At 71.5% G+C, this 55,463-nt stretch carries 55 protein-coding genes and 1 pseudogene (2 of these 56 only partly in view); 12 read left to right on the top strand and 44 right to left on the bottom strand.

The window, feature by feature from the left end; genetic code table 11:
- The 7 genes from atpG to ACA089_RS13970 all read right to left on the bottom strand — a co-directional run.
- Positions 1–366, bottom strand: the start of a protein-coding gene (atpG, locus tag ACA089_RS14000) for a F0F1 ATP synthase subunit gamma (protein WP_372017967.1). Its footprint begins 498 nt before the window's first position; 366 of the gene's 864 nt are visible here — the first part of the coding sequence; it begins with the start codon at positions 364–366; its stop codon lies beyond the left edge, outside the window.
- 86 nt (positions 367–452) lie between these two features.
- On the bottom strand, positions 453–2,000 hold the full coding sequence (gene atpA / locus ACA089_RS13995; RefSeq protein WP_372017965.1) for a F0F1 ATP synthase subunit alpha: 1,548 nt from the start codon (positions 1,998–2,000) through the stop codon (positions 453–455).
- A 78-nt stretch (positions 2,001–2,078) separates the two neighbouring features.
- Complete coding sequence (locus ACA089_RS13990) at positions 2,079–2,606, bottom strand: F0F1 ATP synthase subunit delta (RefSeq protein WP_372017964.1); 528 nt, start codon at positions 2,604–2,606, stop codon at positions 2,079–2,081.
- 2 nt (positions 2,607–2,608) lie between these two features.
- Entirely contained in the window at positions 2,609–3,079 is a 471-nt protein-coding gene (locus ACA089_RS13985) for a F0F1 ATP synthase subunit B (RefSeq protein ID WP_372017963.1), read from the bottom strand.
- 101 nt (positions 3,080–3,180) lie between these two features.
- Positions 3,181–3,471 carry a F0F1 ATP synthase subunit C gene (gene atpE, locus ACA089_RS13980; protein ID WP_162376963.1) on the bottom strand — a complete coding sequence of 97 codons (291 nt, stop codon included), beginning with the start codon at positions 3,469–3,471 and terminating at the stop codon, positions 3,181–3,183.
- Between the two features lie 76 nt (positions 3,472–3,547).
- Positions 3,548–4,345, bottom strand: coding sequence for a F0F1 ATP synthase subunit A (gene atpB / locus ACA089_RS13975; protein ID WP_372017961.1), 798 nt, complete (start codon positions 4,343–4,345; stop codon positions 3,548–3,550).
- Between the two features lie 50 nt (positions 4,346–4,395).
- Positions 4,396–4,764, bottom strand: coding sequence for a hypothetical protein (locus tag ACA089_RS13970; RefSeq protein WP_372017960.1), 369 nt, complete (start codon positions 4,762–4,764; stop codon positions 4,396–4,398).
- 345 nt (positions 4,765–5,109) lie between these two features.
- Between ACA089_RS13970 and ACA089_RS13965 the strand changes: the two genes are divergently transcribed.
- Positions 5,110–5,937 (top strand): hypothetical protein, encoded by an 828-nt coding sequence (locus ACA089_RS13965; protein ID WP_372017958.1) that lies wholly within the window; start codon positions 5,110–5,112, stop codon positions 5,935–5,937.
- Positions 5,938–6,017: 80 nt separating this feature from the next.
- Here the strand turns inward: ACA089_RS13965 and lpdA are convergent, their stop codons facing one another.
- Together lpdA and aceF are read right to left on the bottom strand one after the other, a co-directional pair.
- Complete coding sequence (gene lpdA / locus ACA089_RS13960; RefSeq protein ID WP_372017957.1) at positions 6,018–8,177, bottom strand: dihydrolipoyl dehydrogenase; 2,160 nt, start codon at positions 8,175–8,177, stop codon at positions 6,018–6,020.
- 12 nt (positions 8,178–8,189) lie between these two features.
- Positions 8,190–9,614, bottom strand: a complete 1,425-nt coding sequence (gene aceF / locus ACA089_RS13955) for a dihydrolipoyllysine-residue acetyltransferase (protein WP_372017955.1) — start codon at positions 9,612–9,614, stop codon at positions 8,190–8,192.
- Positions 9,615–10,039: 425 nt separating this feature from the next.
- Here aceF and ACA089_RS13950 point away from each other — a divergent pair, with 425 nt between their 5' ends.
- On the top strand, positions 10,040–10,669 hold the full coding sequence (locus ACA089_RS13950) for an OmpW/AlkL family protein (RefSeq protein WP_372017954.1): 630 nt from the start codon (positions 10,040–10,042) through the stop codon (positions 10,667–10,669).
- A gap of 51 nt (positions 10,670–10,720) precedes the next feature.
- On the opposite strand, the gene ACA089_RS13945 is transcribed toward ACA089_RS13950, so the two are convergent.
- From ACA089_RS13945 to ACA089_RS13925, 5 genes are all read right to left on the bottom strand, one after another.
- Positions 10,721–11,284 carry a DUF1453 domain-containing protein gene (locus tag ACA089_RS13945; protein WP_372017952.1) on the bottom strand — a complete coding sequence of 188 codons (564 nt, stop codon included), beginning with the start codon at positions 11,282–11,284 and terminating at the stop codon, positions 10,721–10,723.
- Between the two features lie 27 nt (positions 11,285–11,311).
- Positions 11,312–12,118, bottom strand: a complete 807-nt coding sequence (locus ACA089_RS13940) for a MetQ/NlpA family ABC transporter substrate-binding protein (RefSeq protein WP_372017950.1) — start codon at positions 12,116–12,118, stop codon at positions 11,312–11,314.
- A gap of 67 nt (positions 12,119–12,185) precedes the next feature.
- Positions 12,186–12,878 (bottom strand): methionine ABC transporter permease, encoded by a 693-nt coding sequence (locus ACA089_RS13935; protein WP_372018945.1) that lies wholly within the window; start codon positions 12,876–12,878, stop codon positions 12,186–12,188.
- Between the two features lie 2 nt (positions 12,879–12,880).
- Positions 12,881–13,897 carry a methionine ABC transporter ATP-binding protein gene (locus tag ACA089_RS13930; RefSeq protein ID WP_372017949.1) on the bottom strand — a complete coding sequence of 339 codons (1,017 nt, stop codon included), beginning with the start codon at positions 13,895–13,897 and terminating at the stop codon, positions 12,881–12,883.
- A 102-nt stretch (positions 13,898–13,999) separates the two neighbouring features.
- Complete coding sequence (locus tag ACA089_RS13925) at positions 14,000–14,911, bottom strand: DMT family transporter (protein WP_372017947.1); 912 nt, start codon at positions 14,909–14,911, stop codon at positions 14,000–14,002.
- 75 nt (positions 14,912–14,986) lie between these two features.
- Between ACA089_RS13925 and ACA089_RS13920 the strand changes: the two genes are divergently transcribed.
- The 4 genes from ACA089_RS13920 (at position 14,987) to ACA089_RS13905 (ending at position 18,095) form a co-directional block, all read left to right on the top strand.
- Entirely contained in the window at positions 14,987–16,084 is a 1,098-nt protein-coding gene (locus ACA089_RS13920; RefSeq protein ID WP_372017945.1) for a serine hydrolase domain-containing protein, read from the top strand.
- 51 nt (positions 16,085–16,135) lie between these two features.
- A complete protein-coding gene (locus ACA089_RS13915; protein WP_372017943.1) occupies positions 16,136–16,618 on the top strand; it encodes a YajQ family cyclic di-GMP-binding protein in 483 nt (160 codons plus the stop codon).
- A gap of 13 nt (positions 16,619–16,631) precedes the next feature.
- The gene (locus ACA089_RS13910) at positions 16,632–17,219 is read left to right on the top strand and encodes a DUF1415 domain-containing protein (RefSeq protein ID WP_372017942.1); all 588 of its coding nucleotides are present in this window, start codon (positions 16,632–16,634) and stop codon (positions 17,217–17,219) included.
- Between the two features lie 69 nt (positions 17,220–17,288).
- Positions 17,289–18,095 carry an SDR family oxidoreductase gene (locus ACA089_RS13905; RefSeq protein ID WP_372017940.1) on the top strand — a complete coding sequence of 269 codons (807 nt, stop codon included), beginning with the start codon at positions 17,289–17,291 and terminating at the stop codon, positions 18,093–18,095.
- Positions 18,096–18,124: 29 nt separating this feature from the next.
- Here the strand turns inward: ACA089_RS13905 and ACA089_RS13900 are convergent, their stop codons facing one another.
- From ACA089_RS13900 to ACA089_RS13875, 6 genes are all read right to left on the bottom strand, one after another.
- Positions 18,125–19,417, bottom strand: a complete 1,293-nt coding sequence (locus ACA089_RS13900; protein ID WP_372017938.1) for a hypothetical protein — start codon at positions 19,415–19,417, stop codon at positions 18,125–18,127.
- Between the two features lie 230 nt (positions 19,418–19,647).
- Entirely contained in the window at positions 19,648–21,855 is a 2,208-nt protein-coding gene (locus ACA089_RS13895; RefSeq protein ID WP_372017936.1) for a TonB-dependent receptor, read from the bottom strand.
- 63 nt (positions 21,856–21,918) lie between these two features.
- Positions 21,919–22,320, bottom strand: a complete 402-nt coding sequence (locus tag ACA089_RS13890; protein WP_372017934.1) for a DUF2946 family protein — start codon at positions 22,318–22,320, stop codon at positions 21,919–21,921.
- 90 nt (positions 22,321–22,410) lie between these two features.
- A complete protein-coding gene (locus ACA089_RS13885; RefSeq protein WP_372018942.1) occupies positions 22,411–23,094 on the bottom strand; it encodes an HAD family hydrolase in 684 nt (227 codons plus the stop codon).
- Between the two features lie 5 nt (positions 23,095–23,099).
- Complete coding sequence (locus tag ACA089_RS13880) at positions 23,100–23,810, bottom strand: pseudouridine synthase (RefSeq protein WP_372018939.1); 711 nt, start codon at positions 23,808–23,810, stop codon at positions 23,100–23,102.
- Between the two features lie 11 nt (positions 23,811–23,821).
- A complete protein-coding gene (locus ACA089_RS13875; protein WP_372017932.1) occupies positions 23,822–24,973 on the bottom strand; it encodes a class I SAM-dependent methyltransferase in 1,152 nt (383 codons plus the stop codon).
- Between the two features lie 162 nt (positions 24,974–25,135).
- On the opposite strand from ACA089_RS13875, the gene ACA089_RS13870 reads away from it, so the two are divergent.
- Complete coding sequence (locus ACA089_RS13870; RefSeq protein WP_372017930.1) at positions 25,136–25,354, top strand: DUF6522 family protein; 219 nt, start codon at positions 25,136–25,138, stop codon at positions 25,352–25,354.
- 124 nt (positions 25,355–25,478) lie between these two features.
- Positions 25,479–25,750, top strand: a pseudogene (locus ACA089_RS13865) (hypothetical protein).
- 75 nt (positions 25,751–25,825) lie between these two features.
- Here the strand turns inward: ACA089_RS13865 and ACA089_RS13860 are convergent.
- The 3 genes from ACA089_RS13860 to ACA089_RS13850 all read right to left on the bottom strand — a co-directional run bounded on the left by ACA089_RS13860 (position 25,826) and on the right by ACA089_RS13850 (position 28,176).
- Positions 25,826–26,860: an aldo/keto reductase gene (locus ACA089_RS13860; protein WP_372017928.1), complete on the bottom strand. Its 1,035-nt coding sequence runs from the start codon at positions 26,858–26,860 to the stop codon at positions 25,826–25,828.
- A 126-nt stretch (positions 26,861–26,986) separates the two neighbouring features.
- Entirely contained in the window at positions 26,987–27,406 is a 420-nt protein-coding gene (locus tag ACA089_RS13855) for a DUF1801 domain-containing protein (RefSeq protein ID WP_372017927.1), read from the bottom strand.
- Positions 27,407–27,423: 17 nt separating this feature from the next.
- Positions 27,424–28,176 (bottom strand): hypothetical protein, encoded by a 753-nt coding sequence (locus tag ACA089_RS13850; RefSeq protein ID WP_372017925.1) that lies wholly within the window; start codon positions 28,174–28,176, stop codon positions 27,424–27,426.
- Positions 28,177–28,239: 63 nt separating this feature from the next.
- Here ACA089_RS13850 and ACA089_RS13845 point away from each other — a divergent pair, with 63 nt between their 5' ends.
- Positions 28,240–29,007, top strand: coding sequence for a HipA family kinase (locus tag ACA089_RS13845; protein WP_372018937.1), 768 nt, complete (start codon positions 28,240–28,242; stop codon positions 29,005–29,007).
- Positions 28,994–29,398, top strand: a complete 405-nt coding sequence (locus tag ACA089_RS13840) for a DUF3037 domain-containing protein (protein WP_372017924.1) — start codon at positions 28,994–28,996, stop codon at positions 29,396–29,398. The genes ACA089_RS13845 and ACA089_RS13840 overlap by 14 nt, the downstream gene beginning before the upstream one ends.
- Positions 29,399–29,414: 16 nt before the next feature.
- Here the strand turns inward: ACA089_RS13840 and ACA089_RS13835 are convergent, their stop codons facing one another.
- The 4 genes from ACA089_RS13835 to ACA089_RS13820 all read right to left on the bottom strand — a co-directional run bounded on the left by ACA089_RS13835 (position 29,415) and on the right by ACA089_RS13820 (position 33,674).
- A complete protein-coding gene (locus ACA089_RS13835; RefSeq protein ID WP_372017922.1) occupies positions 29,415–29,801 on the bottom strand; it encodes a YbjQ family protein in 387 nt (128 codons plus the stop codon).
- Between the two features lie 64 nt (positions 29,802–29,865).
- The gene (locus ACA089_RS13830; protein WP_372017920.1) at positions 29,866–31,089 is read right to left on the bottom strand and encodes a S8 family peptidase; all 1,224 of its coding nucleotides are present in this window, start codon (positions 31,087–31,089) and stop codon (positions 29,866–29,868) included.
- A gap of 84 nt (positions 31,090–31,173) precedes the next feature.
- The gene (gene alr / locus ACA089_RS13825) at positions 31,174–32,244 is read right to left on the bottom strand and encodes an alanine racemase (RefSeq protein ID WP_372017918.1); all 1,071 of its coding nucleotides are present in this window, start codon (positions 32,242–32,244) and stop codon (positions 31,174–31,176) included.
- A 116-nt stretch (positions 32,245–32,360) separates the two neighbouring features.
- Positions 32,361–33,674, bottom strand: coding sequence for a D-amino acid dehydrogenase (locus tag ACA089_RS13820; protein ID WP_372017917.1), 1,314 nt, complete (start codon positions 33,672–33,674; stop codon positions 32,361–32,363).
- A 154-nt stretch (positions 33,675–33,828) separates the two neighbouring features.
- On the opposite strand from ACA089_RS13820, the gene ACA089_RS13815 reads away from it, so the two are divergent.
- Complete coding sequence (locus ACA089_RS13815; RefSeq protein WP_372017915.1) at positions 33,829–34,335, top strand: winged helix-turn-helix transcriptional regulator; 507 nt, start codon at positions 33,829–33,831, stop codon at positions 34,333–34,335.
- An 82-nt stretch (positions 34,336–34,417) separates the two neighbouring features.
- Here the strand turns inward: ACA089_RS13815 and ACA089_RS13810 are convergent, their stop codons facing one another.
- The 14 genes from ACA089_RS13810 to ACA089_RS13745 form a co-directional block, all read right to left on the bottom strand.
- Positions 34,418–36,604, bottom strand: coding sequence for a carboxy terminal-processing peptidase (locus ACA089_RS13810; protein WP_372017913.1), 2,187 nt, complete (start codon positions 36,602–36,604; stop codon positions 34,418–34,420).
- 196 nt (positions 36,605–36,800) lie between these two features.
- Positions 36,801–37,829, bottom strand: coding sequence for a lipoyl synthase (lipA, locus tag ACA089_RS13805; RefSeq protein ID WP_372017911.1), 1,029 nt, complete (start codon positions 37,827–37,829; stop codon positions 36,801–36,803).
- Positions 37,830–37,938: 109 nt separating this feature from the next.
- Positions 37,939–38,640, bottom strand: coding sequence for a lipoyl(octanoyl) transferase LipB (lipB, locus tag ACA089_RS13800; RefSeq protein WP_372018934.1), 702 nt, complete (start codon positions 38,638–38,640; stop codon positions 37,939–37,941).
- Positions 38,637–38,915 (bottom strand): DUF493 family protein, encoded by a 279-nt coding sequence (locus ACA089_RS13795; protein ID WP_372017910.1) that lies wholly within the window; start codon positions 38,913–38,915, stop codon positions 38,637–38,639. The genes lipB and ACA089_RS13795 overlap by 4 nt, the downstream gene beginning before the upstream one ends.
- Positions 38,916–39,004: 89 nt before the next feature.
- On the bottom strand, positions 39,005–40,861 hold the full coding sequence (locus tag ACA089_RS13790; RefSeq protein WP_372017908.1) for a glycoside hydrolase family 2 protein: 1,857 nt from the start codon (positions 40,859–40,861) through the stop codon (positions 39,005–39,007).
- A 142-nt stretch (positions 40,862–41,003) separates the two neighbouring features.
- Positions 41,004–41,954, bottom strand: coding sequence for a CsgG/HfaB family protein (locus ACA089_RS13785; protein WP_372017906.1), 951 nt, complete (start codon positions 41,952–41,954; stop codon positions 41,004–41,006).
- A 194-nt stretch (positions 41,955–42,148) separates the two neighbouring features.
- Complete coding sequence (locus ACA089_RS13780; RefSeq protein ID WP_372017905.1) at positions 42,149–43,375, bottom strand: D-alanyl-D-alanine carboxypeptidase family protein; 1,227 nt, start codon at positions 43,373–43,375, stop codon at positions 42,149–42,151.
- A gap of 127 nt (positions 43,376–43,502) precedes the next feature.
- Positions 43,503–44,684 carry a septal ring lytic transglycosylase RlpA family protein gene (locus tag ACA089_RS13775; protein ID WP_372017903.1) on the bottom strand — a complete coding sequence of 394 codons (1,182 nt, stop codon included), beginning with the start codon at positions 44,682–44,684 and terminating at the stop codon, positions 43,503–43,505.
- The gene (mltB, locus tag ACA089_RS13770) at positions 44,681–45,793 is read right to left on the bottom strand and encodes a lytic murein transglycosylase B (protein WP_372018932.1); all 1,113 of its coding nucleotides are present in this window, start codon (positions 45,791–45,793) and stop codon (positions 44,681–44,683) included. The genes ACA089_RS13775 and mltB overlap by 4 nt, the downstream gene beginning before the upstream one ends.
- A gap of 72 nt (positions 45,794–45,865) precedes the next feature.
- On the bottom strand, positions 45,866–46,987 hold the full coding sequence (gene rodA, locus ACA089_RS13765) for a rod shape-determining protein RodA (RefSeq protein ID WP_372017902.1): 1,122 nt from the start codon (positions 46,985–46,987) through the stop codon (positions 45,866–45,868).
- Positions 46,984–49,107: a penicillin-binding protein 2 gene (mrdA, locus tag ACA089_RS13760; RefSeq protein ID WP_372017900.1), complete on the bottom strand. Its 2,124-nt coding sequence runs from the start codon at positions 49,105–49,107 to the stop codon at positions 46,984–46,986. The genes rodA and mrdA overlap by 4 nt, the downstream gene beginning before the upstream one ends.
- A gap of 12 nt (positions 49,108–49,119) precedes the next feature.
- Positions 49,120–49,605, bottom strand: coding sequence for a rod shape-determining protein MreD (mreD, locus tag ACA089_RS13755; protein ID WP_372017899.1), 486 nt, complete (start codon positions 49,603–49,605; stop codon positions 49,120–49,122).
- Complete coding sequence (gene mreC, locus ACA089_RS13750; protein ID WP_372017898.1) at positions 49,602–50,690, bottom strand: rod shape-determining protein MreC; 1,089 nt, start codon at positions 50,688–50,690, stop codon at positions 49,602–49,604. The genes mreD and mreC overlap by 4 nt, the downstream gene beginning before the upstream one ends.
- 100 nt (positions 50,691–50,790) lie before the next feature.
- Positions 50,791–51,837: a rod shape-determining protein gene (locus ACA089_RS13745; protein ID WP_372017897.1), complete on the bottom strand. Its 1,047-nt coding sequence runs from the start codon at positions 51,835–51,837 to the stop codon at positions 50,791–50,793.
- A gap of 345 nt (positions 51,838–52,182) precedes the next feature.
- Between ACA089_RS13745 and ACA089_RS13740 the strand changes: the two genes are divergently transcribed.
- The gene (locus tag ACA089_RS13740; protein ID WP_372017895.1) at positions 52,183–53,118 is read left to right on the top strand and encodes a carbohydrate kinase family protein; all 936 of its coding nucleotides are present in this window, start codon (positions 52,183–52,185) and stop codon (positions 53,116–53,118) included.
- Here the strand turns inward: ACA089_RS13740 and ACA089_RS13735 are convergent.
- The 3 genes from ACA089_RS13735 to ACA089_RS13725 form a co-directional block, all read right to left on the bottom strand.
- Entirely contained in the window at positions 53,103–53,375 is a 273-nt protein-coding gene (locus tag ACA089_RS13735; protein WP_372017894.1) for a hypothetical protein, read from the bottom strand. The genes ACA089_RS13740 and ACA089_RS13735 overlap by 16 nt on opposite strands.
- A gap of 25 nt (positions 53,376–53,400) precedes the next feature.
- A complete protein-coding gene (locus ACA089_RS13730) occupies positions 53,401–54,141 on the bottom strand; it encodes a hypothetical protein (protein ID WP_372017892.1) in 741 nt (246 codons plus the stop codon).
- Between the two features lie 62 nt (positions 54,142–54,203).
- Positions 54,204–55,463, bottom strand: partial view of a M1 family metallopeptidase gene (locus ACA089_RS13725; RefSeq protein ID WP_372017890.1) — the 3' portion only. 729 nt of this gene lie beyond the right edge of the window; the window shows 1,260 of its 1,989 coding nt (coding positions 730–1,989); the start codon falls outside the window, past its right edge; its stop codon occupies positions 54,204–54,206.

Genomic DNA, 55,463 nt, shown 5'->3' with positions numbered 1-55,463 from the left:
CTTCTGGCCGACGGTGACCATGTCCACTTCCACGCCGCGTTCGTTGTGCTCGCGGATCTCGCCCAGCAGCTTGCGGAACAGGTTGTTGTTCAGGCCGCCGGCCAGGCCGCGGTCGGAGGAGACCACGATGTAGCCCACCCGCCGGACCTGGTCGCGCTCGACCATGAGCGGATGCTGGTAGTCGGTGTTGGCCTGGGCCAGGTGGCCGATGACCTGCCGCATCGCCTGCGTGTAGGGGCGCGAGGTCCGCATCCGGTCCTGCGCCTTGCGGATCTTGGAGGCCGAGACCATCTCCAGCGCGCGGGTCACCTTGCGGGTGTTCTGCACGCTCTTGATCTTGGTTTTGATTTCGCGTCCGCCAGCCATCTCTTCTTCCCGTGGGGCGGGCCATGGCCCGCCGTTGGACTTGGTCACCGTCGCGGCGGCGGGTCATCCCCGCGCCGCGCCGCGGCTTACCAGGTGCCGGTCTGCTTGAACTCGGCGATGCCCTGCTTGAACGCCGCTTCGATCTCGTCGTTCCAGGCGCCGGTCTTGTTGATCTGCTCGACCAGCGCGCCCTGGGTGTTGGCGAAATGTGCATGCAGGCCTTCTTCCAGCGCCAGCAGCTTGCCGACCGGCACGTCGTCCAGGTAGCCCTCGTTGACCGCGTAGATCGTCAGCGCCTGGTTGGCGATGGACATCGGCGCGTACTGCTTCTGCTTCATCAGCTCGGTGACGCGCTGGCCGCGCTCGAGCTGCTTGCGGGTGGCTTCGTCCAGGTCCGAGGCGAACTGCGCGAACGCCGCCAGCTCGCGGTACTGGGCCAGCGAGATGCGGATGCCGCCCGACAGCTTCTTGATGATCTTGGTCTGGGCCGAGCCGCCCACGCGCGACACCGAGATGCCGGCGTTGACCGCCGGGCGGATGCCGGCGTTGAACAGGTCGGTTTCCAGGAAGATCTGGCCGTCGGTGATCGAGATCACGTTGGTCGGCACGAACGCGGAGACGTCGCCGGCCTGGGTCTCGATGATCGGCAGCGCGGTCAGCGAGCCGGTCTGGCCCTTGACCTCGCCGTTGGTGAACTTCTCGACGTAGTCGGCCGACACGCGCGCGGCGCGCTCGAGCAGGCGCGAATGCAGGTAGAACACGTCGCCCGGGTAGGCTTCGCGGCCCGGCGGGCGCTTGAGCAGCAGCGAGATCTGGCGGTAGGCGACGGCCTGCTTGGACAGGTCGTCGTACACGATCAGCGCATCTTCGCCGCGGTCCATGAAGAACTCGCCCATGGTGCAGCCGGAGTAGGCGCTGATGTACTGCATCGCGGCCGACTCGGAGGCGGTGGCGGCCACGACGATCGTGTGGGCCAGCGCGCCGTTCTCTTCCAGCTTGCGCACGATGTTGGCGATGGTCGAGGCCTTCTGGCCGATCGCCACGTACACGCACTTGATCCCGGTGTCCTTCTGGTTGATCACCGCGTCGATCGCCATAGCGGTCTTGCCGGTCTGGCGGTCGCCGATGATCAGCTCGCGCTGGCCGCGGCCGATCGGGATCATCGCGTCGACCGACTTGTAGCCGGTCTGCACCGGCTGGTCGACCGACTTGCGCCAGATCACGCCCGGCGCCACGCGCTCCACCGGCGCGGTCAGCTTGGCGGCGATCGGGCCCTTGCCGTCGATCGGCTCGCCCAGCGCGTTGACCACGCGGCCCAGCAGCTCGCGGCCGACCGGCACCTCGAGGATGCGGCCGGTGGTCTTGGCCACGTCGCCCTCGCGCAGGTGCTCGTAGTCGCCGAGGACCACGGCGCCGACCGAGTCGCGCTCCAGGTTCAGCGCCAGAGCGAAGGTATTGTTGGGCAGCTCGATCATTTCGCCCTGCATCACGTCGGCCAGGCCGAAGATGCGCACGATGCCGTCGGACACCGAGGTCACGGTGCCTTCGTTGCGGGCTTCAGCCGACAGCTTGACCTGCTCGATGCGGGTCTTGATCAGGTCGCTGATTTCGGAGGGGTTGAGCGTGGTTGCCATCTTGGTTTCCTTGGAGTCGCGGGCCCGAGCAAGAGGCTCGGTGTTTGCGACCTGAAAAGTGAACTGTCTGGTGCCGGGTCAGCCCGCCAGCGCGGTCTGCAGGCGCGCGAGCTTGCCCTTGAGCGAGCCGTCGATCACCACGTCGCCGGCGTCGATCACCGCGCCGCCGATCAGGCTGGCGTCCACCGCGGCCTCCAGCTCGACCTCGCGGCCGAAGCGGCGCTTGAGCGCGTCACGCAGCTTGTCCAGCTCCTGCGGCGACAGCTCGGCGGCGGAAGTGACGGTGGCGCGCACCACGCGCTGGTCTTCGGCGCGCAGCTGCTCGAACAGGCCGGCGACGTCGACCAGCAGCGGCAGGCGCCCGGCCTCGGATAGCAGGCCGAGGAAGCGGGTGAACGAAGCCTCCGCGCCCTGCGGGGCCAGCAGCGCGACCGCCTGGTCGCTGCCCAGCTCCGGGTTGAGCAGCAGGCCGGCGACGCGCGGGTCGGCGGCGACCTGGGCGGCGAAGCCCAGCGCCTGCGACCACGCGTCCACGCGGTTCTCGTCGCGCGCGGCCGCGAAGGCGGCGCGGGCGTAGGGACGGGCGAGGGTGAGGGCCTGGCTCATGCTCAGATCTCGGCCGCCAGCTCGTCGAGCAGCGCCTTGTGGGCGTTGGCGTCGATTTCGCGGCGCAGCAGCTTCTCGGCGCCGTTGACCGCCAGCGACGACACCTGCCGGCGCAGGTCCTCGCGGGCCCGGTTGGCGGACGCGTCGATCTCGGCCTGGGCGGCCGCCTTCTGGCGACCGGCCTCGGCGAGCGCTTCCTCGCGCGCGGCGTCGACGATCTGGTTGGCGCGCGCGTGGGCCTGGTCGATGATCTCGTTGGCCTTGGCGCGTGCTTCCTTCACCAGCTCGTTGACCTTGTCCTGCGCCTGCGCCAGGTCCTTCTGGCTGCGGTCGGCCGCGGCCAGGCCCTCGGCGATCTTCTGCTGCCGTTCCTCGATGGCCTTCAGCAGCGGCGGCCAGATCTTGGTCGCGATCAGCCAGATCAGCGCGGCAAAGGCCAGCGCCTGGGCGAAAAGGGTCAGATTGATGCTCATTGGTGCGCTCTGCCTGTGGTGACGGGACCGGCGGACATGCCGGCCGGCCCCTCCATCCTGTCAACGCCCGCGCGGATGCGCGGGCGCCACCCGAGGTTCGATCAGCCGCCCAGCTGGGCCAGGAACGGCGCGACGAACGGCGAGGCGAAGGCGAACAGCAGGCCGACGGCGACCGAGATGATGAACGCGGCGTCGATCAGGCCGGCGGTGATGAACATGCGGACCTGCAGCACCGGGATCAGCTCCGGCTGGCGCGCGGCCGACTCCAGGAACTTGCCGGCCATGATGGCCAGACCCAGGCCGGCGCCCAGCGCGGCCAGGCCGATCATGATGCCGATGGCCAGAACGGTCGAAGCCTGGACGGAAGCGAGAGCGGTCAGTGCGATTTCCATGGTTTTCTCCGGAACGAATTGCTTTAGTGGTGGACAGCTGATGAAAGCAGGTGGGAACGAAGGGTGAAGCGGAACTCTAGTGGCTGTCTTCGGACAGGCTCAGGTACACGATCGACAGCATCATGAAGATGAACGCCTGCAGCGGGATCACCAGCAGGTGGAAGATCATCCAGCCGAAGCCGAAGGCCGCGCCGGCGAACATGCCGGCGATGCCGGCGCCGCCGAGCACCCAGATCAGCAGGAACACGATCTCGCCGCCGAACATGTTGCCGAACAGTCGCATCGCCAGCGAAATCGGCTTGCTCAGCCATTCGACGGTGTTGAGGATGAGGTTGAACGGCATCATCCACTTGCCGAACGGCGCGGCCAGGAACTCCAGGGTGAAGTGCCCCAGGCCCTTGGCGCGCAGCGCGAAGAAGATCATCAGGAAGAACACGCTGACCGACATGCCCAAGGTGGCGTTCACGTCGGCGGTCGGCACCGGCTTCCAGTAATGGACGCCGACCCAGCCCAGCGGGATGGCGAAGAAGTCCGCCGGGATCATCTTCAGCAGGTTCATCAGCAGGATCCAGAAGAACAGGGTGATCGCGATCGGCGTCACCAGCTTGCTGGTCCCGTGGTAGGTGTCGCGCGCCTGGCGGTCCACGAACTCCAGGCAGATCTCGACGAAGGCCTGCCACTTGCCCGGCACGCCCGCGGTGGCCTTGCGCGTGGCCAGCCAGAAGATGAACACCATGAACAGGCCCATCAGCACCGCGGTCACGAAGGTGTCCACGTGCAGCGTCCAGAAGCTCCCCTCGCCTAGGTGCGCGACCTGGTTCTGGAGGTGGTGCTGGATGTAGCTGGTTGGGGTCAGTTCCGCCTCAGCCGCCATGGGTCCGGTTTTCCTGTTCTAACAGCCTGAATTGAGATCGATCGCGCGGATCAGCGCGCCAGTGCCAGCGCCAGGACCTGCACCGCCAGTACCACTACCGCCGCGGCGAGCATCGGCAGCGCGGGCAACCCCCACGCCAGCACGCCCAGCACCAGCATCGCGACCAGGACCAGCCACTTGGCCAGCACCCCGGCCACCAGCCTGGCCAGCGCCGGGACCGCGGCTGCGACGCCGCCCCCCAGCGCGAGCCTGGCCGAGAACCATCCGGCCAGGACCACCGCGCCGCCGCCCACCAGCGCCGCCGCCGACCAGCGCGGCCCCTGCCAGAGGCAGGCCAGCGCGACCAGCAACGTCGCCCCTGCCTGCCAGGCGATCGCGCGACCGGCCTGTCGCCGGCCAGCGGCAACGGAGTTCAGCACGCGATGGTTACCTGCGGGAGTAAGCGGATGGCGGGCGTGAAACGGCCCCTGCCGAGCCGCAAAAGTATAGCAGCGGGACATTTTCGGGGACAACCGGCGAAGGTTGGGGCGGGCGTATGGAACTCGGGCCAGGCGCCGGGGTCCATGGGAAGCCGGGACGGAGAACCTCGTCGGTCCAGTCCGGGCACCGCCCCGGCCCCCACCGGGGCTTTTTCGTGGATCGCGGCGATTGGATGCCGTTGTGCGGTGGATCGACGGCTTTCACGCCTTATCCATGCGTGCATCACGACTCATGGACCACGGCGACGGGATAGTCCGAGGCCTCCCCCCGTCGCGAGCCTCCGCATGAACCGTCCACGTTCCCGCCGCCTTCCCGCCCTCCTCGCCCTGCCTGCCCTGCTGGCGGCTGCCGCCGCCGGTGCCCAGGAGGCCGACCGCTTCACCTTGCGGCTGGGCGCCATGAGCGCCGGCGCCGACAGCACCCTCTCGGGCGAGACCACGTTCATGGACGAGCGTTACCGCTTCTCGGAGAACGTGGACTTCGGCAGCGACGAATGGGTGCCCAGGATCGATGGCGTGTTCCGCATGGGCGACCGCCACCGCCTGGTGTTCGACTACTTCAACTACGACAAGAAGCGCCGCGAGACGCTGGACCAGGACGTGTCCTTCGACGACATCACGATCCCGGCCGGCAGCTTTGCCCGGGCCGAACTCGACTTCCAGCTCGCCAGCCTGCTCTACGACTTCGCGGTGGTGGAGAACGACCGCTTCAGCATGGGCCTGCAGATCGGCGCCGAATGGGCGAAGGCCGAGGCGACCCTGCTGGCCGAGGCCGGCGACGAGCGCTGGACCGACCGCGCCAGCGAGACCGGCTACGCGCCGGTGGTCGGCGTGCGCCTGACCGCGCGGCCGAGCGAGCGCTGGCTGTTCAACCTGCAGGGCCAGTACCTGGATGCGGGCTGGGGTGATTTCGGCGACTACGACGGCAGCATCAGCCGCGCCAACGCGGTGGCCGAGTACCGCTTCACCGACAACTTCGGCATGTTCGCCGGGTACGAGTGGTACCGGCTGGACGTGCAGCGCGACGTGCGCGGCGACTACATCGAGGACGGCATCATCGGCTGGGACCAGCGCTTCAAGGGACCGGTGGTGGGCGTGACCCTCGCCTTCTGAGGTCCGCCACCGAGGCGCGCGGATGAAGAAAGCCCCGGCATTGCCGGGGCTTTCCACGTCCAGCCGGCAGGCAGTCCGGCTTACTTCTTCTTCGGGATGTACAGGTCGGTGATCGTGCCCTCGTACACCTCCGCCGCCATCGCCACCGTCTCGCCCAGGGTCGGGTGCGGGTGGATCGTGGCGCCGATGTCTCCGGCTTCGGCGCCCATCTCGATCGCCAGCGCCAGCTCGGAAATCAGGTCGCCGGCATGCACGCCGGTGATGCCCGCGCCGATGATGCGATGGGTGTGCTCGTCGAAGATCAGCTTGGTGAAGCCTTCGCCGCGGCCGATGCCGACCGCGCGCGCCGACGCCACCCACGGGAACTTGCCCACGCCGACCTTCAGGCCCTTGGCCTTGGCCTCGGTTTCGGTCACGCCGACCCAGGCGATCTCCGGATCGGTGTAGGCCACCGACGGGATCACCCGCGCCACCCACTCCTTCTTCTCGCCGGCGGCCACTTCGGCCGCGAGCTTGCCCTCGTGCGTGGCCTTGTGCGCCAGCATCGGCTGGCCGACCAGGTCGCCGATGGCGAAGATGTGCGGCACGTTGGTCCGCATCTGCCGGTCGACCGGGATGAAGCCGCGGTCGGTGACCTGCACGCCGGCCTTGGCCGCGTCGAGCTTGCCGCCGTTCGGCGAACGGCCCACCGCCACCAGCACGCGGTCCCAGGTGCCCGATTCCAGCTCCGGCTTCTGGCCTTCGGTGGCGCTCTCGAACGACACGGTGATGCCCTTCTTCGAGGCTTCGACCTTGGCCGCCTTGGTCTTCAGGTGCACGACCACGCCCTGCTTCTTCAGGCGGTCGGCGAGCGGCTTGACCATGTCCTTGTCGGCGCCCGGCATCAGCTGGTCCATGAACTCGACCACGGTGACTTCCGCGCCCAGCGCGCGATACACGGTGGCCATCTCCAGGCCGATGATGCCGCCACCCACCACCAGCAGCGACTTCGGCACCTCGGCCAGCTGCAGCGCGTCGGTGGAATCCATCACCCGCGGGTCGTCCCACGGGAAGTTCGGCAGCTTCACCGCCTGCGAACCTGCAGCGATGATGCACTGCTCGAAGCGCAGCAGCTGGGTCTTGCCGTCGCTGCCGGCGCCCGCTTCTGTCGAAATCAGCAGTTCGTTCGGCGACACGAACTTCGCCACGCCCTGCACCGTGCGCACCTTGCGCTGCCTGGCCATGCCGGCCAGGCCCTTGGTGAACTGGCCGACGACCTTGTCCTGCTTGAAGCCGCGCAGCTTGTCCAGGTCGATCTTCGGCTTGCCGAAGCTGATGCCGATGCCGTCCGAGTGCGATGCTTCCTCGATCAGCGCCGCCGCATGCAGCAGCGCCTTGGACGGGATGCAGCCGACGTTGAGGCAGACGCCACCGAGCGTGTCGTAGCGCTCGACCAGCACGGTATCCAGGCCCAGGTCGGCGGCGCGGAACGCGGCGGTGTAACCGCCGGGGCCCGAACCGATCACCACGATGCGGCATTCGATGTCGGCCGGCTTGCCGGTGCCCAGTGCGGGCTTCGGTGCCGCCGGCTCGGCCGGGGCCCGGTGCGACGGTGCGACCGGCGGCTTGCTGCCCGGCGCGGCGGCCGCCGCGGGTGCGGCGGCGGCCGATTCGAGCACCGCGACCACGTCGCCCTGCGACAGTGCGTCGCCGAGCTTGACCTTCAGTTCCTTGACCACGCCATCGGCGGTGGACGGCACCTCCAGCGTGGCCTTGTCCGACTCCAGCGTGACCAGGCCCTGGTCCTTCTTGACCGTGTCGCCAACCTTGACCAGCACTTCGATCACCGGCACGCCGCTGTAGTCGCCGATGTCGGGCACCCTGATCTCGACCGGGCCGGACGAAGCGGCAGCCGGTGCGGCGACTGCAGGCGCGGCCGGGGCCGGTGCGGCAGCCGGGGCCGGTGCGCCCGGCGCTGCGGCCGGCGCTGCAGGCTTCGGCGCCGCAGGCGCCGCGGCACCCGCGGCTTCCAGCACGACCACCACGCCGCCTTCCGACAGCCGGTCGCCGATCTTGACCTTGATCTCCTTGACCACGCCATCGGCGGTCGACGGCACTTCCAGCGTCGCCTTGTCCGATTCCAGCGTGACCAGGCCCTGGTCCTTCTTCACCGTCTCGCCGACGGCGACCAGCACCTCGATCACCGGGACGTCGCTGTAATCGCCGATGTCCGGGACTTTCACTTCGATCGTGTTCGCCATGGTCGCGTCCCCTTACAGCAGCACGCGGCGCATGTCCGCGAGGACCTGGGCCAGGTAGGTGGTGAAGCGCGCGGCGGCGGCGCCGTCGATCACGCGGTGGTCGTAGCTCAGCGACAGCGGCAGGGTCAGGCGCGGCACGAACTGCTTGCCGTCCCACACCGGCTGCTGGCTCGACTTGGACACGCCCAGGATCGCCACTTCAGGTGCATTGATGATCGGGGTGAACGCGGTGCCGCCGATGCCGCCCAGCGAGCTGATCGAGAAGCAGCCGCCGCTCATGTCGGCCGGGCCGAGCTTGCCGTCGCGCGCCTTCTTGGCCAGTTCGCCCATTTCCTGCGCGATCTGCAGCACGCCCTTCCTGTCGACGTCGCGGATCACCGGCACGACCAGCCCGTTGGGCGTGTCGGCGGCGAAGCCGATGTGGACGTACTTCTTCAGGGTCAGGTTCTCGCCGCTGGCGTCGAGCGAGGCGTTGAAATCCGGGAACTGCTTGAGCGCGGCGGCGCTGGCCTTGAGCAGGAACGCCAGCATGGTCAGCTTGACGCCCGACTTGGCCTTCTCCTGCTCCTGGTTGAGCTGCACGCGCAGCGCTTCCAGGTCGGTGATGTCGGCCTGGTCGAACTGGGTGACGTGCGGGATCATCGCCCAGTTGCGCGCCAGGTTGGCACCGGAGATCTTCTTGATCCGCGAAAGCGGCTGGGTCTCGACCTCGCCGAACTTGCCGAAGTCGACCTTCGGCCAGGGCAGCAGGTTCAGGCCGCCGCCGGAGGCGGCGGGCGCCGCCCCCGCGCCGGCAGGCACGCCGCCGGCCAGCGCGGCCTTGACGAAGCGCTGCACGTCCTCGCGGCCGATGCGGCCGCCGCGCTCGCTGCCCTTGACCTGGGCCAGGTCCACGCCGAGCTCGCGGGCGAACAGGCGCACGGCCGGGCTGGCATACGGGACCTGGTCGGGCAGCACGCTGGCCGCGCCGAACTCCACCGGCGGGGTGCGCGGCGGGTTGGCTTCGGGGTCGCTGCCGCCCTTGGCCGGTGCCGCCTGCACCTGGGCGATCTCGCGCTGGGCGATCTTGTCGGGCTCGGCCGCCACCGCGACCGGCTCGACCCTGGCGCCGGTCTCGGCGGTCTTGACCGGCGCGGCCGGTGCGCCGGCCTTGGCAGGAGCGGGGGCGGCGGCCTTGGCCGCCGGCGCGGCACCGTCGGCCGCCTCGATCAACGCCACCACGCTGCCCTCGGACAGGGTGTCGCCGAGCTTGACCTTGAGCTCCTTGACCACGCCGGCGAAGGGCGCGGGCACTTCCAGCGTGGCCTTGTCGGACTCCAGCGTGACCAGGCCCTGGTCCTTGGCCACGGTGTCGCCGACGGCGACCAGGACTTCGATGACGGGCACGTCGCTGTAATCCCCGATGTCGGGGACGCGCGCTTCCTTGATTTCGGCCATGCCAGGACTCCGGCGTATATGCGTGGGGAAAGACCCCTATTGTGTCCGCCCGCGCCGCACCCGCCAACCTCCGCGACACCGCGCCGCCCGCGCGCGGGCGCCTGTCCCGCGACAGGTTTCAACGGTGACGAATCACGACGGGCCGCGCGGTGACAGTACGCCTGCGGATGCGGCCCGAAAACATCCGGCGCGTGTCGCGACTCCACGGCGCATTCACGGCCTCGCGCCGGCCCACCACGCTCACGCGGGAATCAGCTGGGTGAACCACGCCGGAGGATGCGACCTCGCAGCGGCGCGGCTTTCCCGGGATTGCCTGAACCATGCCTGTTGCATGCGGCCGCATGCGGGTTTCCGTTCATGGACCCGCCGATACGGTCTGCCGCGCCCACTCCAAGGGCCCTAAAACAATGAACAGGAGACACCCCATGCGTTCCATTCGAATCCTGAGCCTTGCCCTGATTCCTGCGCTGGCCGCCGCGCCCGCGTTCGCCCAGGACACGACCGACGCGGGTACCGCCGCCGGCAAGCGCTTCGCCGTGGTCGGCAGCTATACCCACCTGGATCCCCAGAGCGATGCCGCCCCGGGCCTGACGGTCGACGGCGGCGCCGCGCCGACCATCAGCGCCAGCTGGTACGCGACCGACAACTTCGCGGTGGAGCTGTGGGGTGCGGCCGACAAGTTCAACCACCGGGTCCGCGCCGACGGCGTCGGCAAGATCGGCACGGTCGAGCAGCAGCCGCTGGCGCTGAGCGGCCAGTGGCATTTCGGCCAGGCCGGCAACGTGTTCCGCCCGTTCGTGGGCGTGGGTTACTACGAGTCCAACTTCAGCAACGAGGACATCTCCGGCGGCGGCGACCATGTCGGCCTGGAGACGGCCAAGGGCGCGATCGGCACGGTCGGCGTGGACATGAACATCAACGAGACCTGGTTCGCGCGCACCGACGTGCGCTACATGCACTCCCGCCCGGAAGTGCGCGTGGCCGGCGAAGGCACCGGCCAGGACCTGAAGCTGGACCCGTGGACCGTCGGCATCGGCCTGGGCGCCCGCTTCTGATCCAGCGGCAGACGAGGAAAGGGCCCCGAAGGGCCCTTTCTTCTGTCGGGCTCAGACCGGCGAGCGGTCGTAGCCGCGGTGGCGCTCGTAGCGTCGCGCGCGGCGCCACAGCGCGCCCGCCTGCGCGGTCGCGTAGCCCAGCAGCAGCGCCGCCATCGCCAGCAGGCCGGCGTGGCTGAGCCAGCCGGTGTCGGGCCAGGTCGCCCCCTGCGCAGCCACGCGGACGGTCTGCACCAGGCCTGCGCCCAGGCGCACCACCACCAGCAGCATCACGCCCAGCACCAGCCAGCGGTTGGACCGGTAGTAGAGGCCTTGCGGCGTGGACTCGAAGCGGGTCAGCGCATGCCCCGCCAGCCCCAGCAGCAGGCCGCCTGGATAAGCCACCGCCACGTAGGCCCAGGCCAGCGGCCAGAACAGCCCCGCCAGCGCCGCGAACACCATGAACAGCAACGACGAGGCGAGCGAGGACCACCACGCCAGCGCCAGCACCCAGGCGCGCGCGCGCCGGCGCGCGCGCGAGACCCGGTAGCGCTGCCACAGCGACAGGGGCAGCAGCACCAGCAACGTGGCCAGCACCAGCAGGATCGCGAGCGGCAGGGCGAGCAGCAGCGGCATCGGTGCTCCCGGAGGCCTGGCGCCGGCTCAGAACGCCGGCAGCACCGCGCCGCGGTACTTCGCCTCGATGAAGGCCTTGACCTCCGGCCCGGTGAGCGCGCGCGCCAGCGCCTGCACGCGCGGATCGTCGCGGTTGTCCGGGCGCGCGACCAGGAAGTTCACGTACGGCGAATCGCGGCCCTCGATCGCCAGCGCGTCGCGGGTCGGGTCGAGCCCGGCATCGAGCGCGTAGTTGGTGTTGATCAGCGCCAGGTCGACCTGCTCGAGCACGCGCGGCAGCATCGCCGAATCCAGCTCGCGGAACTTCAGGCCCTTCGGATTGGCGGTGATGTCGCGCTGGGTCGACAGCGCGTTGGTCGGGTCCGCCAGGGTGATGACGCCGGCGGTGTGCAGCAGGATCAGCGCGCGCGAGTTGTTGCTCGGGTCGTTGGGGATGACCACGTCGGCGCCGGCCGGCAGCGCATCGAGCGAGGTGAAGCGGCGCGAGTAGGCACCGAACGGTTCGATGTGCACGCCGGCGACGGTGACCAGGTCGGTACCACGGCCGCTGTTGTAGGCCTTGAGGTAGGGCTCGGTCTGGAAGTAGTTGACGTCGATCTGCTTCTGCGCGACCTGGTCGTTGGGCTGCACGTAGTCGTTGAACACGCGCACCTGCAGGGTCACGCCTTCCTTCTCGAGGATCGGCTCGACCACCTCGAGGATCTCGGCATGCGGCACGGCGGTGGCGGCCACGCTCAGCGGCTTCGCGGCCGCATCGGCGGACGGGCCGGAACCCCCGCCGCAACCGGCCAGGGCGGCCAGGGAGAACAGGATCGGCAGGAAGGTCTTGCGCATGGGGATACCGTGGGAAGGCTGGAGGGAAAGAGTGCGCCGGCGACCGGTGGCCGGCGGTGAACGCGGCTCAGCGCCGGCTGTAGCGTGCGACCAGGCGGTCGCCGACGACCTGCACCGCCTGCACCAGCAACAGCAGCAGGACCACCGTGACCAGGGCCACGTCGGTGTGCGAACGCTGGTACCCGTCGCGGAACGCCAGGTCGCCCAGGCCACCCGAGCCGATCGCGCCACCCATCGCGGTGAACCCGACCAGGGCGATGGTGGTCACGGTGGCGCCGGCGACCAGTCCCGGCCGCGCCTCCGGCAGCAGCACGCGCCAGACCAGCTGCCAGGTGCTGGCGCCCATCGCCAGGGTCGCCTCGATCACGCCGCGGTCGACCTCCCGCAGCGAGGTCTCGACCAGGCGCGCATAGAACGGGGCCGCGCCGACCACCAGCGGCAGGATCGCGCCGCGCACGCCGAGCGAGGTGCCCATGACCGCCAGGGTGAGCGGGATCATCGCGATCATCAGGATGATGAACGGCACCGAGCGCAGGATGTTCACCACCAGCGACAGGACCACGTGCAGGCCGCGCTGTTCGTGCAGCTGCCGCGGGCCGGCCAGGAACAGCAGCACGCCCAGCGGCAGCCCGACGAGCAGGGTCAGCGGCAGCGCGCCGGCGAGCATGGCCAGGGTGTCCAGCGTGGCCTGGCCGATCTCGGCCCACTTGCCGGCGTCGAGGTTGCGGAAAAAGCCGCCGCCGGCGGCGAGGAACAGCATGCTCATGGACGCAGCACCTCGACGGTGACCCCGGCTTCGACGAAGGCCCGCTGCGCGGCGTCCGCGTCGCCGCCCACCAGCGCCACGACCAGTTGTCCGTACGGCGTCTCGCGGATCCGGTCGATCCGGCCGGACAGGATGTTGTAGTCCACGCCGGCGTGCCGCGCGACGCGGCCGAGCAGCGGCGCATAGGTATCGGGACCGAGGAAGGTCAGGCGCACGATGCGACCCTCGACCGCGCGGACATCGGCATGCAGGCCGCCCTCGTCCACGTGCTCGGCCTCGGAAACGAACCGCCGCGTGGTCGGATGCTGCGGATGCAGGAACACTTCGGTCACCGGCCCCGCCTCCACCAGGCGGCCGGCGTCGAGCACCGCCACGCGGTCGCAGATCCGGCGGATCACGTCCATCTCGTGGGTGATCAGGACGATGGTCAGGCCCAGTTCGCGGTTGATCCGCGACAGCAGCTCGAGCACCGAGGCGGTGGTCTGCGGGTCCAGCGCACTGGTCGCCTCGTCGCAGAGCAGGATCTTCGGTTCCGTCGCCAGGGCGCGGGCGATGCCGACGCGCTGCTTCTGGCCGCCGGACAGCTGCGCCGGGTACTTGCCGGCGTGCTCGGCCAGGCCTACCCGCTCCAGCAGCCCGGCCACGCGCGATGCGACCTCGGCCCGCGGCGTGCCGGCCAGCTCCAGCGGGAAGGCGACGTTGCCGGCGACGGTGCGCGAGGACAGCAGGTTGAAGTGCTGGAAGATCATCCCGATCCGCCGCCGCAGCGCGCGCAGCCCGTCGCGGTCGAGCGCGGTCACGTCCTGGCCTTCCACCCGCAGGCGCCCGCCGCTGGGTTCCTCCAGCCGGTTGATCAGGCGGATCAGGGTGGACTTGCCGGCGCCGGAGTGGCCGATGATCCCGAACACCTCGCCGGCCTGGATCTCCAGGTCGAGCGGGTGCAGTGCGGCGACCTGGCGTCCGCCGGCGGCGTAGGACTTGTGGACCTGCTGGAGCTGGATCGACGGGGGCATGGAAGGCGCCTGCGGGGGCGGGAAGACTAGCAGCTGCGCCGTGGACGCAGGCGGTCCCGGCGTCCCATGCACATTCCGCATCGTTCTAAGCCCGGGCGGCGCTCAGGAATGGTCGATCGGCGCCGCCCGCTCCGCACCGACCACGCGCTCGCGGCGCAGCAGGTACAGCCCGCTGGCGACGATGATCGCCGCGCCGCTCCAGGTCCAGGCGTCGGGCAGCGTGCGCCACAGCAGCCAGTCCCAGGCGATCACCCAGACCAGCCCGGTGTATTCCAGCGGCGCGATCAGCGAGGCCTCGCCGCGCATGAACGCGGCGGTCAGCGCGATCTGGCCCAGCGCCCCGGCCAGGCCCATGCCCAGGATCAGCGCCGCGTGCTCCCAGCGCAGCGGTACCCAGCCCGGGATCGCCGCCAGCCCGGCACCGACGGCCATGATCGCCAGGAACCACACCACCATCGCCTGCGGCGTGTCGGTGCGGGTCAGCAGGCTCACCGTGACCGCGGCGATCGCATAGGCGGTCGCCGCCAGCAGCACCATCAGCCCGGGGAAGGAGATGATCCCGCCCACGCCCGGGCGCAGCACCACGATCACGCCGGCCAGGCCGATCGCGATCGCGGTCCAGCGCCGCGGCCCGACCTTCTCGCCCAGCAGCGGCACCGACAGCGCGGCCACCAGCAGCGGTGCGACGAAGTAGATCGCGTAGGCGCTGGACAGCGGCATCCGCTTCAGCGCGAACACGAAGCACCCGATCATCACCATGCCCAGCACGCCGCGCAGCAGGTGCAGGCCCCAGCGCACCGGGATGATCGAGCGCGGCCCGGCGGTGGCCAGCACCCAGACCAGCACGAACGGCAGCGAGGCGGCGCCGCGCAGCAGGGTCACCTGCAGCGGCGGGTAATCGGCCGACAGCAGCTTCATGCCCGCGTCCATCAGCGAGAAGCTGGCGACGGCGGCGAGCATCCAGCCGATGGCGGCCAGCGGCCGGCGGCGAACAGCGGGGCGGGGCGGGGACATGCGCGCATTATCGCCGGCCACCACTGCCGTTGTCCGCCGTGAGGCTATGCTCGCGCCTTCTTCGAGGAGACCACGATGGCGCCCGGATCCCTGCCCGCCCTGCTGCTTCTCGCCCTGTCCTCCACCGCCGTCGCGCATGCCGCGCCGCCGGCGCCTTACCCGGCCGAGCTGGCGCGACTGGACGGCTATGCCCGCGGACTGGCTGACGCCGGCCTGTTCTCCGGCGTGGTCCTGATCGCGCGCGACGGCGAGCTCCTGTCCGAGCGGGCCTACGGATTGCGCGACGAGAACGGCGACGCGCCGCTGGCCGCCGGCGACCGGTTCAACCTGGCCTCGGCGGGCAAGATGTTCACCAGCGTCGCGATCCTGCAGCAGGTGGCCGCCGGCCGGCTGGGCCTGGATACGCCGGTCGGCGAGGTGCTGGCCGACTATCCCAATGCCGTGTTCGCCCGCGACGTCACCGTCCGCCACCTGCTCACCCATACCGGCGGCGCGGGCGACATCGACGAGCTGTTCGGCGCCGGCAACGCCGACCGGCGCGCGCGCCTGCGCACCCTGGCCGACATGGTCGCGCTGCACGGCGAGCGCCCGCCGGCGTTCCCGCCAGGCACGCGACAGGCCTACGGCAACTACGGCTACATCGTCCTCGGGCGGATGGTCGAGGTCCTGTCGGGCGAGGATTTCGAGCATTACCTGCGCGCCCATGTCTTCGAACCGGCGGGCATGGCGTCCACCGGCTTCGTCGACTGCACCGATCCGGCGCCGGACATCGCCGCCGGCTACGTGGACGTGGATGGCAAGCGCGTGCGCAACTGCGCCACCCTGCCCGCGCGCGGGATGGCCGCCGGCGGCCAGGTGTCCACCGCCCGCGACATGCTGCGCTTCGTGCAGGCCCTGCAGTCCGGGCAGCTGTTGCCGAAGGCGCTGCTCGAACAGGCCACCGCCACCCAGCGCGAGTTCATGGGCCTGGGCTTCTTCGCCACCGACTACGGCCCGGACCATCCCGCCCGCGATTTCCGCTGGGGCCACGGCGGCAGCGCCGACGGCATCTGCACCGACGTGCGCACCTACCCGCGCACCGGCGAAACCCTGGTCGTCCTCTCCAACCGCGACGCGCCGGCCTGCTACGGCGTCGCCCGCTTCCTGCACGCGAACTGGCCGGGCCCGGACTGAAGCCGGGCCGGGCATGGCCTAGAATGGGCGCATTCCGCAGGAGTTCTCCCCATGCCTTCCTTCGACATCGTGTCCGAAGTCGATACCCACGAACTGACCAACGCGGTCGACCAGGCCAGCCGCGAACTGACCACCCGCTTCGACTTCAAGGGCGTGGACGCGAAGTTCGTGCTCGAGGAGAACGTGATCTCGCAGTCGGCGCCGAGCGATTTCCAGCTCAAGCAGATGGTCGACATCCTCAAGCAGCGCCTGACCGCGCGCGGCATCGACATCCGCTGCCTGGAATTCGGCGAGGTGGAGACCAACCTGGCCGGCGCCCGGCAGAAGGTCACGGTCAAGCAGGGCATCGAGCGCGAGACCGCCAAGAAGATCCAGGGCTCGCTCAAGGACGCCAAGCTCAAGGTCGACAGCCAGATCAACGGCGACAAGCTGCGCGTGAACGGCAAGAAGCGCGACGACCTGCAGGATGCGATCGCCCTGCTGCGCAAGGCCGATTTCAGCATCCCGCTGCAGTTCGAGAATTTCCGCGACTGAGCGCGGGAGAGCGATGATGGACAGCAACCCGTTCGACACCCCAGAGGGTCCCGGCGAGGAGGAAGCCATCGCCGCGATGCGGCGCTGGCTCGAGCGCGCGGTGATCGGCCTGAACCTGTGCCCGTTCGCCAAGGCGGTGTACGTCAAGCAGCAGGTGCGCTTCGCCTTCAGCGACGCGACCACGCCGGAGCAGCTGCTCGAACAGCTGGGCGAGGAACTGCTGCGGCTGCGCGACACGCCCGCCGAGCAGGTGGACACCACCCTGCTGGTCCACCCTTACGTGCTGCAGGACTTCCTGGACTACAACGACTTCCTCGACCAGGCCGACGCGCTGGTCGAGGCGCTGGAGCTGGATGGCGAGCTGCAGGTGGCCAGCTTCCACCCCGACTACCGGTTCGCCGACAGCGACCCGGACGACATCGAGAACTACAGCAACCGCGCGCCCTGGCCGACCCTGCACCTGCTGCGCGAGGACAGCGTCAGCCGCGCGGTGGACGCGTATCCGGAGCCGGACTCGATCGTCGAGCGCAACTACGCCACCTTGCGCCAGCTCGGCCACGCCGGCTGGCGCCGGCTGTTCGACGACAGCACCCGCCACTGAGGCACCGCGCACACGCGCCGTGCATCGGGCGCGCGTGATACTGGGCGCCCGTCACCGCGGAGCGCGGCCATGTCGCTGGTTCCTCCCCTCACCGCATGGAATCCGGCGCCGCTGCAGGACCGCGTGGTCCTGGTCACGGGCGGCGCCCAGGGCATCGGTCGCGGCATCGCCCAGGCGGTGCTCGGCGCCGGCGGCCAGGTCGCCCTCGCCGACCTCGATGCCGACGCCGGCCGCGCGTGCCTGCGCGAATGGGGGTTGTCGCGTCGCGCCATCTTCCGCCGCGCCGACGTGGCGCGCGAGCGCGATGTCGCCGCGTTCGTCGGCGCGGCGCTCGACCGCTTCGGCCGGATCGACGGGGTGGTCAACAACGCGGGCATCGCCGATCCGCAGGTGCCGCCGCTGGACGCGCTGGAGTTCGCCGAATGGAACCGGCGCCTGTCTAGCCTGCACGGGGCCTTCCTGTGCAGCCGCCACGCGCTGCCCGCCCTGCGTCGGGCCGAAGGCGGCGGCGCGATCGTCAACATCGCCTCCACCCGCGCGCACCAGTCCGAGCCGCACGGCGAAGCCTACGCCGCGGCCAAGGGCGGCCTGCTGGCCTTCACCCATGCGCTGGCCGCCAGCGAAGGCCCGCGCGTGCGGGTCAACGCGATCAGTCCCGGCTGGATCGCCACCGACGCGTGGCGTGCGCCGGCGCGCCGGCGCACGCCGAAGCTCTCGCGCGCCGACCATGCGCAGCACCCGGCCGGGCGGGTCGGGACGCCGGAGGACGTCGCCGCGCTCGCGGTGTACCTGCTGGCGCCGACACTGTCCGGCTTCGTCACCGGCCAGGAGTTCCTGGTCGACGGCGGCATGAGCCGGAAGATGCAGTACGCCTGACGCCGGGCATCGGCCCGCGCCGCGGGTGTTCAGCGCACCGTGGCCCCGCGCAGCACGGGCTTGCCGTCATGCACGTCGGTCCATGCCAGCCATGCGGCACCGCCGCTCCACTGCAGCCGCGGCAGGCCACTGGCGCGGCCACGCGCGGACAGGCGGGCGACCTCGATCCGCTCCCCCTGCCCCCAGTCGGCGTCGTAGCGACCCAGCACCAGCCGTTGCGAAGCCGGCGGGCCGTCCTCTTCCAGCCAGGCCGCGAGCAGGCGTCCGTCGCCCAGGGCGAGCGCGATGCGACCGAGCACCTGCGCCCCCTTCGCCAGGACGACCGGTTTGCCGAAATGGTCGCCTGCGTCGTCCGAGCGCGCCGCGCGCAGTTCCGGGACGCCCCCGGACTCGGTGTACCACGCCACCCAGACCGCGCTGCCATCGGCCACCACCGCCGGGCCGTTGACCGGGCAGCCGGCGAACCGCCAGCCATCGGCATGGACGTCGCGCGGCGCGGTCCAGGTGCCGTCCTCGAGGCGGACGATGCGGGTATCGCGGACCTCCTGCGCGTCCCGCCCGCGGTACACGACCACCACGCCGCGGTCGGTCATCGCCGACGACGTCGTGCAGCAGTCGCAGGTCGAGGCGTCGAGCGGCCACTCCGCCTCCTGCGTGCCTTCCGGCCCGTGGAGGGCGGCGCGCAGCATCATCGCCGGGCCGCCACCGTGGTGGCCGTCGTGCGCGGCGCCGGTGGCGTGCGCGGCAGCCGCCTTCTGCCGGCTGTCGAGCCAGGCGATCCCCACGCGGTCGTCGGCCTGGGTCCAGTAGGTCACGAAGCCGTGGTCGCCGCGGGTACCTGCCGGATGCACTTGCAACGGCGCCGACCAGTGCGCGCCGCCATCGACGGAGCGGACCAGGGCGATCCCGTAGTCCATCCGCGAAGGCCCGGTGCTGCGCAGCCAGTGCGCCCACAGCGAGCCGTCCGGCAAGGCATGCACGCGAGGCGTATCGGCCCAGTTGACGAACCAGCCGGCGCCCGACGCCACGGTGTGCACGGAACTCCACGCGGTGGCGGCGGCGGGCTTGGCCGAGGCCAGCTGCAGCCGGTGGCCATCGGCGACCGGCTCGATCCAGCTCAGCAGCAGGCGCCCGTCCGGGGCGAGCGCCAGGTCGGGCTGCGCGGCGCCTTCGCCCGCCGGCAGCGCCCACGCCTCCACGTTCGGCGCCGGGGCCACGGCGGGCGTCGGCGCGGGGTGCTTCGCGGTCGCCGCGTCGTCGTTGCCGCAGGCCGTGAGCACGGCGATGAGCGCGAAGGCGGACCAGGGGGTCGATCTGGACATGCGTGTTCCCTCGAAGGTGATGGGCGCGGTGGTGCGCGTCGGCCATGTCGTGCATCCATGATCGCGCGTCCCGCCTGCGCCCGTGCAATGCGCCCGGGCGCCGGGGCCGGCCGTCGGCGTCCCGCAGGCCGGTCATGCGGCTGGCGGTTGCCGTGCTCGCCGGGCGGCGTGGCCGGGCAAGGCGGACATGCGGCGGCCGCCATGCCGGAGGTCGACCGATGCAGGCGTGCCTAGAACGAACGCCGCAGCAGCAGCTCCCAGCTGCGCGGGTCGCCGAGGTAGACCATGTTCGCGTTGAGCGCGTACGCCACCCAGGTGCGGTCGCCGAGGTTGCGGCCGCGCAGGACCAGTTCGCCCTTCGGGCCGGCCTTCCAGCGCACGTGCGCGCCCCAGGTCGCGTACCCCGCGGTGGACAGGGTGTTGGCCGCATCGACGTAGCGCGATGACACCGCGCGCAGGTCCACGCCTGCCGACCAGTGGTCGTCGAAGGCATAGTCGGCCCACAGGGTGCCGACCCGCGCCGGCGTGTTGGCCGGCGTGTTGCCGGCACGCGACACCGCCACGCCGCCCACGGTCTCGGTGAACGCATCCAGCCGCGCGTCGACCCAGGCGAGGTTGCCGTCGATCGACAGCGCATCGCCGGGCTTCCAGCCGAACGCCACCTCCACGCCGCGCGAGGACTGCTGCCCGACCGGCAGGGTCTGCCCGGGGTTGGCCGGATCGCTGGTGGCGAGGTTGCGGCGCACGATGCGGTAACCGGCAACGGTGCCGTAGGCGCGCCCGTCGCGTGACTGGAACCGGGCCCCGACCTCCACCTGGCGCCCGGTGCTGAGATCGAAGTCGCGGACCGTGGCCAGGCTGGCGGTGCTCAGCACGCCGGCGGGCGGGTCGGCGGCGGTGCTGTACTGCGCGTAGACGCGCTGCTGCCCGGAGAGGGCCCAGTCGAATGCCACGCGTCCGCTGGTCGGCCGGTACCGCCGTGCGAAGCGCGACGGGTTCGCGGGGGTGGCGGTACGGTGGTTGGTCACGTCCAGGTCGATGCGGTCGTGGCGCAGGCCGGTGAGCAGCGACAGCGAGGGCGTCAGCGAGGTCAGGTTCTCCACGTACGCGGCCAGTGTGTGCACGCGGTTGGTCCTGTCGGCCGCGTACGTAAGCGACATGCCCGGCACGTCGAGGAAGCGGCCCGGGGCGACCGCGTCCAACGGCACCGTGTCGACGGTGCCGGGCAGCGACAGCGGGAAGCGCGTTTGCCGGTTGTAGCTGGCGTCGGCGCCGATCGCCCATTGCGTGGGCAGGCCCGCGAGCGTTGCGGTGCGGGTCCAGTCGACGCGGTCGCCCCAGACCTGCTGGTCATGGCGCTGCAGCAGCGCACCCGAACGCACCACCGCATCGTTACCGGGCGTGAGCCGGTAGCTTTCCACGTTGCGGTAGTCGCGCAGCGCGTCGTAGTGGTAGGCGGTGTTGCGCAGGGTCTCGCCCTCGCCCGGAGCCCATTCCAGCAGCGAGCGCGCCCACCGCACGTCCTGTCCGTAGTAGCCGTCGCCGACGTTGTAGTTGCGCCCCACCGCCGGCTCCGGCACCGACAGGCGACCGCCCGCCCGTTGCCGCGCGGGCGTGCCCCAGTACGGGCGATGGTTGTCTTCGTCCTGGTACTCAAGCGCCAGCGTGTGCTGCAGGCCTGGCGCGACCTCGACCCGCCACGAACCCGCGATGGCCAGCGCCTCGCGCTGCTGCCGGTCGATCCAGCTGCCGGCATCGCGCCAGCTGGCGTCCAGCGCCAGCGCCTGCGGAACGCGCCTTGTGCCGAGGCGCAGGTTGCCGCCGAAGGCCACGGTGTAGTCGTCGTGGGATCCGATCGACACCTGCCCGCGCGAAGTGTCGCCCTGCAGGTCGGCCAGTCGCGTGACGTAGTTGATCGCGCCGCCCACCGCGCCGGCGCCGTACAGGAAGCTCGACGGTCCGCCGATCGCCTCCACCCGCGTGTACTGCCACGCATCGACCGGGCGTGCGGCGATCGTCGCGTACTGCACATCGATGCCGTTGAACAGCTGGCTGACCTGGCTGCCGGAAAACCCGCGCCAGGTCACTGCATTGCCATTGCCCGGCGGCGCGGCAACGGTCACGCCGGGAATGCCGGCGAGCGCGTCCTGGGTCGTGCGCACCCCGCGGACGTCCATGGCCTGGCGATCGATCACCGTGACCGACGCCGGCAGGTCGCCCACGTCCAGGGCCAGGTGCGAGGTGCTGCCGGCAGATGCATCCAGCGGCGTCTGGCGGGCCTTCACCTCGATCGCGTCCAGGGTTGTTGGAACCGGCCCATCGTCGACGACTTCGGCGGCGCGCGCCGCGGAGGAGACGAGGATCGTTGAATACAGCGCTGCGGACAGGGCCAGCAGCGGACATGACGCACGCGGCGCCACTCGAAGAGCAATCGGCATGGGAACTCCAAAGCACACGGGCGCGGCACCGGGGCCACGCGGATCAGGTGGTGACGGTGTGGTTCAGAGCAGGACCGGTGGACCGCGGCTGCCTAGGCCGCGCAGGCGTTCGCGCGCGCGCGCGCGCGGCGCCACGGCGGGGAGCGGAATATCCCGCCGCAACGCGGGCGGCAGCAGGACGCACGCCAGCAGCAACAGCGGCAACGACGCGGCCAGCGGGCAATAGGCGCAATCGGCTTCGCTCGAGGGCTTGGCCGGCGACGACGCGGCCGCGTCGCCGGACGGGCGTGCGTCGCTGGGAAGCGACTTCAGGCCCATGGTCGTGCACAGTTCCGACCAGCCGGCCACCACGCCCGGGGTGGCGCCGGCCAGCACGCGGCTGACCGCTGGCGCGAGCGCGAGCAGCAGCACGGCCAGCAGCGCGAGCCGGGTCATGCGGCGATCGAGGGCGCGGGAACGGAGCACGCGCCGATTGTAGGTGGGACGCCGCGCGCCGAGGCTCCGGCGGCGGCGGGTGGGACGATATGTCCACCGCCGCGTACCGGGCGGCGCTGCTCAGCCGGCCGCGACGCGCGCCTCGAGCAGCCGCTGCGCCTCGCCCAGCGACGGGACGATGCGATGGGCCAGCGCACGCACCGCTTCGTCGGGCTCCAGCAGGTCGGGCACCTGGACCGGGGTCATGCCCGCGGCCAGCGCCGCGCGCACGCCGGTCGGCGAGTCCTCCAGCACCAGGCAGCGCGCCGGGCCTACGCCGAGGGTCGAGGCCGCCAGCAGGTAGACATCCGGGGCCGGCTTGGGTCGCGGCACGTCGCTGCTGGTGCAGACCGCGTCGAAATAGCCCAGCAACCCGGCCGCCTGGAGCTTGCGCATCGCCAGCGGGCGCCGGGTGGAGGTCGCCACCGCGCGCGGGATGCCGCGCGCGACCAGCCATTCGAGCAGCTCCACGATACCGGGGCGGTGGTCGATGCCGGCATCGGCGACGGCGTCGTAAAGCAGTTCGGAACGCTCGAGCAGCACGTCCGCCGCCGCTTCGCCGATCTGCTCGGACACCAGCCGCCGGCACAGGCCGTCGCCGCCGCCGATCATCTTCAGCCACAGCGCATCGGGCAGCGCGTGGCCGAGGTCGCGCGCGGCCTGGGCCATGCAGGCGTTGATCGCGCGCTCGCTGTCGAGCATCAGGCCGTCCATGTCGAAGATCACCGCATCGGGCACGAACGGCAGCGGGGCGGCGGGGGGCAAGGGGCTCACGCGGTCTCCAGCTTGAACAGGGAATCGAGGTCGGCCGCGCCGAGCGCGCGCCATTGCCCCTCCGGCAACCCGTCCAGCGCAAGCCCGCCGACCTGCGGCCGGTGCAGCGCTTCGACGTGGTTGCCGGTGGCGGCGAACATCCGCCGCACCTGGTGGTAGCGGCCTTCGTGCAGGGTCAGGCGCGCGCGGCGCGGGCCGAGCACCTCCAGCCGGGCCGGCAGCAGCGGCGTGGTTTCCGACTCGAGCATCAGCGTGCCGCTGGCGAACAGCGCGGCCTCGTCGCCGCGCAGGTCCTGCGCCAGCGTGGCCTCGTAGACCTTGGCCAGCTTCGATTTCGGCGACACGATCCGGTGCAGCAGGCCGCCGTCGTCGGTCATCAGCAGCAGGCCGGTGGTCTCGCGGTCCAGGCGCCCGACGGTGGACAGCACCGGATCGCGTTCGCGGAAGCGCGACGGCAGCAGGTCGTAGACGATCCGACCCTTGTCCTTGGTCGAACAGGTATGGCCGGCCGGCTTGTGCAGCATCAGCACCAGGCCCGGCGGCGGGTCCAGCGGCTCGCCATCGACGCGGACGTTGTCGTGGTCGAGCGGGTCGTCGGCGTACAGCACCTCGCCATCGGCATCGGTGACGCGGCCCTCGCGGAACATCCACGCGACCTCCTTGCGGCTGCCGTAGCCCAGGTTGGCCAGGTGCTTGACCAGTTGCATCGATTTCCTGCTCATCGGCGCCTCTCCTTCATCCGCCGGTCCTTCACCGCACGGCCATCCGCGGCCTGCCCGTCCACCGCCTGGGCCTTCACCGCCTCGATCACCTTGAAGCCGCCGCCTTCGGCGAGCACGCGGTGCGTGGCGAATGCCTGCGCCACCGTCGCCTCGTACGGCAGGTGGCGGTTGGCCACCAGCAGCAGGCGGCCACCGGGGCGCAGCGACTGCGCGGCGACCTCGATGAAGCGCTGGCCCAGTTCGGGGCGGTCGCCGCGGTCGTGCCCATGGAACGGCGGGTTGCTGACGATGAAGTCGTAGCCGCCGGCCGGCAGGCCGGTGGTGACGTCGTGCCAGTGGAACCCCAGCGCCACGCGCGCGGCGTGCGGATCCAGGTTCAGGCGGGCCAGTTCGACCGCGCGCGCCTCCGCCTCGTACAGGTCGAGCGAGGCCACGCGCGGGCAACGCCCCAGCACTTCGGACGCGAGGTATCCCCAGCCGGCACCGAGGTCGGCGCCACGGCCGGCCAGGTCGGCGGGCAGGTGCGCGGCCAGCAACGCCGAGGCCGGATCGATCCGGTCCCAGGCGAACACGCCGGGCCGGCTGTGGAAACGCCCGCCCAGGATCGGGCGCGGCGCATCGGCCTGCCGCCAGCGCGCCAGCAGGGCCGCGTCGTGCGCGCCGGACAGCGGCGCAGTCCAGAACACGCGGCAATGGAACTTGGTGAGCGTGCCGCCGAGCCCGGCCAGCTGCTGCAGGTCCTTCTCCCGCGAGCGGGCGCCTTCATCGTTGGCCACCGCGGCGACCACGCGCGCGCCCGGCGCGGCCATCCCGACCGCGCGTGCGAGCAGCGCCCGCGCCTCGTCGCGCTGGCGGGGCGGCAGGACCAGCACCAGCGCGGCGCCCGCGGCGTCTTCCAGGTCCGGCTGCACGTCGAGCCCGGCCTGGCGCAGGCCATCGGCCAGCGGCCGGAATCCCTGTTCGCAACGGAGATGCCCGATGGGCCGCTGGCGCAACGGCCAGCCGTCGCGGGCGCGCAGGAACGCGATGCTTCCCTGCGCCGGCCATGGCAGCGCGCCGCCGTCGAACGGCAGCATCAGGGCCTTCAGGGGATCGTCGTCGGGGCTCAAGCGCAGGCACGCGGCAGTGGGCGGGCCATTATCCGCCATCGCCGCGACGGGGTGGCCGCCATTCCCCGCCAGCGGTTGCTCCGGGTCGCGCTGCGTTCACCCGGCGTCCGCGCGCGGCCGCAGCGTCGGCCTGACCCAGGTCAAGGCGATGGCCCATCCCTTGCGCGACCCTTCCCGCGTCCCCATTGGCAGAAGATGGACATGCCACACCCCCGGCTCGAGATCGACGGCGCGATGGTCGCGCAGGCGCTGGGCCTGGAGGTCGCCGCCTTCCGGCAACTGATGGACGACGGCAAGGTCCGGGTGCTGTGCGAACGTGGCACCGGCGAGGACGCCGGCACGTGGCGCGCGTCGTTCTACCACGGTACGCGACGCGCGCGTTTCGTCGTCGACGCACGCGGCAGGCCTGTCGGCGCTTGAGCGGCGGGGAGCGCACGGTCAGTGCAGCGGGCGGCCGGCCTCACTCCGGCTGCACGAGGTATTGACCGGGGCTGCACGCGGTCGCGCGCAGCCTGACCCTCGGCATCCAGGTGCGAGGTGACCCATGCGTGCCCTCTTCGTCGGCGGCGTCGTCGACAACAGCGAACTGGACATGGACGACGGCGAACCGCCCATGCACTACCCGGCCGACAGCGGCGGCGGGCAGCCGCGCTACCGACTGCACCAGCGCGGCGTGCGCACGGACGGCAGCGTGGCCTATGCGGTCTACGGTGCGCCCGGGATCGACGAGGCCGAAGTCGGGCGCGTCGCCGGCGAGCGCGACTACGCCCGGGGCGCTTCGAGGCCGAGCCCCGTCCCGTCGCGCACGGCGACTGACCTGCCGCCAGCGACGCACACGGGTCTTTCCGTGGCCGCGTGCCTCCAGGCCCGCGGCCGCATCGCCTCGATGCATCAGACCGGCGTCGGATTGCGGTACTTGAACCCGGCCTGGTGCCAGTACGGATACGGCCTGGTCACGGCGCTGGCGGCGTCGAGCTTGGCCACCTGGTCCGCGCTGAGGTTCCAGCCGACCGCGCCGAGGTTCTGCCGCAGCTGCTCCTCGTTGCGCGCACCGATCACCACGGTCGACACGGTCGGGCGTTGCAGCAGCCAGTTCAGTGCCACCTGCGGCACCGAGCGGCCGGTTTCGGCGGCCACGTCGTCCAGTGCGTCGACGACGTTGTACACGTGTTCGAAATCCACCGGCGGACCGGAATCGACCGCGGTCTGCGACTGCAGGCGGCTGGACTCGGGCAGCGGCTGGCCGCGCCGGATCTTGCCGGTGAGGCGGCCCCAGCCCAGCGGGCTCCATACCACCGCACCCACGCCCTGGTCCTCGGCCAGCGGCATCAGCTCCCACTCGTAGTCGCGGCCGAGCAGCGAGTAGTAGGCCTGGTGGGCGACGTAGCGGGGCCAGCCGTAGCGGTCGGCGGTGGCCAGCGACTTCATCAGGTGCCAGCCGGAGAAATTGGACACGCCCAGGTAGCGGATCTTGCCGGCGCGGACCAGGTTGTCGAGCGTGGACAGCACTTCTTCCACCGGCGGGCGCGCGTCGAAGCCGTGCAGCTGGAACAGGTCGATGTAGTCGGTGCCCAGGCGCTTCAAGGCGGCATCGACCGCGTTGATCAGGTGGTAGCGGGAGGAACCGACCTGGTTCTCGCCGTCGCCGAAGCGGAACGTGGCCTTGGTCGAGATGAGCAGCGAATCGCGCGGGCGGCCCTTGATCGCTTCTCCGAGGATTTCCTCGGCCGCGCCCCTCGAGTACACGTCGGCGCTGTCGAACATGTTGAGCCCGGCCTCCAGGCAGATGTCGACCAGCCGCCGCGCCTGGGCCACGTCGGTGCTGCCCCAGGCGCTGAACAGCGCGCCGCTGCCGCCGAAGGTGCCGGTGCCGAAGCTCAGGACGGGGACGCGGAAGCCGGAACGGCCGAGATAGCGGTATTCCATGGAGATGTCCGGGGGAAGGAGACAGGAGCGTCATTTCACTCCCGGCGCACGGTCGGCTCAAGGCCGCCGGTGGGATGCTGGGTTGCCGGCGTTCCGGATGCGGCGCCTCGCCTGCGTCGTGTCCGCTCAGCGCGTGCGCGGCGGTCCAGCCGCCCTGGCGGCCTTCAGGTCGGTGGGGTCGCCCAGCGATGCGTTCAACGCCACCGCCTCGGTGACCAGCGCGCGCCCCACCGTCGCGGCGATCGCATCGCCCGCCCCCAGCTCCAGCGTCGCCATCTCGTATTTTCCACCGGGCTTCAGCCGGGGCTCGATCGCACGCAGGCGCTGCCCGCGCCAGAAGCCGAACAGCACCCGCGCCGGCTCGGCGCGGATCAGGCACACCGGTCCATTCGCCGCGTACACCAGGTGGCCCCACCGGATCCGCTCCTCGAGCGTGGCCGCGTCCAGTACCGCCTGGCGCAGGGCCCGCACGCAGCCGGCCTGCCAGCCGCCGAGCGTGGCCAGGTAGGCCTGCGGGTCCGGCGCGGACCCCATTTTCCCGGGCATGACGCCTCCTCCTCCGCTCAGCGCGCGGATGCTCCTTCGGGTTCGTGCGGATACACCGCCGCGACCGCGCAGCGGAATCCCGCGCCGCTGCCGGCGACCGGACCGCCTGCCCCGCTGCCGTCGACCGATACGATCTGGTCGCCGGGGTTGCCGCAGATCACGCCGATGCCGAAGCCCGAACGGAACACGATCGCCGGCGCCGAATCCAGGTCCGGGCAGCTGTTCGCCAGCTCGACCCGGTAGAAGCGATGGCCGCCGGAGCGGCGCGGCGACAGCTCCACCAGCAGGCCCTGCGGATCCTCGGCCCAGGCCCGCAGGTAGCGCGGATTGAAGCAGTAGTTCGCCGAGCCGGCGAAGCCGCGCCGGCGCGCCTCGCGCACCTCCACCGGCGCGAGCGTCCTGATCTCTTCGTCGCGCTGGTCGGCCGCGCGCGACAGCGTCGCGTACTCGCGCGCGTCGACGGCCACCAGGCCTGCGACCGGACACAGCGTCGCCCCCGCCCGGACATACTCCTGGCCATGGCCGCAGACCCAGCCATCGCGCGCCAGCAGCTGCGCGCCGGCATCGCCGGCTTCCGGGCAGTCCACGCCCAGGTCGATGCGGAAGCGCTGGCCAGCCGCGTCCATGACCGCCAGCGCACCCGGCGCGGGCTGGCGCATCTCGACCATCCGCCGCGCATCCAGGCAGCCCGCGGCCGGCGGCGTCCGCTCATCGTCAAAGGCTTGCGCCGGGCCGGCCAGCACCGCCATCGCGATCACGATCCCGCGCATGCTTCCGTCCCGTCCGTGCGTTCGCGGCATGGTAGTGCAGGACGGTATCCTTGGCGCATGTCCCTGCGCCGCCTCGCCGCCACCCGCTACGTGACCCCGCTGCGCGAGGGCGGCTCGATGCCCGCGGTGGTCGAAGCGGACGACCAGGGCCTGTACGTGCTGAAGTTCCGCGGCGCGGGCCAGGGCCCGAAGGCGCTGGTCGCCGAGGCGATCGCCGGTGGCCTCGCGCACGCCCTCGGCCTGCCGATGCCGGAGATCGTGCTGATGGACCTCGACGCCGAGCTCGCCCGCACCGAGGGCGACCCGGAGATCCAGGACCTGATCAAGGCCAGCGCGGGACTCAACTTCGGCATGGACTACCTGCCCGGCGCGATGAACTTCGACCCGGTGGCCGAGCAGCCCGACCCCGGCCTCGCCTCGCGCATCGTCTGGTTCGATGCGTTCACCAGCAATGTCGACCGCACCGCCCGCAACCCGAACATGCTGGTCTGGCACGGCCGGCTGTACCTGATCGACCACGGTGCCTCGCTGTACTTCCACCATGGCTGGGACGGCGATACCGCGCAGGCCGGCAAGCCGTTCGCGCTGGTCCGCGACCACGTGCTGCTGCGCTGGGCCGACCGCATCGCCGACGTCGACGACGACATGGCCCGCCGGCTGGCGCCCGAGGTGGTCGCCCGGGTCGTCGCCCAGGTGCCCGACGACTGGCTGCAGGGGCCGGATGCGTTCGCCGATCCGGCCACCCAGCGCGCCGCCTACGTCGACTACCTGTGCCGGCGCCTGGCGCAGCGCGACGGTTTCGTCCAGGAGGCGATCCGTGCACGCGCATGACACCTACGACTACGCGGTGGTCCGCGTGGTGCCGCGCGTGGAGCGCGAGGAGTTCGTCAACGTCGGGGTGATCCTTTCCTGCGAACGGGCGAAGTTCCTCGAAGCCCGGATCGAGGTCGACGAGGCGCGTTTGCGCGCGCTCGCCCCCGACATCGACCTGGCCCAGGTGCGGCGCCACCTCGAAGCCATCGCCGCGATCTGCCGGGGCGGCGAGGCCGCCGCACCGATCGGCCTGCTGCCGCCGCGCGCGCGCTTCCACTGGCTGACCGCGAAACGCAGCGCGATCATCCAGACCTCGCCGGTGCACATGGGCCGTTGCGGGGGCGACCTGGGCGGCACCCTCGAGCACCTCATGGACCGCATGGTGCGGGTGCAGCGGTCTTCGCGCTGAGCGCGGCAGGCGGCGCTCAGGAATCGCGCGGTTCGACCACCACGGCGGTTCCATAGCACAGCACCTCGGTGAGGCCCGCCATCAGCTCGGTGGCGTCGTACCTGACCGCGACGATCGCGTTGGCGCCCAGCTGCCGGGCGTGCTGCAGCATGTCGCCATAGGTTTCCTGTCGCGCCTGCTCGCACAGTTCGGTGTAGATCGTGATGTTGCCGCCGAACAGCGTCTGCAGCCCGCCGAGGAAGTTGCCCACGATCGAGCGCGAGCGCACGGTGATGCCCCGGACCAGGCCGATGTTGCGCACGATGCGGTAGCCGGCAAGCTCCGGCGCCGTGGTCACCATCGCGTCGGCCAGCGACAGCGACGGCGGGCGGGGGGCGAAGGATGAGTTGTACGGATCGGTCATGGACTTCCCCTGTCGGTTCTGCATGGCGGACCGGCGGATCGCATGCCGGGGTTTGGAGGCGAACTCACATGGCCGCGCCCGCGCGCCCGGCCGCCGCTTCGGCACGGGCCGCGTCGACCGCGGCACGGGGATTCAGCAGGCGCTGGCCGGTGGCGTTGGGTGTGGCGCTGGTCTCGAGCAGTTCGCGCAGGCGCGCGCCGCCAAGGCCCGGCGCCACGGCCAGCATCTTCGCCGCGGTGTTGGCCACCAGCGGTGCGGCCATCGACGTGCCCGAGGGAAACGAGACGCTGCCGCCGGGCAGGCGGGCGGGCACCCTGTCGCCGTTGGCGAACAGGCTGATTTCGGCACCGGTGTTGGTCCAGTCGGTCGCCGCGCCGGTGCGGTCGACCGCGCCGACCATGAGGAAGTTGGGCAGGCTGAAGCGGGTGGCCGGGTTCTCGTCCTGCAGGCTGGCCCCGGCGTTTCCGGCGGCGCCGACGAACAGCACCTGGGGCGCGTTGCGCATGCCGTCCTGCAGGACCGAGCGGATGCGTTCGACCGTGTAGCGCGCCAGCGCCGTGCGCTCGGCTTCGGGCATCTGCGGCGCGCAGGCCTTCAGGTTGCCGAGGTAGGCGCGCTCGGCGCGCCCCCATGACATGTTGATGACGCGTGCGCCGTTGGCCACCAGGAAGTCGAGCAGGTCGCCGATCGACGCGGCCTCGCGGTCGGCCAGTTCGCGCGTCCAGCACGGCACCGGCGGGCGGCCGTGCCACCACTGCTGGCGGGCGACCACGATCTGCGCGCCGGGAAGGCCGCGCAGGGCGATGTCGGCGATCGCGGTGCCGTGCACGTAGCCGCTCCAGCGGCCGGTGACGTCGTCGAACGCGTCCGCCTCGGCCGGCGTCTGCGCCTTCATCCGGGCCGAGATCTCGCGCGCCGCCGCGCTGTCGACGCCACCGTCGCGGTCGTCCAGCGCCCGCAGTATCCCGTTCAGTTCGTCCTGCCGCGATCTCATTTCGTCGGGCAGCACCGCCATCGGCGTGTCCTGGCGCCGCTTGAACGCGTCGTAGCCGCGCACCAGCGGCGCACCCTGCGCGTCCAGCGCCACCTGCGCCGGAAACAGGGCCAGGTCCACGCCGCTGTCCCAGATCCCGATCCGCACCGGCGCGGCCGCCGGGTCGCCGGCCACGTCCGCCTCCCGCGCATCCCAGAACGGCCCGAGGCTGGCCTCCTGCGCCGCCGCCGCGGAAGCCAGCGCGCACAGCAGTGCCGCCACCACCCGTCGCGCCTTCCACCCGATCGCATTCATGGCGTTCCCCAGCCGGGGCGATCCCGGCCGGGCCATCTTGCCCGACCGTCAGGGCTGCCGCATCCGCGCCCGCGGAGCCGGCGCTCAGCCCGTGTACTGCAGCGGCACCCGCTTCACCGCGCACAGCAGGCGGTAGGCGCTGGTCTGGCTGTGGGCGACGACCTGCGCCGCCGGCACCTGGTTGCCCCACAGCTCCACGCGGCTGCCGACGCCGGCCTGCGCATGGCCGGTGAGGTCGACGGTGAGCATGTCCATCGAGACGCGGCCGACCAGGCGGCCGGGGCGGCCGTCGATCGCCACCGGCGTGCCGTTCACCGCGAACTGCGGGTAGCCGTCGGCGTAGCCCATCGCGACGACACCGATGCGCGTCGGCCGTTCGGTGACGAAGCGCGCGCCATAGCCGACCGGCTCCCCGGCGGGCAGGTCGCGCACCGCGATCAGCTTCGATTCCAGGGTCATCACCGGGCGCAGCTCCGCGGCGATGGCGTTCGCCTGCGGGAAGGGCGAGACGCCGTACAGCATCAGCCCGGGCCGGGCCCACTCCGCGCGCGCCCGTGGCCAGCCGAGCAGCGCCGGCGAGTTGCACAGGCTCGATTCGCCCGGCAGGCCGGCGGTGGCATCGTGGAAGGTGGCCAGCTGTTCGTCGGTGCGCACGCACTCGGGTTCGTCGGCGCGCGCGAAGTGGCTCATCTTCACGATGCCGCCCACGTGCGGCAGCGCGCGCAGGCGCTGCCATGCGTCGCGGTAGTCCGCCGCGCCCAGGCCGACGCGGTGCATGCCCGAGTCCAGCTTCAGCCAGACCTCGACCGGCTTCCGCAGCGGCGTACGCTCCAGGGCGTCGACCTGCCACGGCGCGTGGACCACGGTCCACAGGTCGTGCTGCACGATCAGCGGCAGTTCGTCGGCATCGAAGAAGCCCTCAAGCAGCAGGATCGGCGCGCGGATGCCGGCCTCGCGCAACGCGAACGCCTCCTCGATGCAGGCCACCGCGAAGCCGTCCGCCTCGTCCTGCAGCGCGAGCGCGCAACGCGCCGCGCCGTGGCCGTAGGCATCGGCCTTGACCACGGCCAGCGCACGGCCACCACCGAGCCTGCGCGCCATCCGGTAGTTGTGGCGCAGGGCCTCGAGGTCGATGAGGGCGCGGGCGGGACGCATCGTGGAGTCGGCCGGTCTCTGGAGCGGGGTCGGAGCCGTGGATGCCGGCGTACCGGGACCGCGGCGTGGCGCCCCGGCGTGTCGACCCGCGGAGGGTCGGCGCGCCGGAGCGGGAATCACCCGCCGATTGTCGCCGGAATCGCCTCGCCATCCATCGCCGGCGTCGCCGCAGCGCGTCCGTAGCGGGAGATGTCCAGGCCCTCGCTGCGGATCCGGGTCGGCCGGTGGGCGATGACGTCGGCCAGGTAGCGGCCCGAGCCGCAGGCCATCGTCCAGCCCAGCGTGCCGTGGCCGGTGTTGAGGAACAGGTTGCCCAGCGGCGTGGCGCCGACCACCGGCGTGCCGTCCGGCGTGGCCGGACGCAGGCCGGTCCAGAACTCGGCTCGCGCCAGGTCGCCGCCCTTCGGGTACAGGTCGCCGACGACCTTCTCCAGGGTGGCGCGGCGGCGCGGATCCAGCGACAGGTCGAAGCCGGACACCTCGGCCATGCCCCCGACGCGGATGCGGCGGTCGAAGCGGGTGATGGCGATCTTGTAGGTCTCGTCCAGCACGGTCGACGCCGGCGCCATCGACGCGTCGGTGATCGGGATGGTCAGCGAGTAGCCCTTGAGCGGATATACCGGCAGGCGGATGCCCAGCGGCTTGAGCAGCTGCGGCGACCAGCTGCCCAGTGCCAGCACGTAGCGGTCGGCGGTCTCCAGCTTTCCATCGATGCGCACGCCGGTGACGCGCCCGCCATCGGATTCGATCGCCTCGATGTTCGCGCCGTAGCGGAACTCCACCCCGCGCATCTTCGCCAGCGCGGCCAGGCGTTCGCAGAACAGCTGGCAGTCGCCGGTCTGGTCGCCCGGCAGGCGCAGGCCGCCGACCAGCTTGTCGGCGGCGGCGGCCAGCGCGGGCTCGACCCGGGCCACGCCGGCGCGGTCCAGCACTTCGTACGGCACGCCGGCCTCGCGCAGCACGGCGATGTCGCGCGCGGCGGCATCGAGCTGGGCCTGGGTGCGGAACAGCTGGGTCGTGCCGAGGCGCCGGCCTTCGTAGGTCAGGCCGGTTTCCGCGCGCAGCTCGTCCAGGCAGTCGCGGCTGTATTCGGCCAGGCGGACCATGCGCTCCTTGTTCACCGCGTAGCGGCCGGCCGTGCAGTTGCGCAGCATCTGCGCCAGCCACAGGTACTGGTCCGGGTCGAGCGTGGGCCGGATCGCCAGCGGCGCGTGCTCCTGGAACAGCCACTTGATCGCCTTCAGCGGCACGCCCGGGGCAGCCCACGGCGAGGCGTAGCCCGGCGAGATCTGCCCGGCGTTGGCATAGCTGGTCGAACGGGCCGGCCCCGGCTCCCGATCCACCACGGTCACGTCGAAACCGGCCTGCGCCAGGTACCACGCGCTGGTCACGCCGATCACGCCACTGCCCAGTACCAGAACCCTCTGCATCGCCCGATCCTCGATTCAGGCGCTTCCACTGGATGAATGGGGAAGCCGCCGGCAAGGCGCGCAGTATATGGACGAATATCCGGTTGTTTTTTCCGTTTTATCAGCGTGTTAAGGTGGATTCGCCTTAACAACCGGGCTCCCCGTGGAGGTTTCCTTGGCCGACCGCCCCACCCGTGCGCGCCAGGAGCGCGCCGCCCGCGACCTGGACCGGATCGACCGCCACATCCTGCGCATCCTCCAGCAGGAAGGCCGCATCTCCTTCACCGAACTCGGCGAGCGCGTGGGGCTGTCCACCACGCCCTGCACCGAACGCGTGCGCCGGCTGGAGCGCGACGGCGTGATCGAGGGCTACTACGCGCGGCTCAATCCGCAGGCGCTGAAGGCCGGGCTGCTGGTGTTCGTCGAAATCAGCCTGGCGTACAAGTCCGGCGACATCTTCGAGGAGTTCCGGCGCGCGGCGCTGAAGCTGCCCAACGTGCTCGAGTGCCACCTGATGTCGGGCGACTTCGACTACCTGATCAAGGCCCGCATCTCGGAGATGGCGTCGTACCGGAAGCTGCTCGGCAGCAGCCTGCTGACCCTGCCGCACGTGCGCGAGTCCAAGAGCTACATCGTGATGGAAGAGGTCAAGGAGACGCTGTCGCTGGCGATCCCGGACTGAGCGGCGCCGCCACGGCGGGCCCTGGAACGACATCGGCGGCCTGGGGCCGCCGATGCGTGGACGATGGGCGTGGCCCGAGCGCTCAGTCCGCCCAGCGCACCGCCGACTGCGTGCCCGGCAGCACCTGCGCCGACAGCGGGCGGTCCTGCTCGAGCAGGTCGATCGCATTGGCCAGGATCGCCGCCGCCTCGCGCTGCAGCGGGTCCGGACGCTTCTCGGCGGCCTTCTCGCGCGCGGCGTCGCGGACGACGTCGCGTTCGTTGGCGGTCAGGCCGTCGTCGGTTTCCTCGGCCAGCGGGTCCAGGTCCAGGCCCTTGGCCTTGCGGATCGCCTGGCGTTCCTTGCGCTGCGTTTCCTGGCGGTCGCGCTCGGCGCGGCGCTCGGCCTCGTTGAGCGACAGGTACTTCTTGGCGGCCTCGGCGCGGTAGTGGGCCACGTCCTCGCTCCACCACTGGAACTCGAGGTCGTCGGCGATGCGGCCGGCATGCATCTGCTGCAGCCGCGGCAGCATCGGCGCGAAGTTGCCGTAGCGCGCGTGCGGCACCGCCGAGATCCGGGTCCACGGCAGCGCGTTGTCGTAGGTGCTCTCGCCGAACTCGTTGGCGTCCACGCTGACCGGGTAGGCGATGTCGGGCACCACGCCCTTGTTCTGGGTGCTGCCGCCGTCGGCGCGGAAGAACTGGGCGATGGTCAGCTTGACCTGGCCGTAGCGCGGGCCTTCGCCGGCCGCCGGCCAGCGGTCCAGGTCGAGCAGGTTCTGCACCGTGCCCTTGCCGAAGGTGGTCTCGCCGATGATCAGCGCGCGGCCGTAGTCCTGCATCGCGCCGGCGAAGATTTCCGAGGCGGAGGCCGAGCCGCGGTTGACCAGCACCGCCAGCGGGCCGTCCCAGGCCACGCCCGGGGTGCGGTCGCTGTAGACCTGCACGCGGCCGCCCGACTCGCGCTGCTGCACCACCGGGCCCTGGTCGATGAACAGGCCGGTGAGCTGCACGGCTTCGTCGAGCGAGCCGCCGCCGTTGTTGCGCAGGTCCAGGACCACGCCGTCCACGCCCTTGGCCTGGAACTCGGCCAGCAGGCGCGCGACGTCGCGGGTCGCGGAGGTGTAGTCGTTGCCGTTGCGGCGGCGGCCCTCGAAGTCCTGGTAGAAGGTCGGCAGCTCGATCACGCCGACCAGCCGCTCGGGCATGCCGCCGTGCGCGGGAAGGGTGTAGGTCTTGCTCTTGGCCGCCTGTTCGGCCAGCTGCACGCGCTGGCGGGTCAGGGTCACGGTGCGGTGTTCGCCGTCGATGCCGTTCTCGGCCGGGATGTACTCCAGCTTGACCTGGGTGCCCTTGGTGCCGCGGATCTTGGCGACCACGTCGTCGATGCGCCAGCCGATCACGTCCTCGATCGCACCGGTCTTGCCCTGGCCGACGCCGACGATGCGGTCGCCCGCCTTCAGCGTGCCGTCCATCGAGGCCGGGCCGCCGGGGATGATCTCGCGGATGACGACGATGTCGTCCTGGCGCTGCAGCTGCGCGCCGATGCCTTCCAGCGACAGCGACATCTGCTGGTTGAAGTTCTCGGCGCTGCGCGGGTCGAGGTAGTCGGTGTGCGGGTCGACCGACGCGGTGTAGGCGTTGAGGAACAGCGCGAACACGTCCTCGCCCTTGAGCTCGGACACCGAGCGGGCGACCTGCTGGTAGCGCTTGTCCAGGGTCTTGCGGATCTCGTCCGGGGCCTTGCCGGCGAGCTTGAGCCGCAGCCAGTCGTTCATCACCGACTTGCGCCACAGCGCGTCGAGCGCGGCGGCGTCGGCGGCCCACGGCGCCTCCTCGCGGTCGTACTCCCAGCGCTCGTTGCCGGTGAAGTCGAAATCCTTCTTCAGCAGCTTGCGGGCGTAGTCCACGCGCTGGTCCACGCGCTGGCGGTAGACGCCGAACATCGCGAATGCGGCGGCCGGGTCGCCCTGGCGCACGGCGTCGGCCATGGTGTCGCGGTAGGGCTGGAAGCGGGCGATGTCGGCAGCGGTGAAGAACTGCTTGTTGCCGTCCAGCGCCTCGAGGTAGCGGCGGAAGATGTCTTCCGACAGCGCATGGTCGGCCGGCCGCGGGCGGTAGGCCAGGCGGCTGTCGGACAACGCGCCGTAGACCATCTTGGAAATGGTGGCCTGGTCGGCGGTGGGCGCCACCGCCAGCTGGTTGCCGTCGGCGCGCGCCAGCAGCGCGAGCGGGACGGCCAGCAGGGTGGCGGCGAACAGGGCGACGGGGGCGGAGACTCTGCGTTTCATGTAGGGGCTCATGGCCGGCATCAGGCCGGTCGGATCAGGCTGGACCAGGGGTGTGACTGGCGGACAGTGCCGGAAGTTGCAGCCGTCCGGACCAGGCCATAGCGGTACGGTTCACCGCAGGCTAGCCGCTGCGGTGTACGGAAAAGTGAACAGTCCGCCACGGGCGGGAGCGCGAAACGGTGGGCGCCGGTGGCGCTCAGGCCGCGACCCCGGCGCCGGCCGCCTGGCGGTCGGCGTGGTAGGACGAACGGACCATCGGGCCGGACGCGACATGGGCGAAGCCCAGCGCGTACCCGTACTCCTCCAGCGCCTTGTATTCGTCCGGCGTCCAGTAGCGCATCACCGGGTGGTGGTGCGCGGTCGGCTGCAGGTACTGGCCGATGGTGACCATCTCCACGTCGTGCGCGCGCAGGTCGCGCAGGGTCGCCTGCACCTGCTCCATGGTTTCGCCCAGGCCGAGCATGATCCCGGACTTGGTCGGGATCGACGGATGCTGCGCCTTGAACTTCTGCAGCAGGGTCAGCGACCACTGGTAGTCGGCGCCCGGCCGCACGTTCGGGTACAGGTCCGGCACCGTCTCGATGTTGTGGTTGAACACGTCCGGCGGGTTGGTCGCCAGGATCTCCAGCGCCCGGTCCATGCGGCCCTTGCCGCGGAAGTCGGGGGTCAGGATCTCGATCCGGGTGCCCGGCGCCCGCTCGCGGATCGCGGCGATGCAATCGACGAAGTGCTGGGCGCCGCCGTCGCGCAGGTCGTCGCGGTCGACGCTGGTGACCACCACGTAGCGCAGGCCCATGTCGGCGACGGTGTTGCCCAGGCTGACCGGCTCGCTGGCGTCCGGCGGCTTGGGCCGGCCGTGGGCGACGTCGCAGAACGAGCAGCGGCGGGTGCAGACCTCGCCCAGGATCATGAAGGTCGCGGTGCCGTGGCCGAAGCACTCGTGGATGTTCGGGCAGCTGGCCTCCTCGCAGACCGTGACCAGCCGGTTCTCGCGCAGCTTGGCCTTGAGGTTGGCGACGGCATTGCCCGAGGGGATCCGCACCCGGATCCAGGACGGCTTGCGCAGCACCGGGGCGTCGGCGAACTGCACCGGCGAACGGCCGATCTTGTCGCCGCCCAGCTGCTTGGCGCCGACCTGGAGCGTGCCCGCCTCCTGTGGCGCCGGCGGCGCGGCGGAGTCGGACAGGACCTGGAGCGGAATGGAGCGGGGGGCTGGGGACGTCATGGGCCTATTGTAGGCCGGAGCCCGGATGGCTGCCGCCCGGCCTTGGCGCCGTCGCCGGAACGCTGGCGGCCCCGGATGGAACGCAAGGCCGGCCGCGGCCCGGGCCGGGCTAGGCGGACAGGTCCGGCAGGCCCGCCTGCGGTTGCAGGACCAGGCCGAACTGGCGGGCGACCTGCTCCAGCAGCACCGGCTTGACCGCCTCCAGGCCCGAGGGACCGCCCAGGTCCCGGACCGAGGTCACCTGCAGGCCCTGGTAGCCGCAGGGATTGATCCGGTGGAACGGCTCCAGGTCCATGCCGACGTTGAAGGCCAGCCCGTGGAAGCTGCAGCCGCGGCGCACGCGAATGCCCAGCGCGGCGACCTTGGCTCCGCCCACGTAGACGCCCGGCGCACCCTCGCGGCGTCCGGCGCCGATGTTCCACTCGTCGAGCGTGTCGATGATCGCTTGCTCGATCCGGCACACGTAGTCGCGCACGCCGACCTTGAGCCGGCGCAGGTCCAGCAGCGGATACAGCACGATCTGGCCGGGCCCGTGGTAGGTCACCTGACCGCCGCGGTCCACGTGCAGCACCGGGATGTCGCCCGGCGCCAGCACGTGCTCGGGCTTGCCGGCCTGGCCAAGGGTGAACACCGGCTCGTGCTCGACCAGCCACAGCTCGTCGACCGTGTCCTCGTCGCGCGCGTCGGTGAAACGCTGCATCGCCCGCCATACCGGCTCGTAGGCCTGGCGGCCGAGGTCGAACAGCCGTGCCGGCTGCGACGCCGGCGGCCGGGCGACCGCGGTGGCGCAGGCCGCGTCGGCCGCGCTCACAGGGTCCACTTCACTTCCGGGTGGTCGCGCAGCGCCTTGTGCGCGGCGTCGTACTGCTCGCGGCTCTCGGCGCGGAAGCTGATCCGCACCGACACGTACCTGCCGTTGGAGGAATGCTTCCACTGGATGCTCTCCTCCAGCACTTCCACGCCGAAGTCCTGCAGCAGCCGCGGCAGCTCGGTCTCAAGCCCCTTGTCGGCGGTGCCCATCGCGCTGAGCTCGAAGGTGCCGGGGAACTGGAAGCCGTGCTCGGGGTTGTCGGATCTGATTTCCATGACCGCATTATGGGTCCGCCTCCCGGGCAACCCAAGGGTGCGTCGCACTTCGCCCGGAGACGCCGGTCCCGTGCGCCAGCCGTGCCCCGCTACGGAGCGGCGGCCGCCCGCTTCCGGTAGTACTCGCGCAGCACGTGGAAGGCCTGCTTCGGCTCGCCCGTCTCCGACGTCAGGCCCTTGCGGTTGAAGCCGTCCTGCACGCCGGGCAGCGGCCGGCGCGGGGAACGGAAGTCGGACAGGATCCACGGCGAGGTACCGGCGAAGCCCTCGATCCGGTCGAGCATGCGCAGCGTGCGCCGGTACAGCTCGGCCTGGTATTCCTCGGTCCAGATCGCGCCGGCGTCGCCATGCAGGCCCTGTTTCGCGTCGGCGCCGAACTCGCTGACGAACACCGGCTTGTCGTACGGGATCTGCCAGCGCACCCGGTCGATCTTGTCCAGCGAGCCGTCGTACCAGCCGATGTACTGGTTGAAGCTCACGAGGTCGACCAGGTCGGCCAGCGGATCCTCGACCACGGCCACGTCCGGGTCGTCGTTGCGGTAGTGCTTCTCCATCGCCGCGCTGAGCAGGCGCGTGTCGTCCAGCGCGCGGGCACGCGCGGCCAGCCGCGAGAGGAAGCGGTTGCGCGGCTCGGACACCGGGGTCTCGTTGGCCAGCGACCAGATGATCACCGAGGCGCGGTTGCGGTCGCGGCCGATCATCGCCTCCAGCTGCGCCTCGGCGTTGCGGTAGGTCGCCTCGTTGGTCCAGTCGATGGTCCAGTAGACCGGGATTTCCGACCACACCAGCAGGCCCATCTCGTCGGCCAGCCGCGCCATGTCCTCGTTGTGCGGGTAGTGGGCCAGGCGCACGAAGTTGACCCCGAGCGCGCGCGCGCGTTCCAGCAGTGCACGCGCCTGGGCCTCGTCGCGCACGCGCCCGCCGCCGTCGGCCGAGTATTCCTCGTGCACCGAGATGCCACGCAGGAACAGCGGCTTGCCGTTGAGCAGCAGCTGCCGGCCACGGGTGGCGATCGTGCGCAGGCCGACCCGGTCGACCAGGGTGTCGCCGCCGCTGGCGATCTCCAGCCGGTACAGCCGCGGGTGCCCCGGCGACCACGGCTCGGCCTGCGGCACGCGGAAGCGGAACGCCGCACGGCCGCCGGCATCGGCGCGCACGGCTTCGCGGATGCCCAGCTCCGGCATCGACACCTCGACCCGCTCGCCGCCACGCGCGCCATCGAGCTGCACGCTGCCGGCCACCTCGCGGGCGTCGAGCGATTCCAACGCGATGCGGTAGTCGCGCACGAACACCGCCGGCACCACCACCAGCTCCACCGTGCGCGTGATGCCTCCGTAGTTCCACCAGTCGGTGTTGAGGGTCGGCACCGCGTCGGCGCGGCGCGTGTTGTCGACCTTGAGCACCAGCGAGTTGCCGCGGGCCTTCAAGCCGCCGGTCACCTCGAAGCGGAACGGGGTGAAGCCGCCCTCGTGGACGCCGAGCTTGCGGCCGTTGAGATAGACGTCCGCGCGGTAGTTGACCGCGCCGAACTCCAGGAACACGCGGTCCGATGGCCCGCGGGCCGGCGCATCGAAGGTGCGGCGGTACCAGACGCTGCCTTCGTAGTAATAGAGCTTCGGGTCCTGCGTGTTCCAGTCGCCGGGGACCTGCAGCGACTGGGCGCGGTCGAAGTCGTATTCGACCAGGTCGGTCGGCGAACCGGGCTTCGCGTCGCGGAAGTACGCACCTTTCGGCGGGTCGGCGAGCTGGTCGAACGGCTGGTAGCGGTAGTTGTAGTAGCCGTTGCCGTAGGGATCGACGATCACCTTCCACGCGCCGTCCAGCGACTGCGTCGCGCGGGTATGCACCTGCATCGGCGCTTCCGCGGCCGCGGCATGGAGGGCACCGAAGATGCCGGCCAACCACAGCACCGAGGTCCAACACGGGCGATGCAGGTGAAGTCCCACGTCGTTCGCTCCGGGGCAGGCGATGTCGCCGGCGAGCATACCCGACCGTGCCGGGCGATCGCCGCGGGATGGCGCGCACCACCCCGAAAAAGAAAATGCAGCCGGCTTGCGCCGGCTGCCTGGGGTGCCGCGGGAGCCGGAGCTACTTGGCCAGCTCGGTCATCGTGGAATTGACCCAGCCCTTGTTCCCCAGCTCGTCTTCGACCTCCCACATCATCCCTTCCTTGGCGCCGGTGGGGTACAGCAACATGCCCGGATCCAGGTCGCGCACCGCCGAACCGGTGCCCTTGGCGTTGGCCAGCAGGCGCGCCGGCTTGGTCACGCGCAGCGCCTGGGAGACGTTGGCGGCCGAAGCGTTGTCCGGCAGGCCGCCCAGCTGCGCGATCAGGTCGGTGTAGGCCTGCAGGTAGGCCAGGGTGATGACCTGGCCGATTTCGGTATTGGCGTAGCCACCGACGCCCGCGGCGCCGAAACCGCTGCCGCTGAACAGGCCCGCGCTGGTGCCCCAGCCGATGTCGGTCTTCTTGGCACTGCCCTCGGCCATGGCCACCTGTTCGGACGAACGCACGTCGGTGACGGTGAGGACCACGTCGGCGGTCTTCTTCTTCAGGTTCAGCCCGCCGATCAGTGCGCCGGCATTGCCACCGACCAGGCCGCCAAGCAGGCCGCCGATCGCATTGCCGCCGGCGTTGCTGTTCTGCGCGATCAGGTCGGGGATCAGGACGTAGTCGGCCGCCTTGACCTGTCCCTTGCCGATGTTCGATCCGCCACGCAGGTCGCCATCCGCGGCCAGGCCGCGTTCGTACTGCGCCGCCGCCATGCCCGCCCCGCGATCGACCAGGGTGAAGCAGCGCGACTTGTTCACGAACACCTTGATCAGCTTCGACGGTGCCGGCAACTGCTGGCCCGTCCACCAGTTCACCGCGTCCTCCGGCTCGATCACCGAGATCGTGCCCAGCGGCTTGGCGCATACCGGCAGCTGCGCCGTCTGCTGCTGGCGCGTTTCCTGCGCCGTCTGTGCCAGCGCCGGCACCGCCGTCATGGCCAGCAGACCCGCCGCCAGCATCACCGCTCCCGAATTCCTTTTGTGCATCACATTCTCCGTCTGTGGTGGAAGGCGCGAACCGGACGGGTGCGCCTGCCTCGCGGCCTGCGCGCATCGATGTCCTTCACGCCCCGCCTCGATGATAAACCACGGCCGCGGAGCGGCTTCATGCGGTGCCAGGTGTCGAAACGAAGACAGCCGGCATGCGCCGGCTGTCGTGGTCCACCTCGTCGCGGAAGGCGTCAGTCCGACTCCCACCACATCCAGAACGCATCCCACAGGCGCTTGAAGAAGCCGGCTTCCTCGACCGCGGTCGCCGCGACCAGCGGCGCCTGCGCGATCACCTTGCCGTCCAGGCTGACCTTCACCGTGCCGATTTCCTGGCCCGCCGCGACCGGCGCGACCAGCGACTTGGGCACTTCCATCGCCGGCTTCAGGTCGGCGTAGCGGCCGCGCGGCACGCTGACCAGCAGCGGCTGGGCCACGCCCAGCTGGACCTGGTCGGCCTTGCCCTTCCACACCTTCAGCTGCGCCACCGCCTTGCCGGGTTCGTACAGCTTGTGGGTCTCGAAGAAGCGGAAGCCCCAGTTGAGCAGCGCCAGGCTGTCGTCGGCGCGCTGGCGCTCGGAGGTCGAGCCCATCACCACCGCCACCAGGCGCTGGTCGCCGCGCTTGGCCGAGCTCATCAGGCAGTAGCCGGCGCCGGAATGGTGGCCGGTCTTGATGCCGTCCACGCTCGGGTCGCGCCACAGCAGCAGGTTGCGGTTGGGCTGGGTGATGCCGTTGACCGTGAATTCCTTGATGCTGTTGTACGCGTAGGCCTCCGGGTAGTCGCGCACGAAGGCGCGGCCCAGCAGCGCGAGGTCGCGCGCGGTGCTGTAGTGCTCCGGCGCCGACAGGCCATGCGCGTTGACGAAGTGGCTGTTCTTCATGCCGATCTTCGCCGCGTAGCTGTTCATCAGGTCGGCGAACGCCTCCTGGGTGCCGGCGACGTGCTCGGCCAGGGCGATCGCGGCGTCGTTGCCCGACTGCACGGCCATGCCCTTTTCCATGTCCAGCAGCGGCGCGCGCTGGTTCACCGGGAAGCCGCTGAAGCTGCCGTCGGTGCGGGCGCCGCCCTCGCGCCAGGCGCGCTCGGACATCAGCACCTGGTCGTCGGGCTTGACCTTGCCGTTGGCGATCTCCGCGGCGATGACGTAGGACGTCATCACCTTGGTGATGCTCGCCGGCTCCACCCGCTCGTCGACGTTCTCGCCGGCCAGGACCTGCCCGGTGGCGTAGTCCATCACCAGCCACGCGGTGGACTGGGCCGGCTCGGGCGCATCGGGAATGGCGACGGCGGCCGGGGCGGCGGCGGCGGCCGGCTGGGGCGCCGGTGCCTGGGCGAAGGCCAGGCCGACCGCCGAGGTGGCGGCCAGGGCGGCGGCGAACACGCGGGCGCGCGCGCCGGTGGCGAAACGGAACTTCATGCGGACGGGAACTCCTGCATTGGCCGGCGCGGGGCGGCGGCGGAACGGATGGAATGCGTCGGGCGGGAGCGACGCCAGGATGGATTGTGCGGAATTGTAGCGGGCGACGGCGCGGTATCCGTCCGCGTCATTCACGTACCAGCTGCGGTGTACCGAAGCCGAGACCGGCGATGCGCCCCGCAAGTTCCGCCGTATCGCCCGCGCCGGGCGCCACGCGCAGGCGCCAGAACGTGCGGCCACCGGCGACCACGTCGTCCAGCCGCGCGCCGGGGATGCCGGCGGCCAGCAGCCGTTCCAGCGCGCGCCGCGCATTGTCGAGGCTGGAGAAGCTGGCGACCTGAAGCTCAGGCCCCGAGGGGCCCGCGACGGCCGGGGCGAGGGGCGCGAAGGTGCCGGCCTGCGGGCCCGTCGCCGCGCCCTGCGCGACGGCCGGCGCCGGCACGGAAGCCGCGGCAGGCCGGACCTCGTGCGCGGGCGGCTCCGGTGCGGTGGCGGGCGGTGCGCTCGGCAGGGCCTGGACCAGCTGGTCCATGGCCGTGGCCGGCGTGGCCGGGGCGGTCGTGGCCACTGCGCGGGCCGGCGCCGCCGCCGGCCGGGCTGGCGCGGCCGCGGTCCGCGGCGCATCGGCGTCGCCAGGCTGCAGCGCGCGCACCTCGACCCGGCCGGTGCCGCGCGCCACGATCCCCAGCTTCACCGCGGCCGCGTAGCTCAGGTCGATGACCCGGCCCTCGTGGAACGGGCCGCGGTCGTTGACCCGGACCACCACCGACTCGCCGTTGTCCAGGTTGGTCACCCGGGCGAAGCTGGGCAGCGGCAGGGTCTTGTGCGCGGCGGTGAAGGCGTACATGTCGTACACCTCCTGGTTGGAGGTGCGGCGGCCGTGGAACTTGGCGCCGTAGTACGACGCCGTGCCGCTCTCCACGTAGCCGCGGGTGCGGTCCATCACGTGGTACTTCCTGCCCAGCACCGTGTACGGCGAGCGGTTGCCGACCGCCGAGCGCGGCTCGTCGACCACCAGCGGCTCCGGGATGCAGGCCACGTTGGGCACGTAGCTGGGCGTGGTGTCGCGCACGCCCGGCTTGTACAGGCCGCCTGCGGTGTAGTCGCCGCGGGTGGACGGGTCTTCCTGCGCGGCGGCATACGGCGATGCGCCGGTGCAGCCCGGCGCCGGCACGCCCGTCGCCGCCTTGGAACCGGCGACCGGGGTGCCGCCGGCGGCGGTGGCCGCGGGCTTCTTCGGCGCGCTGCCGCACGCGGCCAGCGCCAGGACGGCGAGCATCCCCAGCGCGCGCGCCGGCCAGGCGCTCATGCCGGCGGGATCTCGCGCCCGGCGATCGCCTGCGACAGCTGGTACACGGCCATCGCGTACATCTTGGAGATGTTGTAGCGGGTGATCGCGTAGTAGTTCTGGAAGCCGAGCCAGTACTGCGGGCCGGCGCTGCCTTCCAGCGACACCGGGGTGGCGGTGGCGCCGGCCGGCACCGGCTGCCGCGGCGCGTAGCCGCGCGCGGCCAAGTCGGCCAGCGAGTGGTTCGGGGTCCAGTCTTCCGGGTTGAACGGCTCGCGTCCCGGCGCCAGCGTGGCCGGCACCGCGACCGGCGCGTTGGCCACCCAGCCGCCCTTCTTCACGAAATAGTTGGCGATCGAGGCGAACACGTCGTCGAGGCTGCCGAACAGGTCGCGGCGGCCATCGCCGTCGCCGTCCACCGCGAACTCGCGGTAGCTCGAAGGCATGAACTGGCCCATGCCCATCGCCCCGGCGTAGCTGCCCCTGAGCGCGGTGATGTCCAGCTTTTCCTCCTTGCCCAGCGCGAACAGCTGCGCCAGCTCGTCGCGGAAGAACAGCTCGCGCCGCACTTCGCGCTCGAGCTTCGCCGGATCGCCGCTGCGCGGGTAGCGGAACGCCAGCGTGTACAGCGCGTCGAGCACCGAGTAGCGGCCGGTATTGGCGCCGTAGCTGGTCTCCACGCCGATGATCGCCACGACCAGCTCGGCCGGCACGCCGGTGCGCGCCTGGACCCGTTCGAGCCCGGCGCGGTGTTCGGCCAGGAACGCGCGTCCACCGTCGATCCGGGCCTGGCTGATGAACATCGGCCGGTACTCGTGCCACGGCTTGACCCGCTCGGCCGGGCGCGACATCGCGGCGACCACGCTGTCGAGGAAGTTCGCCTTCGCCAGCGTCGCCTCGATCTCGGCGGCGGGAATGCCGAAGCGCGCCGACGTGTCGCGCACGAAGTTCGCGCGCGCGGTCTCGAACGGGACGGGGGTGAGGTCGACCGGCGGCGCGGCGGGCTTCTCGGGCGCTGCTTCGGCCGGGGTGGCGACGGGGGCCGACGAAGGCGGGGAAACGAATGCTTCCTTCGGGATGCAACCGAGGAGGCAGAAGGCCAACAGGCTGGCGAGCACGGGCTTCATCATCGGCCGCAGGGTAGCATCGTGTGCAAACACGCGGAACCACCGGATTTCGGCCTGCATCCGCGGGCCCGCGCGTCAGCGGTAACCGTGCACCGGCCGGTGCGTGCGCACCGCCATCACCAGGCCCAGCCCGGCCAGCAGCGAGACCGCCGAGGTGCCGCCGTAGCTGAGCAGCGGCATCGGCACGCCGACCACCGGCAGCAGGCCGGAGATCATGCCGCCGTTGACCAGCACGTAGACGAAGAACGCCAGCCCGAGCGAGCCGGCGAGCAGGCGCGAATACGTGTCGCGCGCCTCGACCGCGATCCACAGGCAGCGCCCGACCACGAACAGGTACAGCGCCAGCACCGTGGCCACTCCCAGCCAGCCGAATTCCTCGCTGAGCACCGCGAAGATGAAGTCGGTGGTCTGTTCAGGGATGAAGTTCAGGTGCGACTGGCTGCCCTCGCCCCAGCCCTTGCCGGTGAGGCCGCCCGAGCCGATCGCGATCTTCGACTGGATGATGTTCCAGCCGGTGCCTAGCGGGTCGCGTTCGGGCTCCAGGAAGGTGAGGATGCGGTCCTTCTGGTACGGCCGCAGCAGCCAGATCCATGCCACCGGCGCGACCGCGGCCACGCCGCCGATCGCCACCCCGACCCACCACCACGGCAGACCGGCCAGCAACAGCGCGAACACGCCGCTGGCGGCGATCAGCATCGCCGTGCCGAAGTCCGGCTGCAGCAGGATCAGCCCGGTCGGTACCGCGATCAGCAGGCCGGCGACCAGCACGGTATCGATCCGCGGCGGCAGCGGCCGGCGGTGCAGGTACCAGGCGACCATCATCGGCAGGGTGATCTTCAGCAGCTCCGATGGCTGCAGGTAGAACACCCCCAGGTTGAGCCAGTGCCGGCCGTGCTTGCCGGTGCCGATCACCAGCACCGCCACCAGCGGCAGCAGCGCCAGCAGGTAGACGCTCGGCGACCACGCGCGCAGCCGGATCACCGATACCCGCGACAGCGCCCACATCGCCACCAGGCCGACCACGAAGCGCGCGCCCTGGGCCTTGATCAGCGCCGGGCCGCTGCTGGCGCCCCCGGCGCTGTACAGCACGGCCAGGCCGAAGGCCATCAGTGCCGACAGGGCCAGCAGCAGCGGCCAGTCCAGCGTGCGCGTGGCGCGCCCTGCCATGTCGAGCAGCCAGCGCAGGAAATCCCTCACCGGTCCTCCTCGCCTGTGGTCGCCGCGTCCGCATAGCGCGGCGCGGCGGCCTCGCGCGCGCCGGGGCGACGCGGCTCGGCCCCCGGTGCGGCCGCAGGCGCCGGGGGCGGAACCGGTGCACCCGGCGTTCCGCCCTGCGGGGCCGGCGCGGGCGCGGCACCCGCCGGCACGGCCGGAGGGGCGGCCGCATCGGCCGCGGGCGCCGCCGCGATGCAGCCGGCATCGCCGGCCGCGCACGCCGGCGCCGGCTTCGGGCCGTCGATCGGCTCCAGCCCGGCGGGCAGCTTGCCCAGCAGCCAGGCGTCGAAGATCGCCTTGGCGATCGGCGCCGCGGTGCTGCCGCCGTAACCGCCGCCTTCCACCGCCACCGCCACCGCGATCTGCGGATCGTCGGCCGGCGCGTAGCCGATGAACAGCGCGCGGTGGCGCAGGTGCATCGGCAGGCTGCGCGGATCCACCGCGGCGGTGCCGCGGCGGCTGACCACCTGCGCGGTGCCGGTCTTGCCCGCGATCAGGTACGGCGAACCGGCGCCGATCGCGCGCGCCGTGCCGCCCGGTCCGTGCACGGTCATGACCATGCCCTCGCGCACCACCTGCAGGTGGCCGGGACTGTCGCTGATCCGGCCCGGGGCCGGCTGGGCCAGCGGCGTCCACGGCGCGTCGAAGCGGTCGCGGCGCGCGTCGACCAGGTGCGGGTGGCGCAGGCGCCCGCCGTCGGCGAGCGCGCCGGTCCCGCGCACCATCTGCAGCGGCGTCACCTTCCAGTCGCCCTGGCCGATGCTGATGTTGACCGTGTCGCCCGGGTACCAGCGCTCCTTGCGGTGCTTCTGCTTCCACGCCGGGTTGGGCAGGATCCCGGTGTTCTCGCCGGACAGGTCGATCCCGCTCGGCTGGCCGAAGCCGTACCTGGTCAGGTACTGGTCGATCGTGCCGATCCCCATGTCCAGGGCGAGCTTGTAGTAGTACGTGTTGACCGAATCGGCGATCGACTTGCGCGCATCGGTCCAGCCATGGCCGCCGCGGTGCGAATCGCCCCAGCCGCGGCGCGTGCCCGGCAGGTAGAACATGCCGGTGGACAGGGTCCGGTCCTCCGGCCGGCGGGCGCCGCTGTCGAGCCCGGCCAGCGCGAGGAACGGCTTGAGCGTGGAGCCCGGCGCCACCCCGCCGAGCACGGCGCGGTTGAACTGCGGGCGCGAGGGGTTGTCGCTCAGCGCGCGGTAGTCGGCGTGGGAGATGCCGTTGACGAACAGGTTGGCGTCGAACGACGGCAGGCTGACCAGCGCGAGGATCTCGCCGGTGCGCGGATCCATCGCCACCGCCGTGCCCTCCAGCTCGCCGAACGCGGCCACCGTGGCGCGCTGCAGCTCGGCGTCGATCGACAGGCGCAGGTCGGCGCCGGGCCGCGCCGGCACCCGCCCGACCGTGCGCAGCGCGCGGCCCTGGACGTTGGTCTCGATCTGCTCGTAGCCGACCTGGCCGCGCAGCGTCTCCTCGTACGAACGCTCGATGCCGGTCTTGCCGATGTGGCTCAGCGCCGCCCCGCCCTCGCCCAGTTTTTCCAGGTCGTCCTCGTCGACCCGGCCGACGTAGCCGATCACGTGCGCGAACAGGTCGCCGTAGGGATAGTGGCGGGTCAGGTAGGGCTGCAGCTCCACCCCGGGGAAGCGCCAGCGGTTGACCGCGAAGGCGGCCATCTCCTCGTCGCTCAGCCGCAGCTTCAGGGTCACCGGCAGGAAGCCGCGGGCGCCCTTGCGTTCCTTGCGGAAGTGCGCGATCTCGTCCTCGCTCAGCGGCACCACCTTGCCCAGCTCGGCCAACACCCGGTCCAGGTCGCCGGCCTTGTCCGGGGTGATGTCGAGGCGGAATGCCGGCAGGTTCTCGGCCAGCAGCCGGCCCTTGCGGTCGTAGATCATGCCGCGCGCCGGCACCACCGGCCTGGGCCGGATGCGGTTGGCTTCCGAGCGGGTCGCGTAGTCGGCGTGCTGCAGCACCTGCAGGCGGAAGTACCACGCGCCGAGCGCGACCAGCGCCAGCGCCACGCCGACGAAGCCGAGCGCGGCGCGGCGGCGGAACTGTTCGGCTTCCGCGTGCGGGTTCTTGACCGGGCGACGGCTGTTCACGGGTGCACGCGGTCAGTCGCCACGCCGGCCCAGCCGCAGCGCGTCGAGCAGCAGGAACAGCGGTGGCCACAGCAGCACGCCGAGCAGCGGCGCCCACCAGTAGTTCCACGGCAGCGTCGGCTGGCCCAGGGCCAGGTGCACGGCCGCATCGACGATGCGGTCGTTGAGCAGCAGCGCGCCGATCGCCAGCGCCTGCTGCGACAGCGGGAAGAAGCGCAGGCGGGCGCGGAAGCGCTGCAGGATGAAGGCCATGATCACCAGCCGCAGCGCCTGTTCGCCGAGCAGGCCGCCGTAGGCGATGTCCGCGGCCAGGCCGACGCAGAACGCCAGGCCCAGGCCGGCGCGCGACGGCGCCTCGATCACCCAGTACGCCATCACCAGCGCGAGCCAGTACGGGCGCAGCGGCTGCAGCGCCCCGGGCAGCGGCAGCAGGCCCAGCAGCAGGGCCACGAGCAGGCTCGCCGGCAGGATCCAGCCGCCATCGCGCAGGCGGCTCATCGCGGCGCCTCGGTGGGGGGGGCCGCGTCGGGCCCGGGCGCAGGCGCGGTGCCCGGCGTCGGCGATGGACGCTCCCCGCCCGCCGTCGCGGGCACCGGCCGCGGCTGCGCCGGCGCCGGAGCGGGCCGGGACGGGACGTCCGCCGGGTTCGGGCTCGCCGGGTCGCTGCCTGCGGCCGGCGGCGCGGACGGTGCGGCCGTGGTCCCGCCGGCCGCGGCGGGAACGGTCGCGGCCGCACCCGGCAACGGCGGCGCGCCGGCCCGCAGCAGCAGCACGTCGCGGCCGCGGTCGAGCTGCGCGGCGGGCGCCAGTTCGCCGACCAGGAACGCCTGGCTCTCGTCCGGGCGCAGCGCGGTGATCGTGGCGACCGGGAAACCGGGCGGGAAACGGCCGCCCAGTCCCGAGGTGACCAGGGTGTCGCCGACCTGCACGTCGCGGTTCAGCGGCACGTCGCGAAGCTCCAGCCGGTCGCCGCCGCCGTAGGCGATCAGGCGGACACCATTGCGCGCGATCATTACCGGCACCGCGTGGTCCGGGTCGGTCAGCAGCAGCACGGTCGAGTGCATGGGGGTGACTTCGATCACCTGGCCCAGCAGTCCGCCGGCATCGAGCACCGCCTGGCCCAGGCGCACGTCCTGGCGGCTGCCGGCCGCCAGCACCAGGCGCTGCCGCGACGGCTCCAGGTCGATGTCCAGGATCGGCACCAGCTGCACGTCCAGGCCGCCGCGCTCGACCACGCCCAGCAGGTCGCGCAGCTGGGCGTTGTCGATGGCGGCGTTGCGCAGCCGGGTCAGGCGCGCGTTGGCCAGCAGCAGGTCGTTGCGCAGCTGCCGGTTTTCCTCCAGCAGCGCGCCGCGCGAGGCAAGCCCGTCCTTGAGGCTCGAGCCGACCCGGCCCGGCCAGCCGGCCATCGACCACACCGGCTGGGCCACCAGGTTGGCCTGCAGCCGCAGCTGGCGCAGCCAGCCGCCGCGGTGGTCGAGCACCAGCAGGGTGATGGCCAGCGCCAGGTAGGCCAGCAGCCGCAGCGTGCCGGCGGTATCCCCGGGACGGGCGGCGGTGGCAGGTCCGGGATAGGACGACACGGAAGGCGTTCGGGGGTCGCGGCGACGGGAGGCAAGTATGGCGGCGGACGCGGGACCCGTGGCGGGCCGCGCCGCCGCGGCCGGTCCGCGCAGGCCGGGCTCAGTCCGGCGCGAAGAATTCGTTGCCGTGCATGTCGACCATTTCCAGCGCACGACCGCCACCGCGGGCGACGCAGGTCAGCGGGTCGTCGGCGACCTGCACGTGCAGCCCGGTCTCCTCGGAGATCAGCTTGTCCAGGTCGCGCAGCAGCGCGCCGCCGCCGGTCAGCACGATGCCGCGCTCGGCCACGTCGGCGCACAGTTCCGGCGGGGTCTGCTCCAGCGCCAGCTTCACCGCGGAAACAATGCCCGACAGCGGCTCGTGCAGCGCCTCGAGCACCTCGTTGGAGTTGATCTTGATCATCTTCGGCACGCCCTCGGCGAGGTTGCGGCCGGAGATCTCCAGTTCGTGGACCACGGTCTGCGGGTAGGCGCAGCCCAGCTCGACCTTGATCCGCTCGGCGGTCGCTTCGCCGATCAGCATGCCGTGGTTGCGGCGCACGTAGTTGGTGATCGATTCGTCGAAGCGGTCGCCGCCGATGCGGACCGAGGCCGAATAGACGATGCCGTTCAGCGAGATGACCGCGACCTCGGTGGTGCCGCCGCCGATGTCGATGACCATCGAGCCGCGCGCCTCGGACACCGGCATGCCGGCGCCGATCGCCGCGGCCATCGGCTCCTCGATCAGGTACACGTCGCGCGCGCCGGCCTCCTCGGCCGACTCCTTGATCGCGCGGCGCTCGACCTGGGTCGAACCGGCCGGCACGCAGACCAGCACGCGCGGGCTCGGGCGCAGGACGCGCGACTTGTGCACCTTCTTGATGAAGTGCTTGAGCATCGCCTCGGTGTAGGTGAAGTCGGCGATGACGCCGTCCTTCATCGGGCGGATGGTGGTGATGTTGCCGGGGGTGCGGCCCAGCATCTGCTTGGCCTCGGCGCCGACGGCGGCGACCGAGCGGGTGCCTCCGATCGCGCGGTCCTGGCGCACCGCCACCACCGAGGGCTCGTTCAGCACGATGCCCTGGCCGCGGACGTAGATCAGGGTGTTGGCCGTGCCCAGGTCGATGGACAGGTCGTTGGAGAACATGCCGCGGAGCTTCTTGAACATCGGGAGGGGCGGTCCTGGGTCTGGCGGGGGGCGGGGGGCCCGGCGACCGGCGCCCGGGGGATGGCGGCGGTGGCGAAATTTTGGGCAGGCGACCGCGCGAATCGCGGCCGGCTAGCCTAGCAACGGGACCGGGTGCGGGCAAGGCGATTCCGCGGCAAAAACCGGCCTTTCGCGGCGCCCGGGGGCCCTCCGGGCAGGACCGGCGCCCGCCGCCGGGCTGGCCGCGCAGGAACGCAGCCGGTAACCTCTGCACCGCGGCGCCGTGGTGCCGGGATGCGCCGCGTCCCGTCCGCGCGCCGTCAGCGCCCCCTCGCCCGCCCGCCGCGCCTCCCGAGCAGCCCGACGATGTCCACCCTGATCTGTGGTTCCCTCGCCTACGACACCATCATGGTGTTCCCGGACCAGTTCAAGAACCACATCCTGCCGGACAAGGTCCACATCCTGAACGTGTCGTTCCTGGTGCCGCGGATGCGCCGCGAGTTCGGCGGCTGCGCCGGCAACATCGCCTACAACCTGCACCTGCTCGGCGGCACCCCAGTGCCGATGGGCACCGTCGGCTCGGATTTCGGCCCCTACCGGGAGCATTTCCAGGCGCTGGGCATCGACCTGTCGCGGGTCAAGGTGATCGAGGAGCTGTTCACCCCGCAGGCGTTCATCACCACCGACCACGACAACAACCAGATCACCGCCTTCCACCCGGGCGCGATGATGCGCTCCTACGAGAACCACGCGCGCGACGTGCCCGGGGTCACCCTGGGCCTGGTGGGCCCGGACGGCCGCGAGGGCATGCTCCAGAACGCGGTCGAATTCCAGGAAATGGGCGTGCCGTTCATCTTCGACCCGGGCCAGGCCATGCCGCTGTTCAACGGCCAGGAGCTGCGGCGGTTCATCGAGCAGGCCGACTACGTGGTCGTGAACGACTACGAGTCCAACCTGCTGCAGGAACGCACCGGCTGGAACGACCGCGAGATCGTCTCCCGGGTCAAGGCCTACATCACCACCCAGGGCCCGCGCGGCGCGCTGGTGCATACCCCCGAACAGACCTACGACGTGCCGCCGGCGCACGAGCGCCGCGTGGTCGACCCGACCGGCTGCGGCGACGCGTTCCGCGCCGGCCTGATCTTCGGCATCGACAAGGGCTACGACTGGCTGACCATCGGCCGCATGGGCAACCTGATGGGCGCGCTCAAGGTCGAGCATCCGGGCACCCAGAACCAGCGCTTCGACTTCGCCGAGTTCAACGACCAGTTCAAGCAGCAGTTCGGCTACTCGCTGTCCTGAGCGGGCCGGCCGCCCGCCTCACCGCCGTAGCCTGCCGCCTGCCGCTCCAGCCATGCCGGCAGGTCGCGCCGCCTGACCCGCTCGCGCCTGGCGCGTCCCAGCCGCGCCAGCATCCACGCCCGCTTGCGCGGGTCTCCGCCGGCGAAGGACAGCGCCAGGTCGCGGTCCATCCAGCGCCGGAACAGGACGAACAGCGCGACATGCAGGGCGATGGCCAGCGCACTGGCCACGCCGACGACGAGGTAGTCGAGGTTCATCGCGGCCGGCGCACGCCCGGGCGGCTCAGTCCCAGCCCGGCATCTGCCCGCCGTCCAGGCCGCCGACCTCGAACAGCGCGGTGCGGGTGCCACCGGCCTTCACCGGGAACTCGACCTCGAGCACCTGCGCCTTGCGCATCTGCTTCCACAGGCCGCGGTAGTCCTCGATGAACATGGCGATGGCCTCGTCGGTCTTCGGCCGCCACGCGGACATCGGCCTGGCGGGCGCGTCGTCGAAGGCGACCTTGACCTTGCAGCCGCCGTAGCAGTCGAAATCCCCGCCTTCCAGCACCAGGTAGGCGCTGCGCTTCCATTCCGGATGGTCGCGGATCACCAGCTGCACGGTCGCCGGCGCCGCGCCGCCGGTGTCGACCGGCGCCTTGCTGAAGATCGCCGCCGAACGCTGCTCGCCCTTGCCCGCGGCCACGCGCGCGTAGTTCCACAGCGCGGCCAGCCGGCGCTGCTCGCGCGCGGCCTCGGCCCTGGCGGTGACGTCGGCGAGCGACGCCTCGATCGCGGTCGCCGCGGGCGTGCCCGGATACTGGGCCAGCAACGCGGCGCCGTGCACGCGCGCCAGCTCCCAGTTGTTGGCGGCCACGGCCGCGTCGTATTCGCCCTGCAGCCTGGCGGCAGCCTGTTCCTTCGCCTGCGCCTCGGCGGCGGCCTGTGCCTGGCGCTGCGCTTCGCGGTCGGTGCAGGCGGTGCCGAGCAGCATGGCGGCGCACATCAGCGCCGGGAGGGCCAGGCGGGAACGGGTGCGGTGCATCGACGCGCTCCTTACGGATGCGGAAAGGAAGCGCGCCGGTCGAGCCGGCGCGCCTGGATGGGTCATTGCGGAGCCGCCTGCCCGGCGGGCGCATCGGCCGCGGGCGCCGGAGCGGTCGGAGCGGCCGCTCCGGCGGCCTTGTCGGCCCGCTGCAGCAGCGCCTCGACCGAAGCGGTGGTGATCGGGTGGTAGCCCGGACGCGCGCGGGCGAACGCCTCATGCGCGAAGGCCAGGCCGTCCGGCGTTTTCACCAGCTCCTCGTAGATCGGCATGATCAGCTTGCGGCGGCCGACGCGCTCGATGAACTCGCCGGCGGCCGGGCGCGCTTCCAGGTAGCCGCTGCGCAGCGCCAGCGGATACCAGCGCATCGCGATCTCGCCGTTGGCCGTGCCGGTGAACTTGTAGGCGGCGTCGAGCTGGGCCAGCTGCTCGGGCTTGAGCGTGTCGCCCATCCCTTCCAGGAAGTGCACCCAGGCCTGGGTGCCCCACTCGCTGGTGATCTGCGCGTTGGGCAGCAGCGCGCTGCCGCGCCAGGCAATGCGCGCGGTGTCCACGTTCGAGAACGTGCGCGACTGCGCCGGCGGCGCGAAGGCGGGGATGCCCGGCTGGTTGAGCCACGCATCCAGCTCCTCCGGACGCACCGCGTTCGGATTCTTCGGCAGCAGGTGCTTCTTCAGGTAGGCGACGAACTGGTCGCTGTCCGCGCTCTGGAAGGCGTGGTCGTCGAACCAGCCGCGCAGGAACGGATCGAACACCTCGCGGCCGAAGCGCTGCTCCAGGAACTGCAGGAACCACGAGCCCTTGACGTAGGCGACCTCGCTCAGCGCCTCGTCCGGGTCGCGTTCGGTCAGCGCCGGCAGCATCAGCGCCTGGTCGGCCGGGCTCATGCCGGCCATGTCCTTCTTCACCCCGGCCTGGTCGATCTGGCGCTCCATCTCCGCCATCTCGGCGCCGTACAGCGCCTCGGTGATCCGGCCCTGCACGTAGGTGGTGAAGCCCTCGTTGAGCCAGATGTCCTTCCAGCTGGCGTTGGTCACCAGGTTGCCCGACCAGCTGTGCGCCAGCTCGTGGGCGATCAGCGAGACCAGCGACTTGTCGCCCACGATCACCGTCGGGGTGATGAAGCTCAGCCGCGGGTTCTCCATGCCGCCGAACGGGAACGACGGCGGCAGCACCAGCATGTCGTAGCGCTCCCAGCGGTATGGGCCGTAGAGCTTCTCGGTGGTCGCGATCATCTGCTCGGTGTCGGCGAACTCCGCGGTCGCCCGGTCGACCATCGCCGGCTCGGCCCACACGCCGCTGCGCTCGGAGATCGGCTTGAA

The sequence above is a fragment of the Pseudoxanthomonas fibrivorans genome (assembly GCF_041464125.1).
Lineage (GTDB): Bacteria > Pseudomonadota > Gammaproteobacteria > Xanthomonadales > Xanthomonadaceae > Pseudoxanthomonas.
The sequence above is the reverse complement of the archived record's forward strand: the minus strand, read 5'-3'. Positions and strand labels throughout refer to the sequence as shown.

Excerpts from the sequence above, each read along its gene's own strand:
- ACA089_RS13920 (WP_372017945.1), top strand. The coding sequence starts at position 14,987 with ATGGCGCCCGGATCCCTGCCCGCCCTGCTGCTTCTCGCCCTGTCCTCC.
- ACA089_RS13855 (WP_372017927.1), bottom strand. The coding sequence starts at position 27,406 with ATGCCCGGGAAAATGGGGTCCGCGCCGGACCCGCAGGCCTACCTGGCC.
- ACA089_RS13730 (WP_372017892.1), bottom strand. The coding sequence starts at position 54,141 with ATGCACCGCACCCGTTCCCGCCTGGCCCTCCCGGCGCTGATGTGCGCC.
- ACA089_RS13780 (WP_372017905.1), bottom strand. The coding sequence starts at position 43,375 with ATGAAGTTCCGTTTCGCCACCGGCGCGCGCGCCCGCGTGTTCGCCGCC.
- ACA089_RS13795 (WP_372017910.1), bottom strand. The coding sequence starts at position 38,915 with ATGGAAATCAGATCCGACAACCCCGAGCACGGCTTCCAGTTCCCCGGC.
- ACA089_RS13895 (WP_372017936.1), bottom strand. The coding sequence starts at position 21,855 with ATGCCGATTGCTCTTCGAGTGGCGCCGCGTGCGTCATGTCCGCTGCTG.
- ACA089_RS13875 (WP_372017932.1), bottom strand. The coding sequence starts at position 24,973 with ATGGCGGATAATGGCCCGCCCACTGCCGCGTGCCTGCGCTTGAGCCCC.
- ACA089_RS13850 (WP_372017925.1), bottom strand. The coding sequence starts at position 28,176 with ATGCGCGGGATCGTGATCGCGATGGCGGTGCTGGCCGGCCCGGCGCAA.
- ACA089_RS13745 (WP_372017897.1), bottom strand. The coding sequence starts at position 51,837 with ATGTTCAAGAAGCTCCGCGGCATGTTCTCCAACGACCTGTCCATCGAC.
- ACA089_RS13740 (WP_372017895.1), top strand. The coding sequence starts at position 52,183 with ATGTCCACCCTGATCTGTGGTTCCCTCGCCTACGACACCATCATGGTG.
- ACA089_RS13945 (WP_372017952.1), bottom strand. The coding sequence starts at position 11,284 with ATGCCGCTGCTGCTCGCCCTGCCGCTCGCGATCCTGCTGGTGCTGGCC.
- atpE (WP_162376963.1), bottom strand. The coding sequence starts at position 3,471 with ATGGAAATCGCACTGACCGCTCTCGCTTCCGTCCAGGCTTCGACCGTT.
- ACA089_RS13985 (WP_372017963.1), bottom strand. The coding sequence starts at position 3,079 with ATGAGCATCAATCTGACCCTTTTCGCCCAGGCGCTGGCCTTTGCCGCG.
- ACA089_RS13810 (WP_372017913.1), bottom strand. The coding sequence starts at position 36,604 with ATGAAACGCAGAGTCTCCGCCCCCGTCGCCCTGTTCGCCGCCACCCTG.
- ACA089_RS13915 (WP_372017943.1), top strand. The coding sequence starts at position 16,136 with ATGCCTTCCTTCGACATCGTGTCCGAAGTCGATACCCACGAACTGACC.
- ACA089_RS13950 (WP_372017954.1), top strand. The coding sequence starts at position 10,040 with ATGCGTTCCATTCGAATCCTGAGCCTTGCCCTGATTCCTGCGCTGGCC.
- lpdA (WP_372017957.1), bottom strand. The coding sequence starts at position 8,177 with ATGGCGAACACGATCGAAGTGAAAGTCCCGGACATCGGCGATTACAGC.
- aceF (WP_372017955.1), bottom strand. The coding sequence starts at position 9,614 with ATGGCCGAAATCAAGGAAGCGCGCGTCCCCGACATCGGGGATTACAGC.
- ACA089_RS13905 (WP_372017940.1), top strand. The coding sequence starts at position 17,289 with ATGTCGCTGGTTCCTCCCCTCACCGCATGGAATCCGGCGCCGCTGCAG.
- ACA089_RS13935 (WP_372018945.1), bottom strand. The coding sequence starts at position 12,878 with ATGCTGTTCCTCGCCGCCGGCGGCGGCTTTTTCCGCAACCTCGACGCC.
- ACA089_RS13785 (WP_372017906.1), bottom strand. The coding sequence starts at position 41,954 with ATGCACAAAAGGAATTCGGGAGCGGTGATGCTGGCGGCGGGTCTGCTG.
- ACA089_RS13965 (WP_372017958.1), top strand. The coding sequence starts at position 5,110 with ATGAACCGTCCACGTTCCCGCCGCCTTCCCGCCCTCCTCGCCCTGCCT.
- ACA089_RS13870 (WP_372017930.1), top strand. The coding sequence starts at position 25,136 with ATGCCACACCCCCGGCTCGAGATCGACGGCGCGATGGTCGCGCAGGCG.
- ACA089_RS13900 (WP_372017938.1), bottom strand. The coding sequence starts at position 19,417 with ATGTCCAGATCGACCCCCTGGTCCGCCTTCGCGCTCATCGCCGTGCTC.
- alr (WP_372017918.1), bottom strand. The coding sequence starts at position 32,244 with ATGCGTCCCGCCCGCGCCCTCATCGACCTCGAGGCCCTGCGCCACAAC.
- ACA089_RS13910 (WP_372017942.1), top strand. The coding sequence starts at position 16,632 with ATGATGGACAGCAACCCGTTCGACACCCCAGAGGGTCCCGGCGAGGAG.
- ACA089_RS13860 (WP_372017928.1), bottom strand. The coding sequence starts at position 26,860 with ATGGAATACCGCTATCTCGGCCGTTCCGGCTTCCGCGTCCCCGTCCTG.
- ACA089_RS13990 (WP_372017964.1), bottom strand. The coding sequence starts at position 2,606 with ATGAGCCAGGCCCTCACCCTCGCCCGTCCCTACGCCCGCGCCGCCTTC.
- ACA089_RS13835 (WP_372017922.1), bottom strand. The coding sequence starts at position 29,801 with ATGACCGATCCGTACAACTCATCCTTCGCCCCCCGCCCGCCGTCGCTG.
- mltB (WP_372018932.1), bottom strand. The coding sequence starts at position 45,793 with ATGATGAAGCCCGTGCTCGCCAGCCTGTTGGCCTTCTGCCTCCTCGGT.
- ACA089_RS13930 (WP_372017949.1), bottom strand. The coding sequence starts at position 13,897 with ATGCCCCCGTCGATCCAGCTCCAGCAGGTCCACAAGTCCTACGCCGCC.
- ACA089_RS13925 (WP_372017947.1), bottom strand. The coding sequence starts at position 14,911 with ATGTCCCCGCCCCGCCCCGCTGTTCGCCGCCGGCCGCTGGCCGCCATC.
- ACA089_RS13880 (WP_372018939.1), bottom strand. The coding sequence starts at position 23,810 with ATGCAACTGGTCAAGCACCTGGCCAACCTGGGCTACGGCAGCCGCAAG.
- ACA089_RS13940 (WP_372017950.1), bottom strand. The coding sequence starts at position 12,118 with ATGCGCAAGACCTTCCTGCCGATCCTGTTCTCCCTGGCCGCCCTGGCC.
- atpB (WP_372017961.1), bottom strand. The coding sequence starts at position 4,345 with ATGGCGGCTGAGGCGGAACTGACCCCAACCAGCTACATCCAGCACCAC.
- ACA089_RS13735 (WP_372017894.1), bottom strand. The coding sequence starts at position 53,375 with ATGAACCTCGACTACCTCGTCGTCGGCGTGGCCAGTGCGCTGGCCATC.
- ACA089_RS13775 (WP_372017903.1), bottom strand. The coding sequence starts at position 44,684 with ATGAGCGCCTGGCCGGCGCGCGCGCTGGGGATGCTCGCCGTCCTGGCG.
- ACA089_RS13820 (WP_372017917.1), bottom strand. The coding sequence starts at position 33,674 with ATGCAGAGGGTTCTGGTACTGGGCAGTGGCGTGATCGGCGTGACCAGC.
- mreD (WP_372017899.1), bottom strand. The coding sequence starts at position 49,605 with ATGAGCCGCCTGCGCGATGGCGGCTGGATCCTGCCGGCGAGCCTGCTC.
- ACA089_RS13830 (WP_372017920.1), bottom strand. The coding sequence starts at position 31,089 with ATGAATGCGATCGGGTGGAAGGCGCGACGGGTGGTGGCGGCACTGCTG.
- lipA (WP_372017911.1), bottom strand. The coding sequence starts at position 37,829 with ATGACGTCCCCAGCCCCCCGCTCCATTCCGCTCCAGGTCCTGTCCGAC.
- atpA (WP_372017965.1), bottom strand. The coding sequence starts at position 2,000 with ATGGCAACCACGCTCAACCCCTCCGAAATCAGCGACCTGATCAAGACC.